The sequence below is a fragment of the Intestinirhabdus alba genome, from assembly GCF_009711095.1.
Classification (GTDB): Bacteria; Pseudomonadota; Gammaproteobacteria; order Enterobacterales; family Enterobacteriaceae; genus Intestinirhabdus; species Intestinirhabdus alba.
In genome coordinates, this window is the sequence record NZ_WMJZ01000018.1 from 55,980 (window position 1) to 102,326 (window position 46,347).

General features: G+C 53.0%; 44 protein-coding genes, 4 tRNA genes and 2 pseudogenes (1 of these 50 cut by a window edge). 30 read left to right on the plus strand and 20 right to left on the minus strand.

Going from position 1 to position 46,347, the window contains the following annotated elements:
* Positions 1–1,233, minus strand: partial view of an anaerobic nitric oxide reductase flavorubredoxin gene (gene norV / locus GJV78_RS13700; RefSeq protein ID WP_155108896.1) — the 5' portion only. It extends 219 nt beyond the left edge of the window; the window shows 1,233 of its 1,452 coding nt (coding positions 1–1,233); the start codon lies at positions 1,231–1,233; the stop codon falls past the left edge of the window.
* Positions 1,234–1,420: 187 nt separating this feature from the next.
* On the opposite strand from norV, the gene norR reads away from it, so the two are divergent.
* From norR to luxS, 15 genes and pseudogenes are all read left to right on the plus strand, one after another.
* On the plus strand, positions 1,421–2,950 hold the full coding sequence (gene norR / locus GJV78_RS13705; protein WP_155108897.1) for a nitric oxide reductase transcriptional regulator NorR: 1,530 nt from the start codon (positions 1,421–1,423) through the stop codon (positions 2,948–2,950).
* A 447-nt stretch (positions 2,951–3,397) separates the two neighbouring features.
* Positions 3,398–4,477: a lytic murein transglycosylase B gene (mltB, locus tag GJV78_RS13710; RefSeq protein ID WP_155108898.1), complete on the plus strand. Its 1,080-nt coding sequence runs from the start codon at positions 3,398–3,400 to the stop codon at positions 4,475–4,477.
* A gap of 389 nt (positions 4,478–4,866) precedes the next feature.
* The gene (gene pncC / locus GJV78_RS13715; RefSeq protein WP_155108899.1) at positions 4,867–5,364 is read left to right on the plus strand and encodes a nicotinamide-nucleotide amidase; all 498 of its coding nucleotides are present in this window, start codon (positions 4,867–4,869) and stop codon (positions 5,362–5,364) included.
* Between the two features lie 187 nt (positions 5,365–5,551).
* Positions 5,552–6,613: a recombinase RecA gene (gene recA / locus GJV78_RS13720; protein ID WP_155108900.1), complete on the plus strand. Its 1,062-nt coding sequence runs from the start codon at positions 5,552–5,554 to the stop codon at positions 6,611–6,613.
* Between the two features lie 64 nt (positions 6,614–6,677).
* Positions 6,678–7,178 (plus strand): recombination regulator RecX, encoded by a 501-nt coding sequence (recX, locus tag GJV78_RS13725; protein WP_155108901.1) that lies wholly within the window; start codon positions 6,678–6,680, stop codon positions 7,176–7,178.
* Between the two features lie 314 nt (positions 7,179–7,492).
* Positions 7,493–10,120: an alanine--tRNA ligase gene (alaS, locus tag GJV78_RS13730; protein ID WP_155108902.1), complete on the plus strand. Its 2,628-nt coding sequence runs from the start codon at positions 7,493–7,495 to the stop codon at positions 10,118–10,120.
* 354 nt (positions 10,121–10,474) lie between these two features.
* A complete protein-coding gene (gene csrA, locus GJV78_RS13735) occupies positions 10,475–10,660 on the plus strand; it encodes a carbon storage regulator CsrA (RefSeq protein ID WP_154773868.1) in 186 nt (61 codons plus the stop codon).
* Positions 10,661–11,201: 541 nt separating this feature from the next.
* Positions 11,202–11,294, plus strand: a tRNA-Ser gene (locus GJV78_RS13740).
* Between the two features lie 3 nt (positions 11,295–11,297).
* Positions 11,298–11,374: transfer RNA gene (locus tag GJV78_RS13745), tRNA-Arg, on the plus strand.
* A 196-nt stretch (positions 11,375–11,570) separates the two neighbouring features.
* Positions 11,571–11,647 (plus strand) — tRNA-Arg (locus GJV78_RS13750).
* A gap of 185 nt (positions 11,648–11,832) precedes the next feature.
* Positions 11,833–11,909 (plus strand) — tRNA-Arg (locus GJV78_RS13755).
* A gap of 218 nt (positions 11,910–12,127) precedes the next feature.
* The gene (yqaB, locus tag GJV78_RS13760) at positions 12,128–12,694 is read left to right on the plus strand and encodes a fructose-1-phosphate/6-phosphogluconate phosphatase (protein WP_155108903.1); all 567 of its coding nucleotides are present in this window, start codon (positions 12,128–12,130) and stop codon (positions 12,692–12,694) included.
* Positions 12,691–13,092 (plus strand): annotated as a pseudogene (locus GJV78_RS13765) (YqaA family protein). Before yqaB ends, GJV78_RS13765 begins: the two are co-directional and overlap by 4 nt.
* 191 nt (positions 13,093–13,283) lie before the next feature.
* Entirely contained in the window at positions 13,284–14,840 is a 1,557-nt protein-coding gene (gene gshA, locus GJV78_RS13770) for a glutamate--cysteine ligase (protein ID WP_155108904.1), read from the plus strand.
* A 146-nt stretch (positions 14,841–14,986) separates the two neighbouring features.
* Positions 14,987–15,502, plus strand: a complete 516-nt coding sequence (luxS, locus tag GJV78_RS13775) for an S-ribosylhomocysteine lyase (protein ID WP_155108905.1) — start codon at positions 14,987–14,989, stop codon at positions 15,500–15,502.
* An 80-nt stretch (positions 15,503–15,582) separates the two neighbouring features.
* Here luxS and emrB read toward each other — a convergent pair whose 3' ends face one another.
* The 5 genes from emrB to GJV78_RS13800 all read right to left on the minus strand — a co-directional run bounded on the left by emrB (position 15,583) and on the right by GJV78_RS13800 (position 21,322).
* Positions 15,583–17,121, minus strand: coding sequence for a multidrug efflux MFS transporter permease subunit EmrB (gene emrB, locus GJV78_RS13780; protein ID WP_155108906.1), 1,539 nt, complete (start codon positions 17,119–17,121; stop codon positions 15,583–15,585).
* A gap of 16 nt (positions 17,122–17,137) precedes the next feature.
* Positions 17,138–18,310, minus strand: a complete 1,173-nt coding sequence (gene emrA, locus GJV78_RS13785) for a multidrug efflux MFS transporter periplasmic adaptor subunit EmrA (protein ID WP_155108907.1) — start codon at positions 18,308–18,310, stop codon at positions 17,138–17,140.
* Positions 18,311–18,429: 119 nt separating this feature from the next.
* Positions 18,430–18,960 carry a transcriptional repressor MprA gene (gene mprA, locus GJV78_RS13790; protein ID WP_155108908.1) on the minus strand — a complete coding sequence of 177 codons (531 nt, stop codon included), beginning with the start codon at positions 18,958–18,960 and terminating at the stop codon, positions 18,430–18,432.
* Between the two features lie 518 nt (positions 18,961–19,478).
* Positions 19,479–20,663: an MFS transporter gene (locus GJV78_RS13795; RefSeq protein WP_155108909.1), complete on the minus strand. Its 1,185-nt coding sequence runs from the start codon at positions 20,661–20,663 to the stop codon at positions 19,479–19,481.
* Between the two features lie 332 nt (positions 20,664–20,995).
* Entirely contained in the window at positions 20,996–21,322 is a 327-nt protein-coding gene (locus GJV78_RS13800; RefSeq protein ID WP_155108910.1) for a DUF883 domain-containing protein, read from the minus strand.
* Between the two features lie 162 nt (positions 21,323–21,484).
* Here GJV78_RS13800 and GJV78_RS13805 point away from each other — a divergent pair, with 162 nt between their 5' ends.
* Complete coding sequence (locus GJV78_RS13805; protein ID WP_155108911.1) at positions 21,485–21,829, plus strand: DUF2002 family protein; 345 nt, start codon at positions 21,485–21,487, stop codon at positions 21,827–21,829.
* 38 nt (positions 21,830–21,867) lie between these two features.
* Here the strand turns inward: GJV78_RS13805 and alaE are convergent, their stop codons facing one another.
* Positions 21,868–22,317 carry an L-alanine exporter AlaE gene (gene alaE / locus GJV78_RS13810; protein ID WP_155108912.1) on the minus strand — a complete coding sequence of 150 codons (450 nt, stop codon included), beginning with the start codon at positions 22,315–22,317 and terminating at the stop codon, positions 21,868–21,870.
* A gap of 765 nt (positions 22,318–23,082) precedes the next feature.
* On the opposite strand from alaE, the gene stpA reads away from it, so the two are divergent.
* Positions 23,083–23,484, plus strand: coding sequence for a DNA-binding protein StpA (gene stpA / locus GJV78_RS13815; protein ID WP_155108913.1), 402 nt, complete (start codon positions 23,083–23,085; stop codon positions 23,482–23,484).
* Between the two features lie 54 nt (positions 23,485–23,538).
* Here stpA and GJV78_RS13820 read toward each other — a convergent pair whose 3' ends face one another.
* The gene (locus GJV78_RS13820) at positions 23,539–23,718 is read right to left on the minus strand and encodes a hypothetical protein (RefSeq protein ID WP_155108914.1); all 180 of its coding nucleotides are present in this window, start codon (positions 23,716–23,718) and stop codon (positions 23,539–23,541) included.
* 467 nt (positions 23,719–24,185) lie between these two features.
* Complete coding sequence (locus GJV78_RS22995) at positions 24,186–24,383, minus strand: hypothetical protein (RefSeq protein ID WP_167519574.1); 198 nt, start codon at positions 24,381–24,383, stop codon at positions 24,186–24,188.
* 12 nt (positions 24,384–24,395) lie between these two features.
* Between GJV78_RS22995 and GJV78_RS13825 the strand changes: the two genes are divergently transcribed.
* The 8 genes from GJV78_RS13825 (at position 24,396) to GJV78_RS13860 (ending at position 32,562) form a co-directional block, all read left to right on the plus strand.
* Complete coding sequence (locus tag GJV78_RS13825; RefSeq protein WP_407929057.1) at positions 24,396–26,339, plus strand: FTR1 family iron permease; 1,944 nt, start codon at positions 24,396–24,398, stop codon at positions 26,337–26,339.
* Between the two features lie 124 nt (positions 26,340–26,463).
* Entirely contained in the window at positions 26,464–26,991 is a 528-nt protein-coding gene (locus GJV78_RS13830; RefSeq protein ID WP_155108916.1) for an iron transporter, read from the plus strand.
* A gap of 73 nt (positions 26,992–27,064) precedes the next feature.
* Positions 27,065–28,444, plus strand: coding sequence for a Fe-S-containing protein (locus GJV78_RS13835; RefSeq protein WP_155108917.1), 1,380 nt, complete (start codon positions 27,065–27,067; stop codon positions 28,442–28,444).
* Positions 28,445–28,446: 2 nt separating this feature from the next.
* Complete coding sequence (locus tag GJV78_RS13840) at positions 28,447–29,730, plus strand: ABC transporter permease (protein ID WP_155108918.1); 1,284 nt, start codon at positions 28,447–28,449, stop codon at positions 29,728–29,730.
* Entirely contained in the window at positions 29,720–30,850 is a 1,131-nt protein-coding gene (locus GJV78_RS13845; protein ID WP_155108919.1) for an ABC transporter permease, read from the plus strand. Before GJV78_RS13840 ends, GJV78_RS13845 begins: the two co-directional genes overlap by 11 nt.
* Before the next feature lie 4 nt (positions 30,851–30,854).
* Entirely contained in the window at positions 30,855–31,550 is a 696-nt protein-coding gene (locus tag GJV78_RS13850) for an ABC transporter ATP-binding protein (RefSeq protein ID WP_155108920.1), read from the plus strand.
* Positions 31,537–32,022: a TlpA family protein disulfide reductase gene (locus GJV78_RS13855; protein ID WP_155108921.1), complete on the plus strand. Its 486-nt coding sequence runs from the start codon at positions 31,537–31,539 to the stop codon at positions 32,020–32,022. Before GJV78_RS13850 ends, GJV78_RS13855 begins: the two co-directional genes overlap by 14 nt.
* Positions 32,023–32,049: 27 nt before the next feature.
* Positions 32,050–32,562: a hypothetical protein gene (locus GJV78_RS13860; RefSeq protein WP_155108922.1), complete on the plus strand. Its 513-nt coding sequence runs from the start codon at positions 32,050–32,052 to the stop codon at positions 32,560–32,562.
* Between the two features lie 230 nt (positions 32,563–32,792).
* On the opposite strand, the gene GJV78_RS13865 is transcribed toward GJV78_RS13860, so the two are convergent.
* Both GJV78_RS13865 and GJV78_RS13870 read right to left on the minus strand, forming a co-directional pair.
* Complete coding sequence (locus GJV78_RS13865; protein ID WP_155108923.1) at positions 32,793–33,563, minus strand: FkbM family methyltransferase; 771 nt, start codon at positions 33,561–33,563, stop codon at positions 32,793–32,795.
* A gap of 813 nt (positions 33,564–34,376) precedes the next feature.
* Positions 34,377–34,673, minus strand: a pseudogene (locus tag GJV78_RS13870) (TA system toxin CbtA family protein); the annotation flags it as partial.
* Between the two features lie 260 nt (positions 34,674–34,933).
* Here GJV78_RS13870 and GJV78_RS13875 point away from each other — a divergent pair.
* Positions 34,934–35,734 carry a hypothetical protein gene (locus GJV78_RS13875; RefSeq protein WP_155108924.1) on the plus strand — a complete coding sequence of 267 codons (801 nt, stop codon included), beginning with the start codon at positions 34,934–34,936 and terminating at the stop codon, positions 35,732–35,734.
* 419 nt (positions 35,735–36,153) lie between these two features.
* On the opposite strand, the gene GJV78_RS13880 is transcribed toward GJV78_RS13875, so the two are convergent.
* The 4 genes from GJV78_RS13880 to GJV78_RS13895 all read right to left on the minus strand — a co-directional run bounded on the left by GJV78_RS13880 (position 36,154) and on the right by GJV78_RS13895 (position 38,226).
* Positions 36,154–36,474, minus strand: a complete 321-nt coding sequence (locus GJV78_RS13880; RefSeq protein ID WP_044268602.1) for a TA system toxin CbtA family protein — start codon at positions 36,472–36,474, stop codon at positions 36,154–36,156.
* Between the two features lie 36 nt (positions 36,475–36,510).
* Positions 36,511–36,804 (minus strand): type IV toxin-antitoxin system YeeU family antitoxin, encoded by a 294-nt coding sequence (locus GJV78_RS13885; protein WP_230979141.1) that lies wholly within the window; start codon positions 36,802–36,804, stop codon positions 36,511–36,513.
* A gap of 62 nt (positions 36,805–36,866) precedes the next feature.
* Positions 36,867–37,337: a RadC family protein gene (radC, locus tag GJV78_RS13890; protein WP_155108925.1), complete on the minus strand. Its 471-nt coding sequence runs from the start codon at positions 37,335–37,337 to the stop codon at positions 36,867–36,869.
* 70 nt (positions 37,338–37,407) lie between these two features.
* Positions 37,408–38,226 carry a DUF932 domain-containing protein gene (locus tag GJV78_RS13895; RefSeq protein ID WP_155108926.1) on the minus strand — a complete coding sequence of 273 codons (819 nt, stop codon included), beginning with the start codon at positions 38,224–38,226 and terminating at the stop codon, positions 37,408–37,410.
* A 412-nt stretch (positions 38,227–38,638) separates the two neighbouring features.
* Between GJV78_RS13895 and GJV78_RS13900 the strand changes: the two genes are divergently transcribed.
* From GJV78_RS13900 to GJV78_RS13910, 3 genes are all read left to right on the plus strand, one after another.
* Positions 38,639–39,310: an inovirus Gp2 family protein gene (locus tag GJV78_RS13900; RefSeq protein ID WP_155108927.1), complete on the plus strand. Its 672-nt coding sequence runs from the start codon at positions 38,639–38,641 to the stop codon at positions 39,308–39,310.
* A gap of 243 nt (positions 39,311–39,553) precedes the next feature.
* A complete protein-coding gene (locus GJV78_RS13905; protein ID WP_155108928.1) occupies positions 39,554–40,966 on the plus strand; it encodes a YfjI family protein in 1,413 nt (470 codons plus the stop codon).
* 264 nt (positions 40,967–41,230) lie between these two features.
* Positions 41,231–41,509 (plus strand): helix-turn-helix domain-containing protein, encoded by a 279-nt coding sequence (locus GJV78_RS13910; RefSeq protein WP_155108929.1) that lies wholly within the window; start codon positions 41,231–41,233, stop codon positions 41,507–41,509.
* Positions 41,510–41,599: 90 nt separating this feature from the next.
* Here the strand turns inward: GJV78_RS13910 and GJV78_RS13915 are convergent, their stop codons facing one another.
* The 5 genes from GJV78_RS13915 to GJV78_RS13935 all read right to left on the minus strand — a co-directional run bounded on the left by GJV78_RS13915 (position 41,600) and on the right by GJV78_RS13935 (position 45,181).
* Positions 41,600–42,325 carry a Clp protease/crotonase-like domain-containing protein gene (locus GJV78_RS13915; RefSeq protein WP_155108930.1) on the minus strand — a complete coding sequence of 242 codons (726 nt, stop codon included), beginning with the start codon at positions 42,323–42,325 and terminating at the stop codon, positions 41,600–41,602.
* A gap of 77 nt (positions 42,326–42,402) precedes the next feature.
* On the minus strand, positions 42,403–42,873 hold the full coding sequence (locus tag GJV78_RS13920) for a hypothetical protein (protein ID WP_155108931.1): 471 nt from the start codon (positions 42,871–42,873) through the stop codon (positions 42,403–42,405).
* Positions 42,874–42,932: 59 nt separating this feature from the next.
* Positions 42,933–43,649, minus strand: a complete 717-nt coding sequence (locus GJV78_RS13925; protein ID WP_155108932.1) for a helix-turn-helix transcriptional regulator — start codon at positions 43,647–43,649, stop codon at positions 42,933–42,935.
* 237 nt (positions 43,650–43,886) lie between these two features.
* On the minus strand, positions 43,887–44,771 hold the full coding sequence (locus GJV78_RS13930) for a GTPase family protein (RefSeq protein ID WP_155108933.1): 885 nt from the start codon (positions 44,769–44,771) through the stop codon (positions 43,887–43,889).
* 170 nt (positions 44,772–44,941) lie between these two features.
* Positions 44,942–45,181, minus strand: coding sequence for a helix-turn-helix transcriptional regulator (locus GJV78_RS13935; RefSeq protein WP_155108934.1), 240 nt, complete (start codon positions 45,179–45,181; stop codon positions 44,942–44,944).
* Positions 45,182–45,295: 114 nt separating this feature from the next.
* Here GJV78_RS13935 and GJV78_RS13940 point away from each other — a divergent pair, with 114 nt between their 5' ends.
* Positions 45,296–46,186, plus strand: a complete 891-nt coding sequence (locus GJV78_RS13940; RefSeq protein WP_155108935.1) for a hypothetical protein — start codon at positions 45,296–45,298, stop codon at positions 46,184–46,186.
* The last annotated feature ends 161 nt before the right edge of the window (positions 46,187–46,347 follow it).

Below are 46,347 nucleotides of genomic sequence, written 5' to 3' on the forward strand. Positions count from 1 at the left end.
GGCTGCCGGCGCTTTTACGCGGGTTTCCGGCAGCGGAGCGAGCGCCCACTGACGCGCAATTTCGCGACCGTGCTGGCGGCACAGCTCCAGCGCATCCAGATCCGGACGCCATTTGGCCTTCAGGCTCAGGGACATTTCAAACCCGGCGTCCTGCAGGCGGGTAGACAGACGATCTACCGCACCGCCGCTCCAGCCGTGGGAGCCGAAGGCGCTGGCGCGTTTGTTGCGGAAGCGCAGGCCGGTCATCTCTTCCACCAGGCCGGCAATTTTCGGCATCATCACGTTGTTCATGGTAGAGGTGCCCACCAGCACGCCTTTAGAGCGGAACACGTTGGTCAGAATTTCGTTTTTATCGCTGCGGGCGACGTTAAAGATCTTCACCGCCACGTTCGGGTCAACTTCGTTGATGCCCTGGGCGATGGCGTCGGCCATCATGCGGGTGTTGTTGGACATGGTGTCGTAGAAGATAGTGATGCGGTCTTCCTGATAGTCCGCCGCCCATTTCAGGTACAGCTCCACGATCTGGGTCGGGTTTTCACGCCATACCACGCCGTGGGAGGTGGCGATCATATCCACCGGCAGGTTGAAGCCGAGGATTTCAGTGATTTTCGGCGTGACCAGGCGGCTGAACGGCGTCAGGATGTTGGCGTAGTAGCGCTGGCACTGTTCGAACAGCTCGGTCTGATCCACTTCGTCATTGAACAGGCGTTCGTCGCAGTAGTGCTGGCCGAAGGCGTCGTTGCTGAACAGCACCGCGTCGCCGGTCATGTAGGTCATCATGCTGTCCGGCCAGTGCAGCATCGGGGTTTCCACGAAGATCAGCTGTTTGCCGTTGCCGATATCCAGCGAGTCGCCGGTCTTCACCACGTTGAAGTTCCATTCCGGATGATGGTGATGGCCGGTAATAGAATCGATGGCGTTGGCGGTGCAGTAGATCGGCGTACCCGGAATGTGCGACATCAGCTCGGTCAGCGCGCCGGCGTGGTCTTCTTCCGCGTGGTTGATGATGATGTAATCGATATCGTTCAGGTCGATTTCGCCGCGCAGGTTCTGTACGAACTCCCGGCTGAATTTATGATCGACGGTATCGATCAGGACATTTTTACCTTCACGGATGAGGTAGCTGTTATAGCTGCTGCCGCGCAGCGTTTTGTATTCGGTGCCGTGGAAGTCACGGACTTCCCAGTCACGTTGGCCAACCCAATGAATATTATTTTTAACCAGAATAGACATAGCAACCTCAATTATTCAGCGTTTTACTAAAAAAGATGTCTTGCTTATTGCAGGTCGCGTGCCAACTTTTTATCTCATTGATTTTAAAAAATATAACAAATGTGGCGCACAGAATGATTGTCGAAAAGACTATCCTTTATGTAGTCAATATGACACTATCCACAGTCATAATGACGATGAGGTGACTATGAGCTTTTCAGTAGAGGTACTGGCGGGCATCGCCATCGAGCTACAGCGCGGCGTCGGCCATCAGGATCGCTTTCAGCGGCTGATCAGCACCCTGCGCCAGGTGCTGGAGTGCGACGCCTCGGCGCTGCTGCGCTATGAGGCGCGGCAGTTTATTCCGCTGGCTATCGACGGTCTCGCCCGCGACGTGCTCGGCAGGCGCTTTACCCTGGAAGGGCATCCCCGGCTGGAGGCTATCGCCCGCGCCGGCGACGTGGTGCGCTTTCCGGCCGACAGCGATCTGCCGGACCCGTATGACGGCCTGATCCCGGGGCAGGAGAGCCTGAAGGTGCACGCCTGCATCGGCCTGCCGCTGTTCGCCGGACAGAGCCTGATCGGCGCGCTGACCCTTGACGGCATGGAGCCGGACCAGTTCGACGTGTTCAGCAATGAGGAGCTGCGGCTGATCGCCGCGCTGGCGGCGGGGGCGCTGAGCAACGCCCTGCTGATTGAAAAACTGGAGAGCCAGAATATGCTGCCGGGCGCGCCGGCGACCGATTTCGGGCAGGTGAAAGAGACGCAGATGATCGGTCTCTCTCCCGGTATGCAGCAGCTGAAAAAAGAGATCGAGATCGTGGCCGCCTCCGATCTCAACGTGCTGATTAGCGGCGAAACCGGCACCGGCAAGGAGCTGGTGGCGAAGGCGATTCACGAAGGTTCGCCGAGAGCGGTCAACCCGCTGGTCTATCTTAACTGCGCCGCGCTGCCGGAAAGCGTGGCGGAGAGCGAGCTGTTTGGCCACGTGAAGGGGGCGTTTACCGGGGCCATCAGCAACCGCAGCGGCAAATTTGAGATGGCCGACAACGGCACGCTGTTTCTTGATGAAATCGGCGAGCTGTCGCTGGCGCTGCAGGCCAAGCTGCTGCGCGTGCTGCAGTACGGGGATCTGCAGCGCGTCGGCGATGACCGCAGCCTGCGGGTTGACGTCCGGGTGCTGGCGGCCACCAACCGCGATCTGCGCGAAGAGGTGCTGGCCGGGCGGTTTCGCGCCGACCTGTTTCACCGCCTGAGCGTGTTCCCGCTGTCGGTGCCGCCGCTGCGCGAGCGCGGCGAGGACGTGGTGCTGCTGGCGGGCTACTTCTGCGAGCAGTGCCGCCTGCGGCTGGGGCTGGCGCGGGTGGTGCTGAGTCCGGGGGCGCGCAGCCATCTGCTGAGCTACGGCTGGCCGGGCAACGTGCGCGAGCTGGAGCATTCGATCCACCGCGCGGTGGTGTTAGCGCGGGCCACCCGGGCGGGCGATGAGGTGGTGCTGGAGACCCGCCACTTCGCCCTGCACGACGAACCGCACCCGCCGCAGCCGGAAGCCGCGGCGGTGACGCAGCCGGTCTGCCAGAACCTGCGCGAGGCGACGGAGACCTTCCAGCGGGAGGCGATCCGCCGGGCGCTGGAGCAAAATAACCATAACTGGGCCGCCAGCGCGAGGGCGCTGACCATGGATGTTGCCAACCTGCACCGCCTGGCGAAGCGGCTGGGGCTGAAGGAGACGGCCTGACAGGCAGCCTGGCCACCACCGGCGTATCAGCCGACCCCAAAGAGCGCCTGGTGGCCGCGTTCAGCCGTGCATCACTTCGTGCGCCATAGCTCCTCTCCTCATCAGCGTTAAAGCGCTTTAATTGAGGTGCTTCTGGCGAAGGTGGGGCCCTGAAAACGGGGCCGTCGTAACGCCGAATAAGGAGAGTTTCATTTGCCAGTTGAATGTGATGGGCTTTTTATCAGCGCATTAGCCCTTTGCCGGGTAACAGACGGCATACGCACTCTGAAAATTGAAAAAAGTGCTTTTTTTAAGGGCTGCGTTGTAAAAGAAATCGTTTAACATGGCGACCTGTTCTGGAAAGGCCTGGAGGCCGCGGCAGGGGAAAGTGCAATAAGGCGCGTCCTTGTATGGCAAAGAATCTTTTACCATACTTCACCCTGGCCGAATTTGTTTAATGGATGAGTCATGTTGAAGTGTCGTTGTATTGCCTTGATCTGTTTCTCTGTACTGCTTGCCGCCTGTAGCAGCAAGCCGAAACCTTCGGAAAATCAAACGGCCATGCTGGTACCCACCGGCGGCTTTCTGCTCGAGCCACGGCATAACGTCATGCAGCTGGGCGGGGATTTCGCCAGTAACCCCAACGCGCAGCAGTTCATCGATAATATGGTGCGCAAGCACGGCTTCGATCGCCAGCAGCTGCAGGAAATAGTCTCGCAGGCCAAACGGCTGGATTATGTGCTGCGCCTGATGGATCGCCAGGCACCCGGAGCCCGGCCGCCGTCCAGGCCTAACGGCGCGTGGCTGCGCTACCGCAAGCAGTTCATCACGCCGGACAATGTGCAGAACGGCGTGGCCTTCTGGAATCAGTATGAAGATGCGCTGAACCGGGCATGGCAGGTCTACGGCGTTCCGCCGGAAATTATCGTCGGGATTATTGGCGTGGAAACCCGCTGGGGGCGCGTAATGGGCAAAACGCGCATTCTCGACGCGCTGGCCACCCTGGCGTTTGACTATCCGCGTCGGGCGAAATACTTTTCCGCCGAGCTGGAAACTTTCCTGCTGATGGCGCGTGCTGAACAGGACGACCCGCTGGATTTGAAAGGCTCTTTCGCCGGCGCGATGGGCTATGGGCAGTTTATGCCTTCTTCTTATAAAGAGTATGCGGTGGATTTTAACGGCGACGGCCACATCAATTTGTGGGACCCGGTCGATGCCATCGGCAGCGTGGCGAACTATTTTAAAGCCCACGGCTGGGTGAAAGGCGATACGGTGGCGGTGGTGGCGAACGGCCAGGCCCCGGGGCTGGCGAACGGTTTTAAAACCCAGTACACCCCTTCGCAGCTGGCTGCCGCAGGGCTGACGCCGCAGCAGCCGCTGGGCAATCGCCAGCAGGTTAGCCTGCTGCGGCTGGACGTCGGCACCGGCTATCAGTACTGGTACGGGCTGCCGAACTTTTATACGATCACCCGGTATAACCACAGCACGCATTATGCCATGGCGGTCTGGCAACTGGGGCAGGCCGTGGGGCTGGCGCGCGTGCGGTAAGGTGGAACGGCTTCGGCTTATCATCAGGGGCCGGCGGGCTTAAGATCGCTATCTGCAAAATCATGCGGTGGGTTTGCGGCGGTTAACCATAAAAGGGAACACCGCATTTTTCTTCGTGGCCCGTCCTGCTGGCAGCGAAAGGGAAGCGCTTCTGACGAAGGACTGGCGTGGTTGTATGTACGGCTGAATGTCCCGGCGGCGTGACCTGACAATCAATGCCCAACGCTGCGGGCTGGCTGCCAGTCAGGGCTTATTTTTTGACAGGCTCAGGCGGCTGTAGCAAACGGCAACGCTTTCTGAACCGCCCTCGTAAAATTGCCAACGCACCCCCATCTCTGACGGGAAGGTGCTATCTTGTCCGACATAGAAATTAACTGACTGAGGCTGAAATGAGTGACGGTGAACTGATGCAGTTAAGCGAACGGCTGGGGCTGGCGTTAAAAGCGCGCGGTGCCACCGTAACGGCGGCGGAGTCCTGTACCGGCGGCTGGGTGGCGAAAGCGCTTACCGATATTGCCGGCAGCTCGGCCTGGTTTGAGCGCGGTTTTGTCACCTACAGCAACGAGGCAAAATCGCAGACGATCGGCGTTAGCGAAGAGACGCTGGCGCAGCACGGCGCGGTTAGCGAACCGGTAGTGGTGGAAATGGCGATTGGCGCGCTGAAGGCTGCGCGCGCCGACTATGCCGTTGCCATTAGCGGTATCGCCGGGCCGGATGGCGGTAGCGCCGGGAAGCCCGTCGGCACCGTCTGGTTCGCCTTTGCCAGCGCGCGCGGTGAGGGGATCACCCGCCGGGAATGCTTCACCGGGGATCGCGAGAGCGTGCGCCGACAGGCCACGGCTTATGCCCTGCAAACGCTGTGGCAACATTTTCTACAAAATACTTGATACTGTATGACTGTACAGTATAATCGCTTCAACAATACGATATTCACTATCCGGTAAAAGACACAGCCATTTGGGCTGCAGCGCGCTGGCGGCAGATAAATCCTCACGGTATCGCGGGGAATCAAAGCGGCCAGCCCAGAGGCGGCCTGAAGAGCGACGTGGATTCCGGCACATGACAGGAGTAGCAATGGCTATCGACGAAAACAAACAGAAAGCGTTGGCGGCAGCACTGGGCCAGATCGAAAAGCAATTCGGCAAAGGCTCCATCATGCGCCTGGGTGAAGACCGCTCTATGGATGTAGAAACCATCCCGACCGGCTCGCTTTCGCTGGACATCGCGCTGGGCGCGGGCGGCCTGCCGATGGGCCGTATCGTCGAAATTTACGGGCCGGAATCGTCCGGTAAAACCACCCTGACGCTGCAGGTGATTGCCGCCGCCCAGCGTGAAGGTAAAACCTGCGCATTTATCGACGCCGAACATGCCCTGGACCCGGTCTACGCCCGCAAGCTGGGGGTGGATATCGATAATTTGCTCTGCTCGCAGCCGGATACCGGTGAACAGGCGCTGGAAATTTGCGACGCGCTGGCGCGCTCCGGCGCGGTGGACGTTATCGTCGTCGACTCCGTTGCGGCCCTGACGCCGAAGGCGGAAATCGAAGGTGAAATTGGCGACTCCCATATGGGTCTTGCGGCGCGTATGATGAGCCAGGCCATGCGTAAGCTGGCGGGGAACCTGAAGCAGTCCAACACGCTGCTGATCTTCATCAACCAGATCCGTATGAAAATTGGCGTGATGTTCGGTAACCCGGAAACCACCACCGGCGGCAATGCGCTGAAATTCTACGCCTCCGTTCGCCTGGATATCCGCCGTATCGGCGCGGTGAAAGAGGGTGATAACGTGGTGGGGAGTGAAACCCGCGTGAAGGTCGTGAAGAACAAAATCGCCGCGCCGTTTAAGCAGGCTGAGTTCCAGATCCTCTACGGGGAAGGGATCAACTTCTATGGTGAGCTGGTCGATCTGGGCGTGAAAGAAAAGCTGATCGAGAAGGCGGGGGCCTGGTACAGCTATAACGGCGAAAAAATCGGTCAGGGTAAGGCGAATGCAACGTCCTGGCTGAAGGAAAACCCGGCAACCGCGAAGGAAATAGAGAAGAAGGTGCGCGAGCTGCTGCTTAATAACCAGGACACCACGCCAGACTTTACCGTTGACGACGCCCAGGGGGCGGAAGAGACCAACGAAGATTTCTGATAGCCTGCTGTAAAACACAAGGGTCGTTCGCGCGGCCCTTTTTGCATTTTCAAAAGAGGTAAGGATGACAGAGTCCACCACCCACAGATCGGTCTATGCCCGCCTGCAGGATCGCGCGGTTCGTATTCTGGCCGCCCGTGACCACAGCGAGCAGGAGCTGAGGCGCAAGCTGTCTGCGGCGATACCGGGAAAGCGTTGCCCGGAGGAGATCGGGGCGACGGCGGAGGAGCATGAGCGGGTTATCGCCTGGTGCTATGAGAACCACTATCTGGACGACAGCCGCTTTGCCGAACGCTTTATCGCCAGCCGCAGCCGCAAAGGCTACGGCCCGGCCCGAATTCGTCAGGAGCTGGTTCAAAAAGGCATTGAGCGTGAATTATCTGAAAAAGCGCTGTGTGAATGCGATATTGACTGGTTTGCGCAGGCCCGGGACCAGGCAGTGCGTAAATATGGCGAACCGCTGCCAACGGCGTTTTCAGATAAAGTAAAAGCGCAACGCTTTTTACTTAGCCGTGGCTACCTGATGGAGGATATTCAGGAAATATGGCGAAATTTTGCCGGTTGAGCGCATACGGGATTTTACTTCGACTGAAAGAAAACTTATCTTATTCCCACTTTTTCCGTTTGGCCGCCGGCTGTTTGAAAGATAACCGGCGTCTGCGACGATAATTCCACCTACGCAAAATCATTCAGGCTGCCTCAGGGCGGCAAAAGAGCGGGGGGCTGGCGGTGTACTATCGTACGTGCCAGGACCCATACGGTCCGAGCGCCGTGGCGCGGCGGCTTGTAAGAGCAGGCTCCATGGCCGAGCCGGATAGCTCTGCGGCCGGCCCCGGGTCAGCCTGACAGATAAAGCGTATAGCGTGATTCAGGATAAATATGAGCAAGAGCACCGCTGAGATCCGTCAGGCGTTTCTCGACTTTTTCCATAGTAAGGGTCATCAGGTTGTTGCCAGCAGTTCCCTGGTGCCCAACAACGATCCTACTCTGCTGTTTACCAATGCCGGGATGAATCAGTTCAAGGATGTTTTCCTTGGACTCGACAAGCGTAACTACTCCCGCGCAACCACCTCGCAGCGCTGCGTGCGGGCGGGCGGTAAACATAACGACCTCGAAAATGTCGGATACACTGCCCGCCACCACACCTTCTTTGAAATGCTGGGTAACTTCAGCTTCGGCGACTATTTCAAACATGATGCTATTCAGTTTGCCTGGGAGCTGCTGACCGGTGAAAACTGGTTTGCCCTGCCGAAAGAGCGGCTGTGGGTCACCGTCTACGAATCTGACGACGAGGCCTACAGCATCTGGGAAAAAGAGGTGGGTATTCCTCGCGAGCGCATTATTCGTATCGGCGATAACAAAGGTGCGCCGTACGCCTCCGATAACTTCTGGCAGATGGGCGATACCGGGCCGTGCGGCCCGTGCACCGAGATTTTCTACGATCATGGCGATCACATCTGGGGAGGGCCTCCGGGAAGCCCGGAAGAGGACGGCGATCGCTACATTGAGATCTGGAATATCGTCTTTATGCAGTTCAATCGCCGGGCCGATGGCGTTATGGAACCGCTGCCGAAACCGTCGGTGGATACCGGCATGGGCCTGGAACGTATTGCGGCCGTGCTGCAGCACGTCAACTCCAACTATGACATCGACCTGTTCCGTACCCTAATCGAGGCGGTGGCGAAGGTAACCGGCTCCACCGAGCTGGGCAATAAGTCCCTGCGCGTTATCGCTGACCATATTCGCTCCAGCGCGTTCCTGATCGCCGACGGCGTGCTGCCGTCAAATGAAGGCCGCGGCTACGTGCTGCGCCGCATTATTCGTCGCGCGGTGCGCCACGGCAACATGCTGGGCGCGAAGGACACCTTTTTCTACAAGCTGGTCAGGCCGCTGATCGCGGTGATGGAGTCTGCAGGCGACGAATTAAAACGCCAGCAGGCCCAGGTCGAGCAGGTGCTGAAAACTGAAGAGGAGCAGTTTGCCCGCACCCTGGAGCGCGGTCTGGCGCTGCTGGATGAAGAACTGGCGAAGCTGCAGGGGGATACCCTCGATGGTGAAACCGTTTTCCGCCTGTATGACACCTACGGTTTCCCGGTCGATCTGACCGCTGACGTTTGCCGCGAGCGCAACATTAAGGTCGATGAGGCCGGCTTTGAGGCCGCGATGGAAGAACAGCGCCGCCGCGCGCGTGAAGCCAGCGGCTTCGGCGCGGACTATGATGCGCTTATCCGCGTTGACGGCGTCTCCGAATTTAAGGGGTACGATCGGCTGGCGCTGAACGGCAAGGTTACCGCGCTGTTCGTGGATGGCAAAGCGGTAGAGGCAATTAACGCGGGGCAAGACGCCGTTGTTATCCTGGATAGCACGCCGTTCTATGCCGAGTCCGGCGGACAGGTTGGCGATAAGGGCGAGCTGAAAGGCGCGGGCTGCGCGTTTTCCGTTGCCGATACGCAGAAATATGGTCAGGCGATCGGGCATGTCGGCAAACTGACCGCTGGTTCGCTGAAGGTGGGCGACGCGGTGCAGGCTGAGGTTGACGAAGCACGTCGCGCGCGTATTCGCCTGAACCACTCTGCAACCCACCTGATGCACGCCGCGCTGCGCCAGGTTCTGGGGACTCACGTGGCGCAGAAGGGATCGCTGGTTAACGATAAGCTGCTGCGCTTCGATTTTTCCCATAACGAAGCGATGAAACCATCAGAAATCCGTGCCGTTGAGGACCTGGTGAATGCGCAAATTCGTCGCAATCTGCCGATCGAAACCCACGTTATGGATCTGGAAGCGGCAAGAGCCAAAGGCGCAATGGCGCTGTTTGGCGAAAAATATGATGAGCGCGTACGTGTGCTGAGCATGGGCGACTTCTCTACCGAGCTGTGCGGCGGTACGCACGCTGACCGCACCGGCGATATCGGTCTGTTCCGGATTATGTCAGAATCCGGTACCGCTGCCGGGGTGCGCCGTATTGAGGCGGTAACGGGCGAAGGGGCGATTGCCACCGTGCATGCACAGAGCGATCGCCTGAATGAGATAGCGCAGCTGCTGAAGGGCGACAGTCAGAATCCTGGCGACAAAGTGCGTTCCGTACTGGAGCGCACGCGCCAGCTTGAAAAAGAGCTTCAGCAGCTTAAAGAACAGGCCGCGGCGCAGGAGAGCGCGAATCTCTCCGGCAAAGCGGTTGATATCAATGGCGTTAAGCTATTGGTGAGTGAGCTTACGGGCGTTGAGCCGAAAATGCTGCGCACCATGGTTGACGATCTGAAAAATCAGCTGGGGTCGACCATTATCGTGCTGGCAACGGTAGCGGAAGGCAAGGTCTCCCTGATTGCGGGCGTGTCGAAGGATGTGACCGATCGCGTTAAGGCCGGGGAACTGGTTGGTATGATCGCGCAGCAGGTGGGTGGTAAGGGCGGCGGTCGTCCGGATATGGCGCAGGCCGGCGGTACGGATGCGGCTTCGCTGCCCGCGGCGTTAGCCAGTGTGAAAGGCTGGGTCAGCGCAAGACTGTAATAATTAAGCCCTAAATAATTCGGGTTGCAGGAAGGCTGTGACGCAGGCGGTGGCCCTTCAGGGGGAGGCCCCTGGGCCGAATAAAGCCTACGCACATGCAACGTGAAGTATGATGGGGATATAAGCGTTAACCGCTGATGTGGGCGTCGATCTGCGGCAGTGTTTTTAACGCGATCGACCACGATAAAGTCGGGTTGAAGTTGTGTATATCGGCTAAACTTAGGTTTAACAGAATGTGATGCCATGACTGCTTACATGTAATGTGTTTGTCATCGCTTACTTTTTGGCGTTATATGATGGATAATGCCGGGATACAGAGAGACCCGACTCTTTTAATCTTTCAAGGAGCAAAGAATGCTGATTCTGACTCGTCGAGTAGGTGAAACCCTCATGATTGGAGATGAGGTCACCGTGACAGTTTTAGGGGTGAAGGGCAACCAGGTACGCATTGGCGTAAACGCCCCAAAAGAAGTTTCTGTCCATCGTGAAGAGATCTACCAGCGTATCCAGGCTGAAAAGACCCAGCAGTCCAGTTACTAAGGTTTTCGCGTCTCACCGTTCCGGTGAGACGCGAACTCAGTTCACTTTTATCCTCTCGTATTCACGTCATTCCCCTCCTTTCTCTCTCCTGGCCGTCAGCGCTCTCCGTTTTTATCGACCGCAGACGCAGTACGTCGGTACGCTGTGTTATCCCCTGACGGGCCGCTCTGCGGCTGCTTTAGCGCTCATGACGGCAAGCCCCCGGGATTTCGGGGAACAACTTCACCAAAGACGACCTGCGGCATTAAATGCCTTTCTGATGACGTTGCTGCTGCATTGGGCGGCCTGAGACTTCCCTTTTCAGGGGCCGTGCGGTTCAAAAACACTGGTTCTGTTTTTGTGTTGCAACGCAATTTATGCGGCTATAGCCGTTGATAAAACGCCCTTTTTGCCGTTTTTGCAGGCTAATTGCGCGTGAAGTGTGCAAACAACAAAAGCGCAGGAAAAATTGTTTGACTTATAAGTCTCAGAAAGTAATATGTGCGCCACGCAGCGACGATGAGCTAAAACAAGTTCTTCGAAGCACTCGTAAGAGGCGTGTGGTGAGGTGGCCGAGAGGCTGAAGGCGCTCCCCTGCTAAGGGAGTATGCGGTCAAAAGCTGCATCCGGGGTTCGAATCCCCGCCTCACCGCCATTTGCATCCGTAGCTCAGCTGGATAGAGTACTCGGCTACGAACCGAGCGGTCGGAGGTTCGAATCCTCCCGGATGCACCATACTTCTCCTTGTCTTCAGCGACGAAGGTATGAATGGGGTGGCGGTATTAACCGCAGGCTCCTGGAAGGATAACGCCGCTTCAGCAGCGGCCCGAAGGGCGAGCCGAGAGGCGAGTCATCCTCCTGGATGCACCACCTCTTATTTGATATGACTTTTGTAGTGATATCAAAATCTGCAGTAAATGAGTTTTCCGATGCATCCGTAGCTCAGCTGGATAGAGTACTCGGCTACGAACCGAGCGGTCGGAGGTTCCAATCCTCCCGGATGCACCATACTTCTCCTTGTCTTCAGCGACGAAGGTATGAATGGGGCAGCGGCACTCACCGCAGGCACCAGGGAGGATAACGCTGCTTCAGCAGTGGCCCGCAAGGCGAGTCATCCATTCCGGATGCGTCACCTCTTATTTGATATGGCTTTTGTAGTGATATCAAAATCTGCAGTAAATGAGTTTTCCGATGCATCCGTAGCTCAGCTGGATAGAGTACTCGGCTACGAACCGAGCGGTCGGAGGTTCGAATCCTCCCGGATGCACCATACTTCTCCTTATCTTCAGCGATGAAGGTATGAATGGGGCAGCGGCACTCACCGCAGGCACCAGGGAGGATAACGCTGCTTCAGCAGCGGCCGCACAACAAGCTATTCTCTCGCCCGAACATTTAACGCCCTCTGCACAATCTTCGTCTTCTCCATCAGCGACAAAATCAACAAATTAGGCTAAAGTAGCGTCCGGTCATTTGCTTTATGAGCGCGCCATGTACGAACGTTATGCAGGTTTAATTTTTGATATGGATGGCACCCTTCTTGATACTGAGCCAACGCACCGTAAGGCGTGGCGTGAGGTTCTGGGGCGTCATGGATTACGTTTTGACGAGCAGGCTGTGGTCGCGCTGAATGGCTCACCAGGCTGGCATATCGCCCGAAAACTTATTGAAATTAACCATGCCGATCTCGATCCGTATAGCCTGGCGGATGAAAAAAACGCGGCGGTAAGACGTATGCTGCTTGACTGCGTTGAGCCTCTGCCGCTGGTAGAGGTAGTCAGGACGTGGTATGGCCGCAGACCTATGGCGGTGGGGACGGGCAGCGGGAGCGCCCTCGCGGAAGCGTTGCTGGCGCATCTGGGGCTGCGCCGCTATTTCGATGCGGTCGTAGCCGCCGATCATGTACAGCATCATAAGCCCGCGCCCGACACCTTTCTTCTCTGTGCCGAGCGCATGGGCGTATCTCCGACGCGCTGTGTGGTATTTGAGGATGCCGATTTTGGCCTGCAGGCGGCCCGTGCGGCAGGCATGGATGTTGTGGACGTTCGATTACTGTGAGTGACGGGATGTCGCTTCTGTCACTGTTTGCCAGCTGTTTTCTCGGCGCGACGCTGCTGCCGGGAAATTCTGAAGTTGTGCTGATTGTCATGCTACTCTCCGGGGTCAGCACTTCCTGGCTTCTGGTCTTAACAGCAACAATGGGTAATAGCCCTGGAGGGGTAACTAACGTTATCCTTGAGCGTCTTTTTCCTTTGCGTAAAACGTCGCGCTGGCAAGAAAAAGCCACCGCCTGGTATTAAGCTGGACGCCGGTTATTGGCGATCTGCTGTGTCTGCTGGCGGGATGGATGCGCATGCCGTGGGAAGCGACGCTCTTATTTTTATGCCTGGGCGAAAGCGCTGCGCTATATTCTGATCGCAGCAGCGACGGTTCAGGGCATGATATGGTGGCACTAATTGTGGGGCCTGGACGCTTTCATCAAACCGTTTTATTTGCCGCTTTGCCTCCGGGCAGCGCCCGAAAACTTCACGTACCCCGCGTACGCTGCGGTTTACTCGCTGCCGGTGCGGCAGCAAGATGAAATCGTCCGTATCGTCACCATTACAGTTATGCTAATTAAAACGTATTTGACAGGCGGGAGGTCAATTTGATCCCGGACGTATCACAGGCGCTGACCTGGCTGGAAAACCATCCTCAGGCACTGAGGGGGATTCAGCGCGGACTTGAGCGCGAAACGCTGCGTGTGAATGCTGATGGCACGCTGGCGACTACCGGTCATCCTGAAGCGTTAGGCGCTGCGCTGACGCATAAATGGATCACCACAGATTTTGCTGAAGCGCTGCTGGAGTTTATCACTCCGGTAGACGGCGATATTGGGCATATGCTCGCCTTTATGCGCGATCTGCATCGCTATACTGCCAAAAAGCTGGGCGACGAGCGCATGTGGCCGCTGAGTATGCCCTGCTACGTCGCCGAAGGGCAGGATATCGAGCTGGCGCAGTACGGTATGTCAAACGTTGGGCGACTGAAAACGCTCTACCGCGAAGGGCTGAAAAACCGCTACGGCGCTCTGATGCAAATCATCTCCGGCGTCCACTATAATTTTTCTCTGCCGATGACGTTCTGGCAGGCGAAGTGCGGGGTCACCGAAGGGGAAGAGGCGAAAGAGAAAATCTCCGCCGGCTATTTTCGCCTGATCCGCAATTATTATCGTTTTGGCTGGGTGATCCCCTATCTGTTCGGCGCTTCGCCGGCGATCTGCGCCTCCTTCCTGCAGGGGAAAACTACCACGCTGCCGTTTGAGAAAACGGACTGTGGTATGTACTACCTGCCATACGCCACTTCGCTGCGCCTGAGCGATCTGGGCTATACCAATAAGTCGCAAAGCAATCTCGGCATTACCTTTAACGATCTGCATGAGTATGTGGCGGGGCTGAAGCGCGCCATTAAAACCCCTTCTGAAGAGTACGCGGCGATTGGCCTGCAGAAAGAGGGCAAGCGCCTGCAAATCAACAGCAACGTGCTGCAGATTGAAAACGAGCTGTATGCGCCGATTCGTCCGAAGCGGGTGACCCGCAGCGGCGAAAGCCCGTCCGACGCGCTGCTGCGCGGCGGAATTGAGTACATCGAGGTGCGCTCGCTGGATATTAACCCTTTCTCGCCCATCGGCGTGGATGAGCAGCAGGTGCGCTTCCTCGACCTCTTCATGGTCTGGTGTGCCCTTGCCGATGCGCCTGAAATGAGCAGCGATGAGCTGCTGTGCACCCGCACCAACTGGAACCGGGTGATTCTCGAAGGGCGCAAACCGGGGCTGACGCTGGGCATTGGCTGTGAAACCGCCCAGTACCCGCTGGCGAAGGTCGGCAAGGATCTGTTCCACGATCTGAAAAGAGTGGCGCAAACGCTGGACAGCATTCACGGTGGAGAGGATTATCAGCGGGTGTGCGACGAATTGGTCGCCTGCTTTGACGATCCGGATCTGACCTTTTCCGCCCGCATTCTGCGCTCGATGATCGATAACGGCATCGGCGGCACCGGCAGAACGCTGGCTGAAGCGTACCGCGCGCAGCTGTGCGAAGAGCCGCTGGAAATTCTGCAGGAGGCGGAATTTGCCGCCGAAGGCGAGGCATCGCGACGCCGCCAGCAGGAGATTGAGGCGGCGGATAGCGAGTCGTTCGATACGTGGCTGGAAAAACAGGCCTGACGGAAAAGAAAAAGGCCACCCGGAGGTGGCCAAACTTCATCTCTGAATACAGGGATGATGATAACAAATGCGCGTCTTTCATATACTGAGACTCGCCCCGTAATAAAGAGTTCAGTTAATTTAAAAAAATTATCGGAGGTGGCTAAATGCCGTTGTTAGATAGCTTCACGGTCGATCATACCCGGATGGAAGCCCCGGCGGTTCGGGTAGCAAAAACGATGAACACGCCGCATGGCGATGCCATTACCGTGTTCGATCTGCGCTTTTGCATCCCCAATAAAGAGGTACTGCCGGAGAAAGGTATCCACACGCTGGAGCACCTGTTTGCAGGCTTTATGCGTAATCACCTTAACGGCAACGGCGTGGAGATTATCGACATCTCTCCGATGGGCTGCCGCACCGGTTTTTATATGAGCCTGATCGGTACGCCTGACGAGCAGCGCGTAGCGGAAGCCTGGAAAGCGGCGATGGCTGACGTGCTGAAAGTCCAGGATCAGAAGCAGATCCCGGAGCTGAACGTCTATCAGTGCGGAACCTGGCAAATGCACTCCCTGAGCGAAGCGCAGGATATCGCGCGTCATATTCTGGAGCGCGACGTTCGGGTTAACAGCAACAACGAGCTGGCCCTGCCGAAAGAGAAGCTGCAGGAGCTACACATCTAGCCGCCGTCGCCGGGCGGGGGGAGGCCCGCCCGGCTTATTGTCTATAAAAAAGGGATCCGCAGCTCCCTCTCGTTTCGCCTCTAGTGCGCACCGCCCCCGCCGCCTCCGGCACCAAACGGTGGTTTGGCGAACCAGACCAGGCTCAGTAGCACCAGGAAGACGCCCGCCGATATCCAGAATATTTCATTAGCGGAAATAATAAGCCCCTGGTTGGTTATCTGCTGGGCTATCCAGCCCGACGCCTGCTGCTGCGTCATTCCCAGTCCTTCCAGCTGGCTATAGATAGCCTGCGCGTTAGGGTTATAGGGATTGACCGACTCGGTGAGCTGCGCATGGTGCAGCGACTCGCGGTTGGTCCACAGGGTGGTGGTGATGGAGGTGCCTATCGAACCGGCCAGCGTGCGGGAAAAGTTTGACAGACTGGAGGCCGCCGCCAGACGCTCGGGCGGCAGGCCGGAGAGGGTGATGGTGGTTAACGGCATAAAGAAGCAGGCAACGGCGAAGCCCTGAATAAACTGTGGCCAGGCCGACGCGCCGAAATCCATCCCCGGCTCGAAGGTGTAGGCGCGCCAGTAAAAGCAGACGGCGTACATGATAAAGCTGAAGGTCACCAGCCTGCGCATATCCAGCTTATGGGCAAAGCGGCCAATAATCGGCGACAGGATCACCGGAATCACCCCCACCGGCGCGGAGGCCAGCCCCGCCCAGGTTGCGGTATAGCCGTAAACCTCCTGCAGCAGCTGCGGCAACAGCACGATAGCGCCAAAATAGAGCATATAGGCAAGGCTGATGCACAGGCAGCCAATGGTGAAGTTACGCGATTTAAAGAGCGAGAGATCGACTATAGGGTTATCGTCGGTCAACTCCCAGACAATCAGGAAGCTGATGGCGATAACGGCCACCACCGTCAGGATGATGATCTCCTGGGAGGCGAACCAGTCCAGCTCTTTGCCGCGATCCAGCATAATCTGCAGGCTACCGATGCCAAGCACCAGCAGCGCCAGGCCAACGGCGTCAATGCGCCGTCGCTCGGTGCGGGTTTCCCGACCGCGCAGCGTCTGCAGCGTCATCAGCACCACCGCGATGCCGATCGGCACGTTGATAAAGAAAATCCAGCCCCAGTGGTAGTTGTCGCTGATATAGCCGCCGAGAATCGGCCCGCAGATCGGCGCAACGATCACCGTCATCGACCACAGCGCCAGCGCGATGGAGCGTTTGGCGGGCGGATAGTTATTCAGCAGCAGGCTTTGGGAAAGTGGGATCAGCGGCCCGGCGACCACTCCCTGAAGCACCCGGAAGAAAATCAGCATGTTCAGGCTACTGGAGACGCCGCAGGCCCAGGAGGCGATGGCGAAAGCCACCGTCGACCACATGAACAGCTTCACCTCCCCGATGCGCTTCGCCAGCCAGCCGGTCAGCGGGATCGAGATGGCATTCGCCACTCCGAAGGAGGTAATGACCCACGTCCCCTGGCTCAGGGAGGAGCCAAGGTTCCCGGCGATGGTAGGGATCGCCACGTTAGCAATGGTGGAGTCCAGCACCTGCATGAATGTCGCCAGCGACAGCGCAATGGTCATAATAACCAGCTGCGCGCCCTCCAGCGGTTTTTGCTGTTGCATCACACGCCCCTCAGAATTAGCCAGCGTTGGCCTGCACAATCTCTTCGATCAGCTTATTGACTGGTTCGAGGTTGATTTCACGGGCGTTGCTCTCGGCTACCGGCGTGGTCCGGGTCTGGCTTGCCAGTACCTGGCCGTCGCGGTTTGAGGTGTCAACGGTAACCAGCGTGGAGAGACCAATACGCAGCGGATGCTGCGCCAACTGGCGGGCGTCCAGCTCAATGCGTACCGGCAGGCGCTGAACCACCTTGATCCAGTTGCCGGTGGCGTTCTGCGCCGGCAGCAGCGAGAAGGCGCTGCCTGTTCCCATATCCAGACCCACAACCTTACCGGTGTATTTAACGTCGTCGCCATAGATATCGCTGACCACGGTCACCGGCTGGCCGATGCGCATATGCGCCAGCTGGGTCTCTTTAAAGTTGGCGTCCACCCACAGATTGGTTGCCGGCACCACGGCCATCAGCGGCGTGCTCGGGCTTATCTGCGCGCCGGGCTGTACGGCGCGGCGGGAGACATAGCCGGTCATCGGGCTGACGATTTTGGTGCGCTGCAGGGCCAGCCAGGCGTTACGCACTTCGGTCGCGGCCTGCTGCACTGCGGGCTGATCTTCCAGCCTGCTGTTCAGAATCATCGCCTGATTGGCGTTGTATTGCTGAACGGCAACGTCAAGCTGCGCCTGGGCGCTGGCAACGGCATCCCGCGCGTGCTGCAGCTCTTCACGGCCGATAAGGTTAGCGTTGCCCAGCGGTACGCGGCGGTTAAAATCGCTTTGCGCCTGGGCCAGCGCGGTTTTCCGCACCTCAATGTTGGCCTGCAGCTGCCTGCTGTTGATCATTAGCTGATGGGTCTGGCGCACGCTGGAGGCCAGCGCGGTCTTCGCCTTTTCAAACGCCTGCCTGGCGTCCGTCTGGTCCAGGGTAACCAGCACGTCGCCCTGCTTAACAAAGTCGGTGTTATCGGCCCAGACCTTTGTCACGCTGCCGGACACCTGCGCCATAATCTGTACCTGGTTCCCCGCCACGTATGCGTCATCTGTCTCTTCGTAATGACGCAGTACCAGAAACCAGTAAATCCCATATGCCACGGCAATAATAATAAAGAGCAAGGTGAGAAGGAGCAGCATTCCTTTACGTTTGCTTTTCTTCTTCGCCGGTTGCTGCGGGGCTTGAGTCTCCGCATTTACGCTCATGTTGTTCTCCACGATCTTATTCTTACATCGGCTGAGCCGACCTGTTCATCAGAAAGGCCAGCGATAAGCTGGCCAGTCAGTATTCTTTTCTTAATCTGGATTTAGAGCGAGTCGACGCGCTAGCTCAGCGCTTCAAGAATAGCACCATCCTGATCCATTTGATCGAGACGGACCAGCAGCTTGCGGGTGATGCGCTCGAGCTGCTCTTTTTCGTCGTTGCTGAGTGAGGACCAGAGCTGGTGCAGGTAGTGATGCTGCGGCGGTAAAACCTCGCGTAAAAAGGCATCGCCTTTTTCAGTCAGCTGCAGGTGCAGGCAGCGGCGGTCGTTATCGCTTTCTCGGCGTTCGATCCAGCCGCGTTTTTCTAACTCGTCGGCGATGCGCGTGGCGTTGGTCCGCGACGAACCCAGCGCACAGCTTAGTTCGGAAGGCTGAATGCTGTGATTTTCCTGAGACTCCAGCGTAATCAACGCCATAAATAATGTCTCGTTAATCCCCTGAGCCTTCAGCATTTTATTGCGATTATCCAGCAGTTTACCCTGCATGTGCATACAAAGGCGCGTTAACAGAATTTCCTGATACGGAAAATCTTCATGACGGCTGGCGCGAAATTTTAGCATTTGTTCAATGGGCGTAAACGAACTATCCATTTGGGCATGACCTCATTAATTTCAGCCGATATAGTAACGACGGTGACAAATAAAGTAAATGTATTATCAGATAAAATAATTTTTTATCCCATGCGCTGGCCGGAACTGATACAACGGTGGCAATCGGAAACATCCGGCACGGGCGATAAGGTTCGGTGTGTACGGGATGCCGATCCGGGATCGCATCGGCACTGGGTGGCTGTTAAATGAGAGGGAAAGCTGGCTGACGCCGGTGGTAAAGAGCGGTTCCGGGCGGGGGGGAAACCCGAAAGAGAGGCGTTACGGGCAGAAGCAAAGGCGGTGGGAGGATAGCCAGTGGCACCCGGTAAACTGCCTCTCAGACCTTTCGTTAAACCGGACGGTCCGCTAGTGGACGGTGGAACAGCACTTTCCATAAGGATGAATATACTTTACCGATATAAAAGTAACCGGGGTAAATGAATTTGATAACCTTATCAGACTGCGGGTTTCCTTAACACCCTAAGGCGTTAAATCAAAGGTAAACGCTTGCTAATTGCTTAAATAGCGGCTTCCTGTCGGTGAAAACCTCGCCACCAGACCAGTAAATTAAGTATTGCTATTGACGCCCCGGCCAGGCAGACGCCGGCCCAGCCGATATGCTGCCAGGCAAAAGCTGAAATCAGCGAGCCAGCGGCCCCGCCAATAAAATAACTGGTCATATAGCCCGCGGTGAGGCGGTTGCGGGCGTCCGGATAAAGACGGTAAATCACCGCCTGGTTGGTGATATGTATTGCCTGAACCATAAGATCTAACAGCAGAATGCCGACAATCAGCGCCAGTACCGAAACGTGACCGTACCAGATTGCCAGCCACGAGAGCAGCAGTAACAGCAGGCCGACGGTGGTGGTCAGGTGGGACTGCCCTTTGTCGGCAATGCCGCCCGCCGGGCGGGCACCCAGCGCGCCGGCGGCTCCCGCGAGGCCAAACAGGCCGATGACGCCTTCGGTGTAGTTAAACGGCGGTGCCGCCAGCAGAAATGCCATCGAGGTCCAGAGAACGCTGAAGTTGGCAAAGGTCAGGCAGCCGAGCAGGGCGCGGGTGCGCAGCAGCCTGTCGTGGATAAACAGGCTGAAGACCGAGCCAAGCAACTGCGGATAATTAAGATGCGTTTCCGACTTCAGCCGCGGCAGGCCGCGCCACAGGGCAAGGGCCATCAACGCCATCAGCGCGGACGCCACCCAGAATACGGTACTCCAGCCGCCGAGGCTGGCCAGCAGGCCCGCGACGGTGCGCGCCAGCAGTATGCCCAGCAGCAGGCCGCTCATGATGGTGCCCACCACCTTGCCGCGCTTGTCCGGGGCGGCGAGAGTGGCCGCCATCGGCACCAGCAGCTGCGCCACTACCGAGAACATGCCGGTGAGCGCGGTGCCGAGAATCATCATGCCGAGGGACTGGCTGCTGGCGGTAATCAGCAGGCCGCCTGCCGCCAACAGGGTCATGGAGACGATAAGCGCGCGCCGTTCAAACATATCGCCCAGCGGAACCAGTAACAGCAGCCCGGCGGCATAGCCCAGCTGCGCGGCGGTGACGATAAAGCCTGCGGCACCGGCGGACAGGGAAAAACGGCTGGCGATGGTATCAAGCAGCGGTTGCGCGTAGTAGTTGCTGGCGACCGCAAGGCCGGTGGCTATCGACATCAAAATAATCAGCGCGGGGCTAAGCGCGTGGGAGGATCGGGTCATGATAAGGGGATCGCTGGACAGATAAATATGTTGGAAAAGCAATCATAGCGGAAGTTTGCCGAAGTGGGGAGCAGGACGTATCAAAACCCGCGGTGTGGTGCGGACGATTCGGGCGTTATGCGCTCCGTCAGATGATTGAGCAGGAGCAGGTGACGCCGCTGCCGGCTGGCGATTCAGGCGCTAAGCCGCTGGTATCGCATGGGCAGGGAGGGTTGCATTAATATCACGTCGCCGGAAATGGCGCGGCGGGTTGCGCAGCAGCTGCGGCAGATGCCGGAACCGTGCGCCGGAAGGCGCGCAGGCACCTCCGGCTCCGGTGTGACAAAGGGGCGTTAGCGACGCATCCCCAGCAGAGCGCCGATGAAAATGCCCATCGCCGCAGCCGTGCCTACGCTGCACCAGGGTTTTTCACGTACGAAGGTATCTGCACAGCCCATCACGTCACGTGCCGTCTGCTGAACGCGGGTACGGCCATGCATCCGGGCGCGCGTCTCTTTCAGAATCGCCTGTGCTTTCGCCCGGGCGCTTTCCGCTTCATCCCTGGCGTCGCTTCCCCAGGATTTCAGAACCGCCTCAAGGCTGTCCGCCAGCTGGCTGACATCATTATTAATATCCTGCACGCCGTTCTCTACATCATTCGGGTTCGGTCGGTTAAGCATATGATTCTCCGTTGTTTGTCCTGTAACTTTCAGTGTAGACCATATTTTTTATCTGCCGTCTCCCGTTTCTGCTTATTAACGCCTTTATGGATTTTTCTGAAAGCACTGTTAATGCCGATTCAGGTAAGGTAGGCCCGCCGTAAAAGATGACGAGGAAAAAATATGTATCTACGACCTGATGAGGTGGCGCGCGTACTTGAAAAAGCCGGCTTTACCATTGATGCGGTGACGCCAAAAACTTACGGGTATCGGCGCGGCGAGAATTATGTCTATGTTAATCGGGAAGCGCGAATGGGACGCACCGCGCTGATAATTCATCCGACCCTTAAAGAGCGTAGTTCATCGCTGGCTGAACCCGCTTCCGATATTAAAACGTGCGCGCATTATCAGCATTTTCCCCTTTATTTAGCGGGCCAGACTCATGAGCATTACGGTATTCCGCACGGATTTAGCTCACGTGTTGCGCTGGAGCGTTATCTGACCGGCCTTTTTGGCGATGAGAAATAATCAGGCGACGGGATTAGCCACCGGTCGCGGAGCGTTTTTCAGGCTTTAAGCTGACGGTAGCTACTGACTTTAAACAGCCGACGGCAATAGTCGAGGAAATAGCCATAAACGGCTCCCATGGCCATCGACACAACAATATTTGAGCTGACGGCGGCGGTAACCTGATGCCAGTCAGCGCCCACCGCCAGCAAAATGGCGACGTACACCGGGGACTGAAACGTCACGTACGCCAGCACGTCCAGTATGTTTTTCACCCAGCCGGCGGAACCCGCGCTTTTGGCTGCACGCATAAAAAAATCGCGATACATGCCGTATGGCCATGCAATCAGAACGTTTACCGGTATGGCGAGCAGTCTGGATGAAAGGGACTGTTCAAAGGACATTCCCGAGAGGAAGATCTCGATTGCCATGTTCACGACGGAACAGTAAACAACCATCGCAAAAGTGTCCGCCAGAGCGTGACGCAGGCGTGACTGCGGTGAAAACATGCTACTGCTCCTTCTGATAACTGGGCTCAGGGGATTGAAAAACTTTGGTGGCGTTTTATGTTGGTTTTTTCGCTGATGTGTAGGTTATATTTCTATGAATATTCTTTCAATTAGCGAAATATTTTTATTTATCTTATTTTTTTAGATAAAAAACCATGCGTGGCGTCAGGTTTAAATTGAGACAGAATTTTCGTTGTTTTTTCAACTAAATTTGTTAATAATCATATAGTTGCAATGGGATTGCAGCAAAGGGAAACGGTGGGTTGCGTTCTGCGCAGCTTAAAATTAGTTTTTTGGAGTTTTAATCTTAATGAAAGCGTTATTCTTAGCGTAAAATTCCACTGCTGCCGGTTGGGTTTGTATTCGTTATCGATGCATGAGTATTCATCACTCCGCTGCGGGGCGTTCTAACCGGATCCCGACCGATTAATCCGTTATTACGTTCACCCTGTTCCCGAAATTTAAGTGGCCTTCCTGCACCTCACCCCGCGCTGTGCAAATACGTTTCTGGTAAATTTCCCATCAACTGTCGGGCGATTTGACCTTAGGAGCTTGTCTCTTCGGAACCCGCCTTACGTTTTTTCAAAGTGGTTTACCTTCTGATACTAAAATTATTTAGCTAAGATCGCGGCGACAGTTATTATCCGTATCTGTTCAATGGAATTATTTACATAATGACGGGTTCCTCTGGATCGGTGATAGAATATCGCCTACACTATCCAGGCTAAAAGTTTTTGTTTTTTGCGTTAAAAGGTTTTCATTATTATGAAGTTGATGTTACAGAACTTAAATAATATTCGTACATTACGTGTCATGGCTCGCGAATTCTCCATTGACGTCCTTGAAGAAATGCTTGAAAAATTCAGGGTGGTCACTAAAGAACGGCGTGAAGAGGAAGAGCAGCTGCAGCGTCAGAAAGCGGACAGGCTGGAAAAAATAAACACCTGGCTGGAGCTGATGAAGGCCGACGGAATTAACCCGCAGGATCTGCTGGATAATCATTTTACCGGCTCCCGCGCGGCTAAAAAAAGGCAGGCGCGCCCGGCAAAGTACCGTTTTACCGACCATCGCGGTGAAAGCAAAACGTGGACCGGGCAGGGGCGAATGCCAAAACCGATCGCCCAGGCGCTGGCTGCGGGGAAAACCCTGGATAATTTTCTGATCTAACTCACATAGCCATTTGCCCGGACAGCGCAGCGCTGCCGGGCGGTACGGCGACGTTCAGCAAACGCCGAAATCGCCATCTTCGCTGTAGAGGGTGACGTCCACCGCTTTGAGGGTGAACTTTTCGCCCTGCTCGTCGCCGACCCGGACCGCAATAATTTGATCCTCGTTAACTTCCACCACTTTCAGCTTAGGGCCGCCCACGCGCGGCTGCACCAGATCGCCAGGTTGATACATACCCACCTCCTTCATGACGCTTCTGATTCACCATAGACCAACTTCCCCTGCGGGGACAGGCGCGATCGTGAAATGAATAAACCGTCCTGTGACGGGGGAGTGTATCGCGAATATCGCAGCGGCAAACACGCTCTTTCAGTATCGCCACACGACCGGCTGGGCGAACCACGCGATGTTAATGCGCTGGCCGGGGAGACAGATAACGTCACCGGCCGCGCCTGCTTCGCGCTGACGCCTCTTATTTGCCGGTGGGGGATATCCTGATTCATCGCCATATTATTATGCCGGGGCGGGCTACAAATGAACGCAGGCCAGACAACGCTGGCGGCCGATGGTGTTTCTGTCTGCGCCACCGGCTGGCAAAGAACTTATAATTAATATGGCCATAATTATATCCGGGGTATTATTCAGGAGCAGGCCATATTTTAATCCAGCGTCAGTTCGTAGGTGTACGAATAGTTCAGCGGTTAATTAATAAAGGGGATATATTTCTCTTCTTTATTTGTTGCTCCTCTGGAGTGCTTAATCTTTAACACCATCCGCTTCTCTACTTTTGTTTCATCACATTTTTCAAAATTAACGTAAATCGCCCGCCGTTCATTGAATTTTTTGTGACTTAGATCATGTACAAAACGGGTAAAGTTAATAATGATAATAATTATCATTTGTTTTATCTGGTGCATAACGTGCGTAAACTCAGTCTGTCTCTGCTGGTGACTCTCTTTAGCCTGCTCGTAAGCGTTAGCGCGTGGGCGTCGGCAAACTACAGCCCGTTTATTAAGGATATTGAGCAGCGTCTTGATAAGACGGCAGAGCTTTACGCTCAGCAGCAGCCCGACGAGGCGCGGCGTACGGTACAGATGGCCTATTTTGAGGTGTTTGAAAATCTCGAAGGCCCTATTCGCATCAATATTTCCGCCAGTAAAAGCTATGAGATGGAGAGCGCTTTTGGCGAGATCCGCCGCCTGATCGGCGAGAAAAAGGACCGCGCCGAGGTGCAGGCGAAAATCGACTGGCTGAAGGCCTCCCTGCACGAAGTGGAGCCGCTCCTGAACGACGGGCACCGGCTGGTGGCCGAAGCGCAGCACGGCGTGCACGCCAGAACGGATATTGCCGCCCACTGGCAGCAGAGTTTCCGCACCATTGACGATCTGCTGGCCCGGGCGGTAACGGATTATCAGGCCGGAAACTACGCCTCGGCCAGCCAGCAGGTTCAGCAGGCGCACTATCAGGGTTTTAAAAATTCTGAGATGGAGATGTCGGTCAGGCAGAACCGATCGGCGAAAGCGGCCGCCTCAATAAACCAACAGTTTACCGCGCTGATCGCCCTCGCCGGGCAGCCGGATCGCCTTAACGACGTCGCCTACCAGGTGACAAATCTGCTGCAGGATATTGAGGATATTCTGCCCGGCCTGCCGACAACCCGCGAAGAGCAGCAGACCACCGCTGCGCAAAGCGCGGAATACAGCCCGGCTGCAGGCGACGACGGCGCGCGGGCCAACTGGGGCGAGGTGGCACGCGGCATCAACCAGAGCATTCAACAGGCGATTGCCCGCTACCAGGGCGGCGATGCGGCTAGCGCGATTCTGGATGTGCAGGATATCTACTTCGACCAGTTCGAAGCCAGCGGCATGGAAAATAAAATCGGTTCCCGTGATTCGGCCTTTAAAACCACGCTGGAGGCCTACTTCACGCGGCTGGTCAGCCTGATGAAGGCCGGACAGCCGGCAGACAGGCTGCAGGCGGAGGCCGAAGCCCTGCAGCAGGATCTGCAAAAGGCGGTGACGATGCTGGGAGAAGGCGCGGAAACCCGCTGGAGCCTGCTGCTTTACAGCCTGATGATTATCGTGCGCGAAGGACTGGAGGCGCTGTTAATCGTGGCGGCCATTGTCGCCTACATGGTGAAAAACAATCATCAGGACAAGCTGCCGCTGATTCGCCAGTCGGTGGTGGTCGCCCTCATTGCCAGCGTGATCACCGCGGCCATCTTCCAGCTGCTGTTCACCCGCTCCGGTGCCAGCCGCGAGCTGCTGGAAGGCGTGACGATGCTGATTGCCGTGGTGATGCTGTTCTTTATGAGCTACTGGCTGCTGTCGAAGGTGGAAGCGCGGCACTGGAAGGCCTGGCTGGAGGGCAAGCTCTCCCATTCGCTCTCCCGCGGTTCGCTGGTCGGGCTGTGGCTGACCAGCTTTCTGGCGGTTTACCGCGAAGGGGCGGAGACGGTGCTTTTCTACTACGCCCTGATTGGCGATGCGCAGGACGTCGCCGGGCATATGGCGATCGGCGCGGGCTTTGTCACGGGCTGCGTGGTCCTGCTGATCGCATGGCTGGTAATGCGCTACTCGGTGGTGCGGCTGCCGCTGAAACCCTTCTTTATGTTTACCGGCAGCTTTATGTACCTGATGGCCTTCGTTTTTGCGGGCAAAGGGGTGCTGGAGCTGGTGGAAGGTAAGCTGTTCCAGCCGACGTTGATTAACGGCTTCCCGGAAATCAGCTGGCTGGGAATTTACCCCTATGTGGAAACGCTGCTGCCCCAGGCGCTATTGCTGGGAGCGGCGCTGGTGGCGCTGTGGGTGATGCGACACCGGAACGCGGTGCCAGGGGAACCGATAAAAAATTAATTTTTGCCCGCCCTGGCGCAGGGTACGGAACGGCGGCGAGAGCGAGGATCCTCCGGGGTTCAGCGCCACTGACCTGAAGTATGGCGGGTTTGTAGCTGTAATTTTAGACGAGAGGATATGTCTGATGACCATGAAGAAAACCCTGATTGCCGGTGCCGTGATGGCCGCTATTTTTACCGCTCCGGCGGCGTTTGCCTTTAAAGAGTATCCGGCGGGCGAGCCTGTCACGATGAATGAAATGGAGCTGGCTGCCGTTTACCTGCAGCCGATTGATATGGAGCCGCGCGGTATGGGGCTGCCGGCGGCAAAAGCGGACATCCACCTTGAGGCCGATATTCACGCCGTGGAGGGTAACAAAAACGGTTTCGGGGCAGGCGAGTGGATCCCCTATCTGACCATCAGCTATGTTCTCGTCAACAGCGACACCGGCGAAAAACAGGAGGGAACCTTTATGCCGATGGTGGCCAGCGACGGCCCTCACTACGGCGCGAACATCAAGATGATGGGCGTGGGCAACTACAAGGTGACCTACCATATCGAGCCGCCGTCAAAAGCGGGTATGCATCGCCACACCGACGGTGAAACCGGCGTAGGCCGCTGGTGGAAGCCCTTTGACGTCAGCTATGAGTTCAAATACGTCGGTTTAAATTAACCACATCCGCGCCGGGGCAGGTAGAGACTGTCCCGGTATCGCTTCAGATAATCCGCCGTTCTGAGTTTACGTCATGAGCTACTTTTTCGTCACAACGCTCCAGGCTTTCTTCTGCATCGCGTTGCTTTCTGGCGTCCTCTGGAGCCGAAACGATCCGCCCGCACTACGTCCGCTGGTCTGGACGCTGCTGACGGCGCTGTTTTTTGGCGTCGCGGCGGGGTTCACCCTGCACGGCTCCGGGATGATACAGCTGCTGCTGGCGGGCGCGGAGCTGCTGGTTACGCTGCTGTTTGTGTTCAGCATCCGGTGGGCGGGAGGCCGGCTGCGCTATCTGTGGCAGGGCGTGCTGGCGTTTGGTGCCGCCCGTCACTGGGGGCTGGACCCTAATCTCGGCGGACTGACCAGCACCCACGTGTTAAATACCGATCTGCTGCTTAACCTGGCCGCGATTGTCATGGCCTTTGCGCTGCTGTGCCTGGCTGGCGTGCTTTGCGCCATGCTGCTGCGCCGTCTTCGCGGGCTATTCTGGCCGCTGACTCTCCTGCTGATGGTTATGCTGTGGCTGCCGCTCAGCGGCAATCTGCTGCTGATGATGATGAAGCTACAGATGCTGCCGCTGGCGAAGCCGCTGCTGAGCTTTGTGGCGAAAGCCACGAACAATGCGCCGTTGTACAACTGGGCCGGGGCGGGAATTCTGCTGCTGCTGGCGCTCTGCTGGCTGCCGTCGCTGCTGCAAAGGCATCGCCGGACGCGGGAAACGGCCGATCCCATCGCGCTCCGGCTGTCGCTGGCGCAGCGGCGTAATGCGCTGCGTCTCTGGCTGGTCACGGTGGGCTGCGCGGTGGCGGTGCTGGCCGGCCAGCTGTGGTGGGATAAGGTCGCCTCGCTGCCGCCGCAGCTTTCTGCCGCCGTTCCGGTTCAGCTGGCCTCTGACGGCATGGTTCACCTGCCGGTGGAGCAACTGCGGGACGGTAAGCTGCACCGGTTCGTCTGGGTGGCGGACGATGGCAAAGCGGTACGATTTTTTGTGATTAACCGCTATCCCGACAAGCTCCGTTTTGGGGTGGTTTTTGACGCCTGCCTGCTGTGCGGCGATCAGGGCTACGTGATGGAGGGGAACCAGGTTATCTGCGTCGCCTGCGGGGTGCATATTTTTATTCCTTCCATCGGCAAGCCTGGGGGCTGTAATCCGGTGCCGGTTGAAGAGTGGCGTAACGATGAGAAAGAGCTGGTGATCCCCGGTAAAGCGCTGGCGGCGGGAACGTTCTACTTCTCGACGGTCATGACCATTAACGTCACCGATCCGGTGGATGGTTCGACGTTGACCAACACCTCGGCGGAATACAAATACAGCTACGGCGGCAGGACCTGGTTTTTCTCGTCAGAAGCGAATTACGACCGCTTCCGTAAAACCCCGGAGCAGTTCGTACCTGCGGAACTGAGGGAGGAGTAGCCATGCTGTGGCGAATGTTACGCCAGTCCTGGGGGCGCAATCTGCGGCGCAAGGCGCTGGCGATTATCACGGTGTTCCTCGCCTCCAGCCTGATCTCGGCGCTGCTGGCGGTCTCTATTGATATCGGTGACAAGATGTCCAGGGAGCTGAAGTCCTATGGGGCGAATATTCTGATCGAACCGGCCGGGCAGGGGACGCTGCCCGCGCTGTTCAGCGAGAGCCGAAATCCGCTGTCGGGCCAGGACTTTCTTGATGAGGCGGAGCTGCCCAACATTAAGGATATTTTCTGGCGCAACAATATTGTCGGCTTTGCGCCCATACTGGGCGGTGAGGCCGTCGTTGACGGCAGGGAGGTGCGTATTCTGGGCACCTTCTTCAGCCAGCCGGTAGCTATTCCTGACGAAGAGGGATATGAAACAGGGCAGAAGACGGTCAGCCCGTACTGGCAGGTGACCGGCAGCTGGCCGCAGGAGCCGGTGGGGGCGGTGCCGCAGGCGCTGGTCGGCCACGCCCTGGCCCGGCAAACGGGGTGGAAGCCGGGCGATACGCTGACCCTGCAGAGTGAAAAAACCGCCATCACGGTTGTCGTCAGCGGCGTGCTGTCCAGCGGCGGTGACGAAGATAACCAGCTGGTGATGCCGCTTGGCACCGTTCAGACGCTGCTGGGGCTGCCGGGCAGGGTGCAGGCGATCCGCGTTTCGGCGCTGACGGTGCCGGAAAACGCGCTTTCGCGCCGGGCGCGGGAGAATCTGGACGCGCTGAATGCCGAAGAGTACGACCTCTGGTACTGCACCGCCTACGTTTCGTCGATCGCCCATCAGCTGGAGGAGGCGATCTCCGGCGCGGAGGTTCGTCCTGTGTGGCAGGTTGCCGCCTCAGAAGGGGTGGTTATCGATAAAATTCAGCTGCTGATGGCGGTAGTGACCATCGCGGCGCTGGCGGCCTCGGCGATGGGCATCGCCTCGCTGATGACCAGCACTATCATGGAGCGCGCCAGAGAGATTGGCCTGATGAAGGCGCTCGGCGCGCACCAATGGCAAATTATGCTGCTGTTTTACCTGGAGGCGGCCTCCAGCGGGCTGGTGGGCGGGGCGCTGGGGTGCCTCGCCGGATGGGGGATGGCGAAAGTCATCGGCATGATGCTTTTCAGCGCGCCGCTGGACTTTGCCTGGATTGTCACGCCGTGCGTATTGGTTATCGCGGTGCTGATCGCCCTGATCGGCACCTGGTTCCCGGCGCGGCGGATCGCGCGTCTCTACCCCGTGGAGGTGCTGTATGGCCGCTAAACGCACAATGCTCTGGCTGCTGGTCTGGCGCGCCCTGCGCTTACGTTTTCAGAGGGTCAGCGTGGTGTTTGCCGCGCTGATGGTCGGCGCGACCATCGTCACCGCCCTCAGCGCGGTGTGGTTCGACATTAATAGCAAAATGAGCGAAGAGCTGCGCACCTTCGGCGCTAACTTTTACATCGGCCCTGGGCACGGCCATGCTATGCCGCAGCGGGAGCTGCAGGCTATCCTGGATGCGGCTCCGCAGGGGCTGGTCCACGGTGCCAGCCCCTGGCTCTACGGGATGGCCCGCACCGAGCTGGAGAAAGTGGTGATGGTCGGGGTGTGGTTTGAGTCGCTGCAAAAGCTGGTGCCCTACTGGCAGGTGCAGGGGCGCTGGATCGGCGTCAGCTTTGACGATCGCAACGCGATGATCGGCGTTAAGCTGGCGGAGCGGCTCAACGTCCGGCCCGGCGACAGCATTACCCTGGTGGATCACAATCGGCGGAAAAGTTTGCAGATTAAAGGCGTCATTGAATCGGGTGACGCCACGGACAACATGCTGATCGTGAGCCTGGAGGTGGCGCAGGCGTGGCTACAACAACCGGATAAAATCAGCCACGGCCTGCTGAGCGTAAGCAATGACGTCGGCCAGGTGGAAAGCTATGCCAGCCGTTTGCAGGCCCGGTATCCGGATCTGGAGATCCGCCCGGTGCGCAAGGTCTCCGCTTCGGAGGGCCAGGTGCTGGATAAGATCAAAGGTCTGATGGGGCTGGTATCTATTGTGATCCTTGCGCTCTCTTCCCTCTGCGTGAACACCACGCTGATGGCCATTGTCGGCGAGCGCGCCCGCGAGTTCGCTCTGCAGAAGGCGCTGGGCGCTGGCAATAGCGATATCGTGAAGCAGATTTTACTGGAAACCTGCATTATCGCGCTGGCGGCGGTGGCGTGCGGCTGGGTGCTGGGCTATCTGCTGGCGCAGCTGCTGGGGCTGACGGTCTTTAACGCGGCGATTTCGCTGCGCCTGCCGGTGCTGCCCATTACCCTGGTCTTGTCTTTACTGGTCGCCATTCTGGCGGCGATTGTTCCGGTGCGGCGTGCGGTCAGCGTCGAGCCGGCTAAAGTGCTGAAAGGAGAGTAGCGCCATGTCCGTGACGCAGATCCCTCAGATGGCGATTGAAACGCGCCATCTCTATAAACGGTTCGGTGACGTTACCGCGCTGGACGATATTAACCTGCGCATTATCCGGGGCGAGTTTGTCGCCATTATGGGGGCCTCCGGCTCCGGTAAAACCACGCTGATGAATATTCTTACCTGCCTGGATACCGCCACGGAGGGCCAGGTATTTCTCGACGGCACCGACGCCGCCGCGCTGAACGAAGAGGGGCGTCGTCGTTTTCGCGCGGAGAAGATTGGTCTGGTGTTCCAGCAGTTTCACCTGATTCCGTTTTTAACCGCGCTGGAGAACATCATGCTGGCCCAGCACTACCACAGCGTGGTGGACGAGGCGGCCGCGCGGAGAGTGCTTGAACAGGTGGGGCTGGGGCATCGCGTGACCCATCTTCCGAGCCAGCTTTCCGGCGGTGAGCAGCAGCGCGTTTGTATCGCCCGGGCGCTGGTCAACGAGCCGCCGGTCATCTTTGCCGATGAGCCGACGGGCAATCTGGATGAAGAGAATGAGCAGCGGGTGCTGGATCTGCTTACCGATCTGCATCGCCAGGGGCGCACCATTGTGATGGTGACGCATAACCCGGCGCTCGGGCAGTTTGCCGATCGCATTTTACGTCTGCAGCACGGCAAATATTTAGGCGAAGGGGCGGATCATCATGCGCTGGCTTAAGGTTGTTATCTTCTCGCTGGTGGCGCTGATCGGCGGGTGTAAGGAGGAGAAGCTGGCGACGGGGGAGCCGGCCCCGGCGCTGGCGGCGTTTGATCTGCAGGGCAATGAGTCCGGTCTGGAACGCTGGAAGGGGAAATCGATCTACCTGAACTTTTGGTCCGCCAGCTGCAGCGGCTGTCTGGCGGAGATGGATGCTCTGGAGGCGCTCAGTAAAAAGTGGCGCGATAAGGTGGTGGTAGTGGCGATCAATACCGATCCGCAGGCGGTTAGTCTGGATAATCTGCTGGCGAAGCATCAGGTTTCCTATCCGGTGCTTCGCGATCAGCTGCAGATCACCCAGGAGCGCTACCGGATTATCGGTACGCCGACGTCGGTGCTTATCGATCCGCAGGGGCGGGTCCTGGAACTGCACCAGGGAATGAGAAAACCGGTGGAATTAGAAGCAACGTTTGCGCGCCTGGCGGCGCAATAGGATTTAAAGCAGGGAGAAGCCGTACGGATGGCCTTTATATGGAATGAAGAGAGCCTGGCGATCCTGCGTACAAACGCAGGTATTCTGACAACGCAGCAGATTGCGCAGATGCTGAATACCAATATTACGGTGGTGCGTAATATGGCCTATCGGCTGAAGCTCAGCCTGCGTGTTTCAGCGTATAACCAGAAGCGAATTGAGCAGGTCCGGAAGCTGTATGAATCCGCCGAGGCACCGGGCTTAAAGGAGATAGCTTCCCGCACCGGGCTGTCGCTGAGCACGGTGCAGTATATTATCTATGTAAAGTTAAAGAGCCAGCTTTATGCCACCTGTGAATACGTTACTTTTGAGACGGAGAACGCCGTTCATTATCGGGTGCAGAAAGAGCTGGTGGATATTGAGCGGTCAAAGCTGCCGGTGCCTGCGGATAAAAAGCGCCTGTATAAGCTTTATCTCAGGGACGGGACGTTCTACTGCGCCCGCAACATTCGCCATGAGGTGTTTATCTCAGAGCAGTTTGCCGGCCGCCAGGCACGGTAAGCGACAAAGAGGGGCACGGCCGCGGTGGAAATTGCACGGCGGTCGGGCTGTTTTCGGATGGCGGAGCGTAATAGCGTAGCGTTGTCGGGATACCGGAGTGAACGGCCGTGGGCTAGCATTACGCTATCCGGACAAGTCTTCAATAAGACGCCCCTTTCTCGTCTGGTAAGCGGGGGCGCGTAAACAGAATCAGCGCGGCCGGGAAGACGCTTCTTACAGCGGTGCGCCGATTAAAATCTAATGATTTCCTGGCTGTTAATATCGATACCGTAAGAAGCCGTTTTTTCGCTGCTCATGCAAATAACGTCACAGTCATCGTAGCGGCAGATGATGTAATCTTCTGAAATCGCTTTTACCTTTTCAAAAATTTCTTTGAGATCGGATTTAAGAATTTCAATCTGAATAACCGGCATTGATTTGCGGAAGGTTTCAATCGCGCCCTCCAGGACTTTGGTTTCCATCCCTTCAACATCAATTTTAACGAAGCAAACTTTCTCAAAGTTAAAATCATCAATGCGGACCTGTTTAACGGATTCGTTGGAAATACCGCGCTGTTGATGCAGCTGTTCTTTCTGCTCTTTGCCAAATTCAATACTGCCGAAATTCATCTGTTTTGTGTAATCAAAACGAGGAATGGGAATATCACAGACGTCGTTACCCACGCAGGCATGGTGTACAAACAGATTTTCATAGCCGTTAAGCACCGCAGAGCCGCTCAGCATATAGGAGATAATGCGTTGAGCTTCAAAGGCATGTACTATGCCGCCCTTGTCCCGTAACGCGGAGGCGCAGCTTAGCGCATAGGAGCCAAAGTTTGCGCCAATATCCAGCATAACGCTGCCTTCCGGCGCAATGCTACAAATATGTTGCGCAATACTAATCTGCTGTATATCAGGACCCGCGCAGGTTTTAATTAATGAATTTGTTTGATTGATATCATAGCGGTTTACCAGCATCTGACCGTGCGCTGTGGGAATTGAAATCGTGAAAGGAATAGCCATTATGTCCTCAGTTAATACTGTTAATATTCATTTTTATATATTTTATCATGATGTACCAGCAGAAGCCACAAAGCCTGCTGGCCAGATAATATGTTTGTAAATTGTAAAGCTGAAAAAATGTACGAATAACGCCGGGGAAGTTATCGACAGGTTGACAGAAAGTCGCTCGGTGTCGAAACTTTCATGGTTGAACTGTTAAGAATTAATTCACTATTGGACTCCAGGGGTAATGATTTTCGCGTAGTGATTAATTAAAACCGGTTACTGCTTTAGCATTTTTCAGTATCGATTTTGATTTTTTTATGGGCTATCCACGGTAGGATTTGCACAATAATACCCCACGTTACAGGTAACGGTACGCAGTATTAACAGTAAGAGATTGTGCCGCTAATACCAGATGGTTAAAATCGGTTTGTGGCTTCAGAGCGAGAGGCTGCCTCATGATCGTGGCGTAATTTGATTAATATGGTTTGAGCTAACGACCCAGATCATCCTGATGGCTAACCTTTCAGCGTGAAAGTAGTCGGATTATAAAAAGTCCTCATCATCAAAATAAGGAATTAATTGTGACACTCAAAGTTCAGGCAGATTTGAATGAACCGACCGTGCTTTTGCGACCAGAAAATTGATGATGCGTTCAATATTTGTTGAGTTAAATAGCTCAGTGTTTCCGGTAGTCATTTTGGGTCCTGTTTGCACCGTAAAAAATTCCATAAAAACAAATGCCCCTGCCGGTAATGGTTGGGGCATTATGTGTGGTCAGATAAATGAGGGAACTGTAGGAAGATGAATCTGGAGAGCGGTGCGCAGTGTTTAACTGATATTGCGCTGCGTTAATCCGGTCGCGTGACTTGCTTTCAGAATATCAGTAGTGGACAGGAAAATTTCTGACTCTGGATAGGTATTCCCACGGGAATCAATGCGCACCAGGTCATATTTTTTCACTAGGAAATTGATAGCATCTGCTAGGGTAACCCCTGCCTCGATGTATTACTGAATATCTGACTCACTGCAAATTGGCGTATCGTTTAACTCCAGCCTCAAGTGTTTTTCCAATAGGTATATTAGCAGTGTTCGCCAATGAGCTTTGGGTGACAGGTGGCACGATACTGCCTGGTATGTAAAGTTGAAGTTGGCATATTTTACTCCTTGAGAGCTCTAATAAATAATTTAACTTTTCATATGCTGCTACTTTATAATTGCGTCTAATCTAATAAGCTTGACAATTACAGTTATTTATTTTTTTCAAAATGATTTTATGGGGAGGGATAAAGCTTAGTGTGCTTCATCTTCCGTTTTAAATTTATGATGTAAATGGTAAAGTTGCTAGCGCTGCCAGTTCTGGATTAAGTTTGTTTTATGAGGTTTATATGAAAATCTTTATTATTTCAGTTATAATTGTTTCGACGTTGTGGAGTCTGTATGCTTTTCCAGATTATCTTATATTCCCCCAGCTAAATACCAATCTTCTCTCCTCCTTTTGGGATATATTAATTGGGGTTTACAAGTATGGATTTCCTTCAGTACTGTGGGTAGTTACAATAGTATATATATATGATTTCTTTATGGCGATCATAAATAAAAGCTCGCCTTACATGAAACAGTTGTATCAAAGTGTCAAGATAGAATTGCTAACATTAACTGCCCTCATGTTCTTTACAGTTGTAATATATACAACCACATTATCAAAGTTATCAAATTTAACTATTGATATCAGCATGGCTGGGTTTGGATTTATGTTTTTTGGTAACATCGGTTTTTTAAAGCTATTTAATTTTAAGATAGGCAAGTTAAAATATCCATGGAGAATGGCTGCAATGCTCTCATTCATTAGCTTGGCGGGTTCTGCCTACTTTTTGAATATTACCTTGGAAATTGCAAGGGGGAAATTTAATTTAATTCAATCGTTATGGTATCAAATAACTATTCTCTCCTATTCATTATCATTGTACTTCATGTCAAAACATCTTATTTTCATTATGGATAAGGGTAGGTTAGAAGTCTCTCCAACTCTTCGAAAACTCTTTTTATCGATGCCAACCAAGAACAGGATTTATGAAGATGCAGCAATTGCAGCTGAAAAATGGAATAAAGAAATGCAGAGAGAGCGAGCTAAAGAGAGAGCATTGTTGAGAAAGAGCAGAGGTAAGAAAAGAAACAAAAAGATATGAGGTTACGTCAATTAAATTAGTTTTATGTCCAGCCGCGTTCGGCGAACGAGACTGGAGTGGTTTACTGATTTTGGGCCAGGGTCATTATGTTCTCCTCATTGAATGATAAATGGACGTCTTCTTGGAAAAGCTAATATTGACACGAAAGGAAGCCGCTGAGCTACTTGGTATCTCTAGAGGTAATTGGGGATGCTGTTTGATGGCATATGGTACACTCCTGAGTCACAGTTGTGCCACACGCCCAAAGAAAAACGGCCTGATCTAGCTGGCGGAGTCTGAATTGGGTTTGTAATTCATTGAATTTACTTTTGGAAATTCTAGTTCAACTTTTTGTGGGTGCCTATTTAGGTGCCTAAAAGTTTTTTCACCCTATTTTGATGAGTAAAAGGAAGAGAGATAGGGAAGGAGATTGACACTATTTAAGTGCTCATTATCCCAGTAGCTCGCCTTGCTCTGAGAATATCGGTAGCGCTGAGGAATGGCGTCTGATCCTGCCATGAAAATCCCTTCCGGTCGATGCGTACCAGTTCATAACGTTCCACTAGAAAATTCACCGCATCGGCAAGCGTTATTCCTGCGTCGATATACTCCTCAATGGCCGTGTTGTCATGGAATGGCGTGTCGTTAAGCGTCAGTCCGTAATGGTGCTCCAGCAGATACGTTAGCAGTTGCTGCCAGACCTGCACGGGAGACAGACGTGACGAAACCGGCACTGTGGCCGGTACAGTTGAAATGTGCATGGGTAGAATCCTAAGAAAAGAAGAAGAGAGAAGGTGTTACGGGGTTAGATAAATAGAAAAGTAAACATAACCGCAGCTACCACGGGTATCAGCTATGCAGGTTAAACCCGTAAGATGAATGTTCACCTGATGTTGCTGCTGTGGATTTAGCTCACCGGACCGCAGCATTGCTTCCAATCGACCTATAAACAGCGGAAAAGTCTGATCCAGATTCTGCAGTTGCTCCGGGCTAAAGCGCCCTGTCAAACCAGCCCTGTCAGTCAGGTAATGCAGACGCTTGCCCTCCTGTACCAGCCTTGCGCCAAAGCGGGGGATAATATCACTTTGCAGTCCCCATTAGGGAGAATCAGATAACGACATAAAAGTTTCCTTTTGTTGATATTTTGCCGGACCTACAGCCAACCGCGCTCTGCAAATGACATCACGTCATCCCCTACCACGAGGTGATCCAGCACACGCACTTCGACCAAGGACAGTGCATTCGCTACCCGCTTTGTGATGTGCCGATCTGCCTGACTGGGCTCCGTTTCGCCGGATGGATGGTTGTGGGCCAGAATGACTGCAGCGGCGTTATGGCGTAGAGCCGCTTTGACCACTTCGCGGGGATGTACCTCTGTATGGCTGAGCGTGCCGGTAAACAGCGTTTCACGCTCCAGCAAACGATGCTGGTTATCGAGATACAGGACGATAAAGATTTCCCGCTCAAGACCCATCATCTGCAGCTGCAGCCAGGTTTTAGTGAAGCTGGTTGAGGTAAATGACTCTCCCGGCTTGCGCTGATATTTCTCCAGCAGACTCAGGGCTCGGCGGATAATGCGTTGTTCGTTAACTGGAAAAGCGGGAGATAATGCGATTTCTGACATCACAGTTCCTTAAAACAAAAAGCCTCGCCGGTTTATTGGCAAGGCCTGAGGGAAGGGATAATAAAAAGGTTCATGAGGCAAGCTGCAGCATATTTTCAGCCATCACCCATAGAGCGCGGTTGAGCTTTACATCTCCGTCGATACCTTTTACCGCACGGGTTTGAGCACGCTTACCTTTCGATGTTCGTCCCGATAGCCCGCCTTTTATCAAGTTCTCCTGAATGCGCTGGTAAGTGGTCCACAGGTCATTGCTCTCATCCTGCCAGCGGCGCGGGGAAAGGATCTGCGATTCCCTCACCGGCTGATGCTCTTCACCAAAGCGATAAGTTAATGCCGCTTTCGCCATCGCCTCCTGTGCTGGTGGCGGTAACAAAAGCGACTGCATGGCATCGCGCTTCTCCTCCACCCGGTCAAATATCCCCAGCACTTCGTAAGCCCCTTCAATGACTTTCTCCACCACGTTGCCTTTATGCGGCACACGTACCTCACCAAAGCTCTCACCGCAAATCAGCCCGTTCTGGCAGACTGCACGAAATAGTCCCGGCAACATCTGGTATGAGCTGGAGCCGTCATGGCTGTTGAGCAGAATGATTTCCGGCACCTGCTTACCGGTGATTTGCCCTTCACGGCGCAGGCGCAGCATGTGTTTCGTATGCTCTCGCTTGCTCTGGTCGCGCACTCGAGTCTGGCAGGCAAAGAATGGCTGAAAGCCTTCACGCTGCAGGTTATCAAGCAGGGAAATGGTCGGGATGTAGGTGTATCGCTCACTACGAGATTCATGTTTTTCTTCGCTGAACACACTCGGAACATAGTGCGCTAGTTCATCGCGGGTTAATGGGCGGTCACGACGAATGAGGTTGACCGCACCAAAGCGGCTTGCTAATCGCATGGAATAACTCCTTATTAATAAATATAAATAAACCCCTTGTTCATGATGGAGCAAGGGGGGTATGTTTTTTTGATAATAAAATAACGTTGTATTCTGTTGGGTGATATAGATGTGATTTAAATTCTATCTGAGTTTTTTCATTATCCATTATATGTGATAACTCCAGACTAAAGTTTCATGTGTTGAAGTCTAAACTAGTCAAAAATAATAGCTTTCTTCTTCTATTGTCATTTTACGATTTGTGGATAGTTAATGGCGTTTGTCTATGTAGGGATCATGTGAGAGTTATTGTTAAGTGATAACAGGTTAGTTATAACAGAACTTATTCTAAGTAAATATCATGACGTAGTTACTGTATGTTAATAATGAAAATTGAAGATTTAAATGATGTAATCAGTGGTGAGGGTAGGATATGTATTGCAATATAACAGATTTGGTTCAGGAAACTATTCAGTATAAATATATCAAATCCCATGGGCCACTAAATAAATATCAGCTAAAACGGATAGAGCAGACAATTGATAAAGCACTGGATGAATACCCAAGGGTGATGGCGATAAGGGTGGAGCTTCATATGCCCGTACGCAGGCCCCTCTGCGATATGCTCCTTGCAGATGATTATGCCAGAACTGATGCCTCGGCAATTTCACGGTTCAATGCTTCACTCAATGCGAAGATAAAGCACTATGAGCTCAAACAGAAAAAGGCAGGTAAGCGGGTACGTGAAACTTCATCTCGTATTGTGTGGGCCAGGGAGTTCTGTCCTACGAATAATAAAAAACACTATCACGTTTTGCTTCTACTTAACCGCGATGCTTTTAATAGTCTTGGTTCGTTTGAGGGTAATAAAGGAACACTGCTTCGTATTATTCGTGAAGCATGGATGAGTGCAATTGGTTTAATTTATCCAAAGGATAAAGAGTTGGTAAAGATACCTGAAAATCCATGCTATTACGTTAATGTAAAAGATGGCAAGCTAAGTGAGGCTTACAGAAAACTAATATTTCGCTCAAGTTATCTTGCAAAAGAGAAAAGTAAATGTTTCACAGATGGGGAACGAAATTTTGGTTGTAGTATTAAGTGAAGAGGTACGGTGAATTATAAGACTGGTTAAGCAAAGGGTTTTTAAATAAATAAAGAGATTGATAAGTAACTATTAAGAGTCGTTAGGTTAAATCATTTTCAATTTCTATGGTGCGTGCAGATTGATGTTTTAAACTAATTTAGTCCGATGCAATCTAATTACACTGAGGTGGCTTCACAGCATAAATTTTAACGTTTAAGTTGCTCTCCTGCTCTTCATCCAAAGGATTCACAGGAGATAGAAATGAACACGAACCCACTTAATACAAATTTCTTTAACCTTACATTCCCAATACGTTTCGAGGAAGTAATACAGTCCACACAAGCCAAAACGCATGCACCGAAAGAGTTGATCGCAGGAGTACAGTTGTCGGTAATGTCACTCGGCGCTCAGGGTAGGGTTATGTTTGAACACAGTGATGGAAGAAGAAGTCCTGTGTCTCTTTACAGCATTGTACTGGCTGAATCAGGGGAGAGGAAAACGGCAGTGTGCAATCTCCTGCAGAAACCGATACAAGACTTTCAGAAAAAGCAACTTAAGAATTATGAGGAGAAATTAAAAGTCTATGAAGCTGATTTGCAGTCATGGGCTGTCATTAACAAAACCATTTCCCGCCAGATTAGGAAAAATATCGAGAAAGGAGGTGATAGTGTTTCTGAACAGGATAAATTGAGAAAGCATTACATTAATAAACCTAAGCCTCCAAAGAGACCAAAGATTTTATTCAGTGATGCGACACCTGAGGCTATCATCCAGGGACTGGTTGAAAGCATAGGTACGTTAGGTTTAAGTTCCGATGAAGGCGGTGTGATTTTTAATGGGCGGGCGATGGGTAATACGCCGCTTTTTAATCAACTCTGGGATGGTGGGGGGGTTGATGTGGAGCGTAAAGGGCATCGACTGAACATTGATGATGCACGGCTAATGACGCTTATTGTCACGCAGAAAAATGAGTTGATTTTATTCAGGAAAAAGCATGGTGCTCGTGTCCAGGGGAATGGTTTTTTTGCCCGCTGTCTGTGGTCTGTAACTACATCAACGCAGGGTATAAGAACTCATCAACCTGATGTCCACGTAGATACCAGCGTTCTGGATAAATTTAACAAACGAGTCGAGGAATTACTTGAACAAACGCTTGCCGGAACCACTCCCAGCGTTCTGCGCTTTTCTGTGGAAGCGGAACATCGCTTTGCTCAATATCAGAATGAAATTGAGCAAAGAATATTAACAGAGAAAGGAGGGCATGAAGCACTGCCGGGAATTTTATCAAAGCTTCCTGAGAATGCTGTAAGGCTGGCAACACTGATGCACTTTTTTTATGAATTTAAGGGTGATGAGATTGATGTAGCAACACTAAACTATATTTTTATGATTATGGAATATTATTACCAACAAGCAGTCAATATTTTGACTGCCAGCCTGAGTTCCGATGAGGAGGACGCTAAAAGACTCTGGGAGTGGTTAATGACAGGCCCTTTCTCAGGAGCTAACTCAGTTGCAAAGTCAGAGTTAAGACGTTATGCGCCCTACCAGCTGCGTGATGTAGTTCGCTATAACAAAGCGTTAAAATATCTTGAGGATATTGGTAGGATATATATAAAAAAGTACAAAAACGGTAACGGCACTGTCAGTCAACTGATTGATATCAATCGTTAATATAAGATATGCATAACTACTCCTCTGCTTTTCCTGCTCCGAAGAGCAGAAATCGCAGGGGGGTATTGCCTGAAAATTTTCCTGCATGAAAAGCACACTTTGTATCCGTATAGGAAAAAACAGACTACAACAGTGTAAACCTTGCGGTTAACATTTTAACCCAGGCCTGTCGACTGTCAGTTTCGTGCTGCCGCTTTTTATTTTCTGTAAAGCAAAATGCTTTGCTGAATGACATTTTGATTTTCTGTATGACAGGAGTGATTGATGATTAGGTGCCACCTGAACAGACTGATGGGTGAACGCAGATTAAAGGTTGCCGATGTGGTACGCGATACAGGTCTTCCCCGTAGTACTGTCACAGCGCTCTGGAGAGATAACGCCACCCGGATTGAGCTGCCAGTGCTAAGCATTCTCTGTCATTATTTTAAATGTGATGTTAGTGAGTTACTGGAGTTTACTTCGGATGAAAATCACGTTGAATTATCTCGTCCAGTAATGGGTTTAAATAATTTTTCACATCGTGTCTGGTTTATGCATAAATAAGACAAAATCATTAGCGGGCTGTATTTTAATGTTAATGATTTTGTCATTATTAACTTTAGGTTCGTTGCTTTTTACCGAGGCTTTGTTTATTCATGGTTTCAATTTTAAATAATTGCATGCGGCTGCAATTTCTCTGTATGAACAGTTAACTTTAGCTGCTTTGTAGCTGATTAAACCTATAATTGGGTTATTGTTCTCATTGTTGTTGTAAATATCTTTTAGAAGGTTATCTCCTTGTTGTTTGGCCCAGCTCTGGGAGTCATTATTAAAATCAAAGTAATATTTTGCTGAGAGCAGTCGGACGGGGTGTTCTGTACCAGGCAAAACGCTCCAGATAATAACTTGCTTAACTTTGATGATTTGATTTCCTGCCAATTTTTTTGCGGCGCTTAAACCTTCTTTCAATTTTGAATTGTCTGGTTCTTTCTTAAAGCAATAAGGATCACTTCCATTGGCGACACAGGCCTCATTGTATTGATCTATAGAGCGCTTTGCGCTTTCAATCAAACTGGCGTAGCCATTAGCAAACCGAGTCATTTCCCTTTTCCAGATATCATTAGTCGCAGATGCCGACATATCACACGTATAAGTAATGGTTTGGCGTCCATGCTCATCGGCTCCATCTTCCCATTTAAACGATTCACATCGCTGACGATGCTCTAACGCGGCCCCCAGGGTTTTGGTTGAATCGATATTTGATAATACCTGTGATTTTATAATTTCCTGATTGTCTGAAGCGGATACATTATCACAGCCAGCAAGAATAAATATTGGGCAGCTGATAAACAATCCAGTCAGTACTTTTCGTTTAGACATAAGTGATTCCTATTGAAGTTTTGGTAAATTACGTGGCCTTAACTAAATCAGGCCTGATAAGGCGGTTTAAGCTGGTTTTAATGAATGAAGGGTACATGTTCGATGCCTGTATAAAGTAAATTGCTCCTGGCATTGATCGTATTGGTCAGACAGGCGTGACTTTTAATTTCTTTACCCATAGGGGTCATGACACTGACACGTGCGTCAGGTTTGCCTTTGTACTCTTCATAAGTGATAGCCATAGCGCTTTCTATAGCTTCTCCCGTTGCCCGCAATACAAAGACTCTGCTGCCAGTAACATCATTTACTGTGATGGACTGCTGCACTTCACCTGAATTTGTATCTAGTTTGATAACTGTGCTACCTTTATCTGAAATTTTATCCTGTGATTTGAAATTAATATATGCGGTGTCTTTTTTGTGACTCAGGGTCATAACCTCACCCGTATCAAGTGTGCATTTTAGATGCCAGTTTTCCTGACTAGCCTGCGAAGAACAGTTCAACAACATGAGCAGAAATAAAGATGCTTTCGTTTTTACAATATTCATATAACCTGCTGATTAAGTGGGGGGGATTGTTGATTGATGCTGCCGCTCCTCTTTGAATACTATTTATTTGATGTGTAATATTTTTTATATGAACGATGATTAGCCGAATTCATTACATCATGGATATAAGGGAAATGAGGTATGGATGCGATGAATCGCTCATCCGCGGTAAGATGGCAGATGTCATCCCTGCGTACAAAACTCTCTGTGGTTAACTTCACCTGAATGATGCTGGCCACTGGAATAACCCTGATTATTTCGGTCTGACAGGCAACTAAATACCAATTACCTTCCATGTGGACAAGGCGGTAAGGTTCAAAGACTGCGTGAGAATCACCGCCAGTCAGCAAATGGATACGGTTTTGCTGACAGACCGCCTGTATCAGCCGCTGAAAGCATTCTGATGACACAACCGAGTCAGAATGCGATGAAGGCCAGATTAGGCAGGGGGAATAGGATGTTTCACCGGTGAGGTAATGCATCAACCTGCGGTCAGGCGAGGGAAATAATTGAGTAATACCGGTGTTGCGCATAAACGCCAGAACATCTAACGAACTGTCTGTAAAGCGTTTCCCGTCAAGTCGCCAGCGTCCATTCTCACTGACGATATTAAGGTGGAGTAGTCGCTGGTGGAAATCTCGCTGTAGCGTTCGTTCAGATACTCCAAACTCTTCTGCCAGGATTTTAAGGTCAAGAGACTCTCCTGACAGTAACCGGCTGATAATCTGTGTCAGCCTGATGGCAAACCGGTCATAACGAGTCGATGTATTGTTCATCAGAAAAAATATCCATGGATAACTTACTGTTTTCAATGATGTTATTATGAATCATGAGCACGTCAGGATATGTCGCTATAACGGGAGGAATTGAGAAAAAACGTGAAGACAAATAATTCAGTAATATGCTGATTAACAATAACTATTTCTTTCAAAGACAAAAGTGAAACAGGGCGCGACATATCCTGTCGCTGAAATTCATAATTCTCCGGTGGCGTAACTCAGTGGGCAGGTGTATTAAAAAAACCAGTGCCATATTGCGGTAGCTGCATTCTCCAGTCCTTCTCTGAGCACTCCCAGCCCGTTACGTATCACGCTGGGGAGTGGAATGGCCTCCAGAATCCTGCTCAATAATTCTCCCAGCAAATCCGCAAAATCCTTTCGTGCCTTCGTCTCCGATTCTTTGGTGCGGTGTTCTTCTTTGATCTGGCGAAACACACCACTGGTCGCCTCTGGTGGCAGGGCAAAAATTATGGTTTCTACCATGCGAGACATGTTGTAGCCGGTTTTAGCTGAGACAGCATGCACCGGGTAAGGGGTAAAGAACTGGCGGGAAACGGCAGCACTTCTGGCTGTGAGCGTCATCAGTTGCTCTGCTGAAGGAGAGCATTTTTCACGATCCCATTCCAGCGATGGCTCAGCTTTATCAGCCTGGTTGATAACGAAAACAATGCTGTCTGTCGATACGCCACAATCCAGTAGAAAACGGTGGAACTCTTCGTCTGTGGTACAGGCCCGGTCATCGGCTTTCATCACCCAGAGGATGAGATCCAGCTTCGGTAACTGTTCCTGATACATCTGACGATATATCTCATCATGCTTCAGCGATTCACCTGCGCCCGGCAGATCGACCAGCGTCAGGCAGCGTCCTCCTGCATTTAGGGTAAAGTGCAAAGGTTTACGTGTGCAGCCTTCCGCATGACTGACCGGGCTGAGAGGATGTTCAAAAAGGGCATTGCAAAGCGAGGATTTTCCGACCCCTGATTTCCCCATGATGCCAATCACCGGTTCGTAATGAATGCTCTGGCGTATATGTTCCAGCACCATACTGGTTATATGCCCGGGAAGAATGGATAAATGTTGCTTCAGGACATTAATGCCCCGTTCTGTGAAATCAGACATGTAGCCTCCGCAATGAAAAAAATCGATACAGCAACATCGCTGCAAGGTATTCACTGCGGTAGTACAGGTCTGTTTTTTTTTGCATTTGAATTACGGGGAGATATGTGATTTTGTGGCGCGAACCGGAGGCATTGCCTCCGGTTTGCTGATGTGATGCGGTAAAATGATATCTAGGGTCGCATTAACCATTCATTCAGGTCAGACTCAAGCCAGCCGACGGATTGCCTTCCCAGGCGTTTTTGTTTTGGGAACGTTTCGTCGTAGCGTGGTGATTTTGGGTTAAGCCAGTCGTATATGGTTGAGCGTGAGATCCCCATTTTTTTTATGACATCTTTTAGCCTCAGGATCCTCAGTGAATCAGGAATGTTTGCGTAACCGGCTGTATGTGAGGATGGGCAATTTTGTAACATATAGGCTTCCTTCGTATGCGTTTGTTCAGGTAGGCTCATGTTGCCGACAAAGCCGAATTCCACATACACTCGAAGTAAAATGTGAATGAATTTACTTGATGGGGTTTACTTTTCATGAAAGGTGTGAGTGTGATTTTTGATGCTTTATATCTACAGCTTTGTGCCGCCTTTGAAGACAAGTTTCTTGAGCTGGGAAGGAAACTTGAAGCTGAAAACAAAGGGGAATGCCAGGATATTCTGCGTACGTACAGGCAAAGCGCTCGCGATAAAATTGAAGAGTTTAAAATTATTGAATTGGCTAAAAAACAGTATCAACCTGACTTTGATAGATCTTGTAGTGATAATATTCGGTACTCACAGGAGTTTATAAATCTTCATGGGATAATGGTTGAGAAGCCTTTAGTCTATAAGAAAACGTATGAGGAAGTTCGGGATAAAAATCGTAGCGACATAGTTGGTCATAAACTGACAGGGCTTGCGAGATTATATGGTGCACAATATGAATCTTTATATATCTCTATGGCTGTTGAAGATTTTTATTGGGCACAATTTCTATATGATTCAGGTAATAAAAAAGAGAGCTGTGAATTCCTGCTTGATGCGTTTTCTTATATTAATAGCTGCATTTCATGTAATGATAGAACAGAATCACAGGAGTATCATAGATTCAGACGTGATTTCGATAACATATGCCGAAAAATGAATTCTAGCATGGGAGGGAAGAATAAACTGCAAGATCTTGAGCACTTGAAGCCTTGTGTTGTTATTTGTATTGAGAATTTTTCTTCCTTAAAGGATACTCCTGCTGATGGATGGAAAAGCAAGGAGGGATTTTTTGAATATATAATTCCATATCTCTGTGAGTATGATAAAAATATTAATCCGGATAAATGGGAGAATGATACTGGAAGAAGAGAAGTGTCTATTCGTGGCAGGCTCAAGAAATGGTCCAGAGGTGAGCTTAAAGAAGCAATAAACGAAGTTGTAAGCAAAAATAAAAGATAATCGTTTTATTGCTCGTGAAACAGTCTCAGCGGGGCTGTATGGAGGGAGTATATTCAAGGGGGGTAATGCAAGTCTGGTGGTCACCTCTGGTTGCGTTTAGCTTTACGCAGGTTATCACGCTGGAGTGACCACGCTCCGGTAGACAGTTTCTGTCCTCACGG

Excerpts from the sequence above, each read along its gene's own strand:
- GJV78_RS13860 (WP_155108922.1), top strand. The coding sequence starts at position 32,050 with ATGGCCTTTATATGGAATGAAGAGAGCCTGGCGATCCTGCGTACAAAC.
- GJV78_RS13850 (WP_155108920.1), top strand. The coding sequence starts at position 30,855 with ATGTCCGTGACGCAGATCCCTCAGATGGCGATTGAAACGCGCCATCTC.
- GJV78_RS13795 (WP_155108909.1), bottom strand. The coding sequence starts at position 20,663 with ATGACCCGATCCTCCCACGCGCTTAGCCCCGCGCTGATTATTTTGATG.
- GJV78_RS13925 (WP_155108932.1), bottom strand. The coding sequence starts at position 43,649 with ATGAACAATACATCGACTCGTTATGACCGGTTTGCCATCAGGCTGACA.
- GJV78_RS13855 (WP_155108921.1), top strand. The coding sequence starts at position 31,537 with ATGCGCTGGCTTAAGGTTGTTATCTTCTCGCTGGTGGCGCTGATCGGC.
- radC (WP_155108925.1), bottom strand. The coding sequence starts at position 37,337 with ATGTCAGAAATCGCATTATCTCCCGCTTTTCCAGTTAACGAACAACGC.
- GJV78_RS13865 (WP_155108923.1), bottom strand. The coding sequence starts at position 33,563 with ATGGCTATTCCTTTCACGATTTCAATTCCCACAGCGCACGGTCAGATG.
- GJV78_RS13800 (WP_155108910.1), bottom strand. The coding sequence starts at position 21,322 with ATGCTTAACCGACCGAACCCGAATGATGTAGAGAACGGCGTGCAGGAT.
- GJV78_RS13920 (WP_155108931.1), bottom strand. The coding sequence starts at position 42,873 with ATGAATATTGTAAAAACGAAAGCATCTTTATTTCTGCTCATGTTGTTG.
- GJV78_RS13880 (WP_044268602.1), bottom strand. The coding sequence starts at position 36,474 with ATGCACATTTCAACTGTACCGGCCACAGTGCCGGTTTCGTCACGTCTG.
- GJV78_RS13895 (WP_155108926.1), bottom strand. The coding sequence starts at position 38,226 with ATGCGATTAGCAAGCCGCTTTGGTGCGGTCAACCTCATTCGTCGTGAC.
- GJV78_RS22995 (WP_167519574.1), bottom strand. The coding sequence starts at position 24,383 with ATGATAATTATTATCATTATTAACTTTACCCGTTTTGTACATGATCTA.
- mltB (WP_155108898.1), top strand. The coding sequence starts at position 3,398 with ATGTTGAAGTGTCGTTGTATTGCCTTGATCTGTTTCTCTGTACTGCTT.
- recA (WP_155108900.1), top strand. The coding sequence starts at position 5,552 with ATGGCTATCGACGAAAACAAACAGAAAGCGTTGGCGGCAGCACTGGGC.
- luxS (WP_155108905.1), top strand. The coding sequence starts at position 14,987 with ATGCCGTTGTTAGATAGCTTCACGGTCGATCATACCCGGATGGAAGCC.
- GJV78_RS13940 (WP_155108935.1), top strand. The coding sequence starts at position 45,296 with ATGAAAGGTGTGAGTGTGATTTTTGATGCTTTATATCTACAGCTTTGT.
- GJV78_RS13805 (WP_155108911.1), top strand. The coding sequence starts at position 21,485 with ATGTATCTACGACCTGATGAGGTGGCGCGCGTACTTGAAAAAGCCGGC.
- emrB (WP_155108906.1), bottom strand. The coding sequence starts at position 17,121 with ATGCAACAGCAAAAACCGCTGGAGGGCGCGCAGCTGGTTATTATGACC.
- alaS (WP_155108902.1), top strand. The coding sequence starts at position 7,493 with ATGAGCAAGAGCACCGCTGAGATCCGTCAGGCGTTTCTCGACTTTTTC.
- yqaB (WP_155108903.1), top strand. The coding sequence starts at position 12,128 with ATGTACGAACGTTATGCAGGTTTAATTTTTGATATGGATGGCACCCTT.
- GJV78_RS13900 (WP_155108927.1), top strand. The coding sequence starts at position 38,639 with ATGTATTGCAATATAACAGATTTGGTTCAGGAAACTATTCAGTATAAA.
- GJV78_RS13835 (WP_155108917.1), top strand. The coding sequence starts at position 27,065 with ATGAGCTACTTTTTCGTCACAACGCTCCAGGCTTTCTTCTGCATCGCG.
- GJV78_RS13910 (WP_155108929.1), top strand. The coding sequence starts at position 41,231 with ATGATTAGGTGCCACCTGAACAGACTGATGGGTGAACGCAGATTAAAG.
- GJV78_RS13840 (WP_155108918.1), top strand. The coding sequence starts at position 28,447 with ATGCTGTGGCGAATGTTACGCCAGTCCTGGGGGCGCAATCTGCGGCGC.
- GJV78_RS13820 (WP_155108914.1), bottom strand. The coding sequence starts at position 23,718 with ATGTATCAACCTGGCGATCTGGTGCAGCCGCGCGTGGGCGGCCCTAAG.
- GJV78_RS13845 (WP_155108919.1), top strand. The coding sequence starts at position 29,720 with ATGGCCGCTAAACGCACAATGCTCTGGCTGCTGGTCTGGCGCGCCCTG.
- emrA (WP_155108907.1), bottom strand. The coding sequence starts at position 18,310 with ATGAGCGTAAATGCGGAGACTCAAGCCCCGCAGCAACCGGCGAAGAAG.
- pncC (WP_155108899.1), top strand. The coding sequence starts at position 4,867 with ATGAGTGACGGTGAACTGATGCAGTTAAGCGAACGGCTGGGGCTGGCG.
- GJV78_RS13915 (WP_155108930.1), bottom strand. The coding sequence starts at position 42,325 with ATGTCTAAACGAAAAGTACTGACTGGATTGTTTATCAGCTGCCCAATA.
- csrA (WP_154773868.1), top strand. The coding sequence starts at position 10,475 with ATGCTGATTCTGACTCGTCGAGTAGGTGAAACCCTCATGATTGGAGAT.
- recX (WP_155108901.1), top strand. The coding sequence starts at position 6,678 with ATGACAGAGTCCACCACCCACAGATCGGTCTATGCCCGCCTGCAGGAT.
- mprA (WP_155108908.1), bottom strand. The coding sequence starts at position 18,960 with ATGGATAGTTCGTTTACGCCCATTGAACAAATGCTAAAATTTCGCGCC.
- GJV78_RS13905 (WP_155108928.1), top strand. The coding sequence starts at position 39,554 with ATGAACACGAACCCACTTAATACAAATTTCTTTAACCTTACATTCCCA.
- GJV78_RS13930 (WP_155108933.1), bottom strand. The coding sequence starts at position 44,771 with ATGTCTGATTTCACAGAACGGGGCATTAATGTCCTGAAGCAACATTTA.
- GJV78_RS13935 (WP_155108934.1), bottom strand. The coding sequence starts at position 45,181 with ATGTTACAAAATTGCCCATCCTCACATACAGCCGGTTACGCAAACATT.
- stpA (WP_155108913.1), top strand. The coding sequence starts at position 23,083 with ATGAAGTTGATGTTACAGAACTTAAATAATATTCGTACATTACGTGTC.
- GJV78_RS13830 (WP_155108916.1), top strand. The coding sequence starts at position 26,464 with ATGACCATGAAGAAAACCCTGATTGCCGGTGCCGTGATGGCCGCTATT.
- norR (WP_155108897.1), top strand. The coding sequence starts at position 1,421 with ATGAGCTTTTCAGTAGAGGTACTGGCGGGCATCGCCATCGAGCTACAG.
- alaE (WP_155108912.1), bottom strand. The coding sequence starts at position 22,317 with ATGTTTTCACCGCAGTCACGCCTGCGTCACGCTCTGGCGGACACTTTT.
- GJV78_RS13875 (WP_155108924.1), top strand. The coding sequence starts at position 34,934 with ATGAAAATCTTTATTATTTCAGTTATAATTGTTTCGACGTTGTGGAGT.